The sequence below is a fragment of the Microcoleus sp. PH2017_35_SFW_U_B genome, from assembly GCF_020737865.1.
GTDB lineage: Bacteria > Cyanobacteriota > Cyanobacteriia > Cyanobacteriales > Microcoleaceae > Microcoleus.
This window is the reverse complement of the sequence record NZ_JAEQDE010000071.1, coordinates 57428-102011: the sequence shown is the minus strand read 5'-3', so window position 1 is coordinate 102011 and position 44584 is coordinate 57428. Positions and strand designations below refer to the sequence as shown.

Genomic DNA, 44584 nt, shown 5'->3' with positions numbered 1-44584 from the left:
AGTCATGAGCAAGCACGCTGGAATAGCGAGGTTTACTTATAACTGGGGATTGGCTACTTGGAGTAATCTTTACAAAGATGGATTGAAGCCCAACAAATATCTACTCAAGAAATTCTTTAACAATCATGTAAAACCTGAATTTACATGGATTAAAGAAGCGGGAATTTGCCAGAAGATAACTCAATATGCTTTTGACAATCTAGGGGATGCTTTCACTCGGTTCTTCTCAAAAAAAGCTGGATATCCCAAATTCAAGAAAAAGGGCCATCATGATTCCTTCACGATAGATGCAGGTGGTAAACCAATCCCGGTAGGTGGTACGTCCATAAAGCTACCAACAATCGGTTGGGTAAAAACCTACGAAGGATTGCCTCATACTACTTGCAAGTCAATCACTATTTCACGTACTGCCGACAGTTGGTTTATTGCTTTTGCCTACGAACAGGAGCATGAGCCAACTGTAAAGGAATACGATGTCGTGGGTGTTGACTTGGGAGTTAAAGAGTTGGCAACCCTTTCAACGGGTGTTGTTTTCCCTAACCCAAAGCATTACAAAACGCACCTAGCGGTAGCGAATCTCAGAAAAAATACTCTCCATCAAATTACTACTTACTTAGGCAAAAACCACGCAACGATAGTAGTAGAAAATTTGAATGTTTCGGGGCTGCTAGCCAATCACAAACTAGCTCAAGTTATCGCTGACTGTGGATTCTATGAATTCAAGCATCAACTGGAATATAAAGCTAAAAAGTTTGGCTGTGAAATAATCATTGCTGACCGCTGGTTTCCTTCGAGCAAGACCTGTTCAAACTGTGGACATATTCAAGATATGCCCCTAAAAGAAAGAACTTACAACTGCGGAAGTTGTGGTCATTCGATGGACAGGGATTTGAACGCAGCAATTAATTTATCGCGCTTGGCTAAAACGTGAAAGCTTACCGAGGGATAGCCGCTCCCATGCTCCCGATGAAGTAAGAAGCAAATGTCTAGACTTGTCTAGGATTTGTATAGCAGAAAAACGCATTGCTAGAAAGCTTGCCGAGAATTTGGGTTAAAAAGTGTCTGCGTAAGTCCTCGATCGCTTTCTTCTGTAAACTTATGTAAAGTCATAGTAGATAATTTCACTTACACAAACTTCTACCGATGGATACTACTGTTCTTTCTTCAACCTTTGTGATGACGCTGCTGTTGGCTGTTGGCTTGTTTTTCTTCATCAAGGCCTCAGTCAAAGATCGCATCGAACAAGTCAAGCTTGCTTCCGAGAGCGCCCAAGAGTTACTGTTAACCCAGCTACAAGAGTATTTTGCTTCTAGGGCTTACCGAGTTGCAGCCGTTGATGCCCCCAACTATAAAGTCACCTTTGAGGGTTTTGTGCGGCCGAGTTGGTTTCTAGCTATCTTTTTAACCCTGTTGAGTGCAGGCGGCGCTCTCTGCTTGGGACTGGTTTTGGGAATGCTAGTACCACAGCAAGGTCAAATTTTCCTAGGTTTGGTACTGCTGTCGCCGTTGACGGGAGTATTTTACTGGAAAAAAGCCGGACGCTCCGAGCAAGTCATTCTCAAACTCGAATCAGTTGCTGACTCGGAAAGCCCAACTAAAAGCTTTGTTACTGTCAGAGCTCACCGCGACGAACTAGCAACTATGCAAAAAGCTTTAAATTTGAAACCCCTGGAAGATTAAAAGTTTGGCGCGGAACGTTTTTTTGATATGCTAGATGCCGTGCTTCGACTTCGAGCCGACAAAAGGATTGCTGCTGGCAGTTCTCTAGTTGGCCCGAAAGTTCGATCGACTGTTGATGCAAAGTAAATGATTTTCTAGAAACTTATTGAATAATTGGGTAAAAGCTGGTAGTGTAGGGCGGGAATAAAAAACGCTCTAGCGATTAAAACAGCTAGGGCGATGGTCACTTTGAGTCATTATCGTTTTCAGCAAATGTTGAAGCATCAAGCTGTTAAATATGGCAGTTTTGTAGTAGACATAACCGAATAATACACATCACAAACCTGTTCAAAGTGTGAACAGAGATTTAAATGGCGCTTTCAATATCTTGTTGAAAGCTTTGAGAGATACCTCCTTGACGGGAGAGCTTGCAGCTTTCACGCGTCTTGCCATACACAGCTAATTCGGGCTTAGTCTTGGATTTGCTGGGTTAAATGTATCTGGCACGGTCAAACGATTTTAGATTGTGAGATTTTAGATTTGAGATTTATTCTACAGATGAATCTGGGAGCTTTAATTTTCGTCTAAAATTTGGAGTGGTTCGCGACTCGATTCCGATCTTGTATTCGTTTTTGGGCAGAGTCAAAAAAAACCATTATCCTGAGAGTGCCAATTGTGCCGATCGCCCTTTCTTGACGATCTATACTGTTGCGATGGCTCCTTCTACCTTAACTTCCCAAGGATTTTTCGCGTAAATTTCAGTTGGCACTCTCCAGACAATGAGAACTCTCGCGCTTTTGTTAAAAGAGCTAGAAAAACATTGGTGTCAATGTTTTGATCTAAACATTTCGATCTATGCGCGACTGGCGGACACCGCAGGAATTTTTTCTGCGGTTGCTTCCAGCATCACCTTTAAGCTGGGAAACAAGAAATGGTTCTCTTCTACGTATTGGGCTCCGAACAAACCTTTTTCAGCCCAAAAGTATCTGTCGGTGGTATGCTCGTTACGCTTGACCAACAGTAAAGCTGGGGGAGCAATGCCTTCGGCATGGATGAACTTGCGAGCCGCTGTTACGGGTTTATCTTCGCCGCTCTCGATGCTATATTGAGGCACACACTCTAAAATTCTGCGTCCTTCTTGTCGGCGGCGACTTTTGCGCTTGCGTCTCCTGGCCAATTTCTTTACCTCCTCTGTGAGCAGACAGTGTGAGCAGACAGTATGAGCAGACAGGTTTTGACATACTCCCCAGCCATAAAGACATGGGGATTCTGGATTCAAACAGCTTTTCTCAAGCACAGTTTGTCTGATATTGCCGAGCATCCTAGGTTGATGCCCCAACCTATCTCAGATTTTTTGGATTATAGAGTTGAGACCGGATTTTTACATCTGGCGAATCAACAATACATGATTCAATCATCAAAGCTGTCCCGATCGGGCGTGGCTTTTTATCCAATTTTTAGGTAATGATAGCTACCAAATCCGAGGCCAGTATATCTGTTCTAGCTCTAAACTTCAACTGTTTTTAATATATCGACATAATCTTAACATTCGTGCCGATCGACAAAAGTGCAGCGGTTGTGGTAAGGTGGGCCGCAACTTCCGGCAGCAGCCAAGCTTGGGACTCTGGGGAAGCTATGCAGGCGGGGCTTTAAAGCAATTGTGTTTGTGAAAGCTGAATCCTGGGAACCGAGCAGCCTGCCATCAAAGCCCACATACTAGAAATTTAGGAGTCTCCAATCTGTAATCGGGGGCTGAGCAGTTGTAATTTAGTTAAAATTCCGTAAAATATCTTAATGTGGCACTCATGTTAATGCCAGCCAGTTCAGAATTTGTCAAGCTTTGTCGATCGCAGGTGGCGATCGCAGTCAGTTTGGGTGCGACATTCAGCGCAGTATACCTGACACAAGAGCTGGTAGAAGGCAGCGAGGCAAAGTTAGTGCCGATCGCAGTTTACCCAGAAACCTCAGTCGAACCAGAAAATCAGGAGTTGAGGCTCGAACCGGCTTCAAGCTCGACAGTGAAACCAATGCCACGGCGGCTGGCTGCGCCGGCTTTGGCTGTGGAAGCATCAACCGTGGGTGCGATCGCACCCGAGCCACTGCCGGGTTTTGAAAACAGTTCCAATCAGTGCCAAGGCCCGGGGAATGTGTGGCAGCAACGGAGGCAAATAGTGACGCCTCTGATACACGAGGACGCTGTCCTGGGACTCCTGGTCAGCGGTAGGGAAGACAGGGCTTGGAACGATCGAGAGGAGGCTCAGATCCAACAAATTGCTCGCACCTTGGCCCTAGCCTGCATTTTAGACCAGCGATCGCAGTGGATGCATCAGGAATTGGGATCTTCTCGGCAAATCCAGGCTCAGGTTTATGACACGATGCACAACTTGCTGCACCAGTTCAAGAGTCCGCTGACAGCGTTGCGAACTTTTGGCAAACTGTTAGCGCGCAGGCTGGTACCAGAAGACAAAAATCGCAATGTGGCTTATAGTATTGTCCGAGAGAGCGATCGGCTCTCTGAATTGCTCGGCCAGTTCGATCGCACAGTAGATACCGGCGAAGCAAATCTCAGACTCCCATCAGGCACTTCAGAAACAGCAACTTCTAATATCGAATTAATCCAGCATTCTCCTCTGTCGCTGTTACCAGTGGCCAATTTGGACGAATCCTGTGTAGTGACAGAAGTCTTAAAACCGCTGTTAATTTCCGCCGAGGCGATCGCATCGGAAAGGCATCTGTCATTGCTAGCCGACATTCCGGCGGATTTACCACCAGTCTCGGCGAGCGATCGAGCTTTGCGCGAAGTTTTGAGCAACCTAATTGACAATGCTTTGAAATATACCCCCGCCGGCCGCCAAATTTATATTAAAGTAAGCTACGAAGCGAACCACCGCCCCTTACCTGCCATAGCAGTTGCAGTCAGCGACACAGGTTCCGGCATTCCCCCCCAGGATTTAGAGCATTTATTTGAGCGACACTACCGGGGAGAAAAAGCCCAGACAGAAATTCCCGGCACAGGATTGGGTTTGGCGATCGCCCGCGATTTAGTCCGCCAAATGCAAGGAGAAATCCAAGTATTTTCCCCAGTAAATCCGGAATGGCTGCCATCTAGTGCAGCTCATTTATATCCAACCGATAGCGGCACTACATTCGTCGTTTGGCTGCCGATGAAAAAGGAGAACAACTGTTTGTAGTGCGGACTTCAGTCCGCAATATTGAGCGGACTGAAGTCCGCACTACAAGCCTTACTTATTGGGGTCAATAGATCGGACATGATATCATTGCCAATCTAAAATTAAAAATATAAAATAGTCTCACAAACTCTATACCTGGGAAAAACCATATGAAGCATCTGCCTTTATTCGATAAAATTCCCAACTTTTCAAATCTTTTAGAAAAGCTCAAGAAACACTTTTTTACTGTACCATTTTTAGTTATTTTCAACACTCTGACTGTCTTGATTTTAGGCGGGCTGAGCCTATATGCCAAACTCAACAACCAGGGAGACGGAGTTGAACGCCTCTTTAGCGATCCTTTTAACTTCTGGTTCCCTTACGAAGGCCTCCTCACCGGAATTTCCGAAGTCCTCTGGTGCATCCCAGTCGCAATTTGTGCATTTACATTCGGACTCCTGCGCCAAAAAGACCCCCGCAGTCGATCGGCAATATTCTTCTTTTTTAGCGCTTTACTGCTGGGAGTCTTTTTCTTGGATGACAGGTTTCGGATGACTTTGATTCTTTCTCAGTTGGGAATATCTAAGAAATTAATTTATTTGTGTTATGGTAGTGGCGTTTTCCTTTACGGAATTAAATTTTGGCGATACATCAAAACCACTCCTTACCTGCCCTTAATCGCCGCATTCCTCTTATTTGCTATCTCGCGGTTTGAGGATATTATAGACACTCGTAGTCTAGGAACACACGCTATGTTAGAAGATGGCACTAAGTTATTAGCTCTTCTGAATTTGGCTATGTATTTTTGGCACGTATGTTATCAAGCAATTTGGACAGTTGACAGTTGACAGTTGACAGTTGACAGTTGACAGTTGACAGTTGACAGTTGACAGTTGACAGTTGACAGTTGACAGTTGACAGTTGACAGTTGGCAGTTGGCAGTTGACAGTCATTGGAAGCAATTACTAATTACCAATTCCAATCCGCAATGCCCAATGCGCTGGGAAGGCCAATGCCCAATGCCCAATCCCCAATGCCCTGGGAAGGCCAATGCCCCATGCCCCATGCCCCATGCCCCATGCCCCATGCCCAATTACCCATTGCCAATTACAAACAAACTTTTCATGTTTTTTTTATTCCTCTGACTAAAACTGTCAGGCAATCCCCGAAACCGCTGGAAATTCAGAAATTGAAACCCGCGAACATCAGCCAGTAACTTTGGCGTAGATTTTACCGCCGAAGTTGCAGCACAAGAGGCAATTTCTTTCTCTACTGTTAACACATTTCCGTAAAGATTGGCAATTATTTCTTGACCCCCAGCAGTCATTTTCAAATGCTGCAATCCTTCTTGAATGTAGGGATATACAACATTCCAAAAAAACTTGGGATAGCCCGATCGCAAATCTGCCGGATGGCAGTAGCCTAGATTTTTATTACTACCTATTTCTTCAAATTCATAAAACAGCGCCGGTATTTTTTGTAAGTAGCGGGGGTCGCTGAGTTGACCGAGCAAATCTGCTGCCCGCACTAAGCCGGGATAATTGCCAGTACAAGAGTGTTCTTCGTCGTTCGGTACGGGGAAGCGAGTCAATTCAATATTACGCATAATAGCCTCCGAATCAATCAAATCGTGACCGAAAAAATGTTCTTGTACGAACATTTTACCCCTGTCTATATGATAGGGAGTTAAGCTAGCATCAGTTGTACCCGATTCTAGATAAATTGTATTGTTGTCAGTGCCTGTCGCATACAATCTTTGGCTTTGTTGATCTTGAGGGCAGATTCCTTTGACGTAACCGATATCGTGACACAGCCAAGAAACGATCGCCTCCAGCCAATTTTCTGGGGAGATGTTTCCTTCGCTCAGGTATTTACCGCGCAATATTTCTTGCCCTACTAAGGTGACAAGAACTGTATGTTCGACGTTGTGATAAAGAGCGTCGCTGCTGGCAATGTTTTCTAAAGCTAGGCTGACAACCTGTTCGATAAGTCTGGCGCTGTCAGATTTAATGTTCCCGTAAGTGTTTCGGTATCCGGCTTTTAAGCTTTCAGTTAAGGAACTGATGATGACTGTGGTGGGGTTCAACATTTGTAGTTACCTTGATGGCGGGTGATTGCGAACTATTGCATATTTGCAATTAGTCTGTCAGAGGAGTATTTTTTTTTCCAAGAAGTCATTTGTGCAGTCAATCTAAAATCTAAAATCTAAAATCTAAAATCGATCGACTGGCTGTTGGTTTTTATTGTCACCGATCGCAATTGGCGATCGCAACCAGAAAAGCTCATAAGTTTGACAGTTTTTGCGCCTCAGCAATTTCCCGCTGATTGGGGAGCTACCGCAATACCTCATAAAAACTCATAAAACCTCAGGAAAGCGAAGGAGCAGCTAACTCGACTCGGAATTTGCCGTGCAAGCCCTCAGCTCGGCTGCTGGCTTGAATGTTGACCCGCGAGGCTATACAATTTATAAAAATTCTTGCTATCAAGGAAGTGTGGGACTTTTTTCCTAAAACGAACCTACAGCAGGCAAGCTCCCAACCCTGATAGCCATCAGTGATTCCCAAATCTACAATCTCCAATCTACAATCGAAATACCTTAGTAAAAAAATGAATATTAAAGAAGCTTTAGAATTTATAGAAAACTCAGTTCACCTCAAAACTGGCAAACACCTCAACGATTTGGAAAGGCAGGTTTTTATCGGGACTTGGCAAGGACAAACCTATGAACAGATTTACCCATTAAACCCGGAATATGTCGAAAAAGATGTAGGATACAAGCTATGGCAGAAGCTGTCAAGTATCTTGGGAGAGAAAGTTACAAAAAAGAACGTGCGAGGAGCCATAGCTCGATCGATCGCGCGGCAGGAAATGCGATCGGCAGAACATCTAAAACAGCCTTCCCAGACTGAACCGAGAAATGGGACAAATCACGGAAAACGAGTTTTTATTAGCTATTGCAACCAAGAACCCGATCTGAGTTTGGCACTGGAGCTTGCCGAAGGCATAAATGCAACGGGACACCAAGTATTCGCTGCCAATATTGGGGCGGTTTATCCCGATCGCGAATCAGCAAAAAACTGGCTTTCTCAAATTGACTTTCAATTAGAACAGTGTGACTATTTTTTATTGCTGCTGTCCGGGGAAACAGCAGTTAGTGAAATAGTTATGGAAGAATTGCGGAAAATCAAAGAATTGCGCTACAGACGGCAAAATCCGGCGCCTGCCGTGTTGCCAATTCGAGTCAATTATCCTCCCAGCATACGGCTAAACCATGACTTGCGGAACTACATCAACGATACTCAGCAGCGCGAGTGGACATCGCCGGCTGACACGGTACTACTGCTACAAGAAATCAACCAAATGCTTTTAGAAACAGTCGCTGGGGAAAGCACAGTACAGCCAGCAGGTACATCGCAAACAGATACAGAAGATGACATATCCGCAGGATTTATAGTTAATTTAAACCTGCTGGCGCCAGAGCATTCTTTCCTTAAAACTGCGACTCAGACTGTAACCATTTCTCGGACTCTGCCGCTTTCAAATCCTCCATCACCCGCCGCAGAGCCGCAGATTCCCCAAGGACAAGTCAGGCTGGATTCGGCTTTTTATGTCGATCGCGTTCCCTGGGAAGCTCAGTGTTACAAGGAACTTTTGCAGCCGGGAACTTTAATTAGGATAAAAGCACCGAGACAAATGGGCAAAACTTCGTTAATGGCGAGGATTCTTTATCAGGCAAAAGAACAAGGCTATCGCACTGTTCCTCTGAGTTTTCAACACGCAGATGCTGCGTCATTTGCCAATCTCAATTCACTGCTGAGGTGGTTCTGCAACAAAATTACGCGCAAGCTGCGGTTGCCTCACCAGATTGACGATTATTGGACTGATACTTACGGCAGTAAAGATAATTGTACGGCTTATTTTGAAGATTGTTTGTTGTCGGGAAACAATGCACCGCTGGTGTTGGGATTGGATGAGGTCGATCGCGTTTTTCAGTATCCTACAATTGCCGATGATTTTTTTGGGCTGCTAAGGGCCTGGTATGAAGAAGCCGGATATGGCGACAGCGACAGCGAACTGTGGGCAAAACTGCGTTTGGTAGTGGTGCATTCAACAGAAGTTTACATTCCGCTGAACGTGAATCAATCGCCTTTCAATGTGGGTTTGCCAATAGAATTGTCCGAGTTTAGCGCCGAACAAGTGGCTGATTTAGCGAGAAGGCACGGGCTGAATTGGCAAATAAATATGGTGGAAAAATTGATGAATATTGTGGGCGGTCATCCGTATTTGGTGCGGGTAGCTTTATATCACATTGCTCAAGAATTTGCTCTTTTCAATCGCCGATTTTCAGGTTCTGCCAAAGAACAAAAAGATTTAGAGGAAAGTTTAGATGAACTTTTAGAACTTGCTCCTACTGAAGCAGGAATTTACGGCGATCATTTGCGCCGTCATTTGTGGAATTTGCAAGAACATCAGGAGTTAGCAGTGGCTTTTAGTAGGGTAGTAGCAGCTAATGAACCTGTAGAGTTAGAATCTGTGCTGGCGTTTAAGTTGCACAGTTTGGGGCTGGTGCAGTTGCGGGGAAATGAGGTAACTGTGCGCTTTGAGTTGTACCGTCAGTATTTTGGCGATCGACTAAAATGTATTTAAGATTCATCTAACTTACAAAACTCTTGCGGGAGGTAATAAAATGCCGTCTCCATTTCCAGGGGTAGACCCTTACTTAGAAAATCCTGAATTTTGGCCGGAAGTTCATCACCGCTTAATTACGGCGATCGCCGATGCGATCGGGCCTGCGCTGCGCCCGAAATACCGGGCGGCAATTGAAAAGCGGATTTATTTGAGCGAGGCCGAAGATAGCGATTTGTTGGCAATTCCTGACGTGACAGTATTCGATCGCCCGTCCACCGCCAGCCCATCTGTTATGACTGCAACGCTGCCCCATTCTGAACCGATGACAGTTACGGTACCAATATTGGAAGAAGCTAGGGAAGGCTATTTAGAACTCCGAGAGGTAGGTACAAATCGGGTAATCACAGTCATAGAAATTCTTTCGCCGAAAAACAAACGCACTGGGAAAGGTCGAGAGGCCTATGAAAACAAGCGACAAGAAGTGTTAAGAAGTGCCTCTCATTTAGTAGAAATTGACTTACTCAGGGCCGGGAGACAAATGCCTGTAACTGGCGGGACTAACACGGATTATCGCATTTTAATTAGCAGGGCAAATCGCCGTCCAAAAGCTCAATTGTATGCTTTTACGGTACGAGAAGAAATTCCACCATTTTTCTTGCCATTGCAGCCGGGAGATACAGAATTTCAGGTGGATTTGCAAGCTTTGTTCAGCGGTGTGTATGACAGAGCGGGATTTGATTTGTCGATCGACTATGCTCAGCAGCCTGTGCCGCGACTGAAGGACGATGATGTTGGTTGGGCACAGGCGCTTTTGCAGGAAAGGGGATTGCGGTGAACGGGGAGTTATTTCGGGCGATCGATTAAAATATTATCACCAAGAGGAGTGAAAAATCTTGATTCCCTTTGAATTTATCGTCACTGGTTCGCCAGTTTCTCTACAAACAAATAACCGAGTAAAACTTCAAGAGTGGAAAGCCCAAGTCGGTCAAATAGCCGCCGAAGCTATGCCAATAGGCATCCCAGCAACTAGCGAACCAGTTCAAGTCATCATCACTCACTATTGCATTACTCAAATATCTGATTTAGATAACATTATCAAGCCGATTGTAGATGCGATGAAGATTTTAGTTTACGTTGATGACAGACAAGTGACTGACCTCACAGTAAAACGGCGCAAACTTAAGGAATTAGAAGATTTCACTGCAATATCTCCTTTGATAGCTGAAGCTTTGACTGCTGCCCTAGAATTTATCTATGTTAAAATTGACATACCAACTGAGCCGATGGAGCTAAATCAATGATAGCAACGATACAAAAATTAGAAGTAACAGAAATTGCAGAGATTGCCGATAAATATCGCCAGCAAGGTTATCAAGTGTTAGTAAAGTCGAGGGATTATGACTGGCAAAAATTTATTCAAAATCCAGAAATAGACTTGATTATTTGTACGGCTCAAGAATCTGTCCTTGCAGCATTAAAACCGCGTCCTCCTGAGTCAAAAAGTCAAAAGACTTCCGAAGAAGAGATGATGCAACCTTCCTATGACTATCGCCAGCACGATCTATACGATATTCAGGTTTACATGGTAAGAGCATCAGAAATGATCGAAAAAGGTAATTTTGAACTCGCTACCTGTTCGATCGGATCTATTACTGAATCAGTGATGCGGATGGTAGCTGAACACCACTCGATTAATTTTGAAATTCAAGAACCGCCTATTTTGGCTCAAACATTCCTCGCTCACGGTTTGATGAATGGGGAGGATTATGAAGTTTTGGTGGCGGCGCTGGAAATTCGCGATCGCGTGATTTTTCAGCGAGAAAAAGTTACTGTTGAACTCAATTTGGCGCGCCGTGCTTTTGAAGCATTGCAGCGTCTTTTAAGTCAATCTGGACAAATTGAAGGGTAATTAGGCTCTCAAATGGCGATCGGCTGTGTATTCTACTCATTGAAAACAGGTTATGTATCAAGAAAAAAGCTCAGCCTATACTTATAAAGTTGGTGGACATTTGCCTCTAGATGTTTCCACTTATGTAGTGCGACAAGCGGATTCTGAACTTTATCAAGGCTTAACAAATGGCGAGTTTTGTTATGTGCTGAATTCTCGCCAGATGGGTAAAACTAGCTTGCGCGTGCGAACTATGCACAAATTGCAAGCAGAAGGTATTGCTTGTGCGGCGATCGATCTAACTAAAATCGGTTCTCAAGATATCAATCCCGATCAGTGGTATGCGGGGGTTATTAGACGTTTAGTTACCAGTTTTAAGCTAGATTTGAATTTGAGATCGTGGGTGCGGGAGCGAGAATTCTTGCCGCCCGTACAGCGCCTAAGCGAGTTTATTGAACAAGTTTTACTGGAAAATGTTCAGGGTAAGATTGTAATTTTTGTTGATGAAATAGACAGTATTTTGAGTTTAAATTTTCGGGCAGATGACTTTTTTGCCTTCATTCGTGCTTGCCATGAATTCGATCGCCTGACTTTTGCTTTGCTGGGGGTTGCGACTCCTTCGGACTTGATTCAAGATAAATACTGTACGCCTTTTAATCTCGGTCGCGCTGTCGAATTGTATGGCTTTAAACTGCACGAAGCTCAACCTTTGGTACAAGGTTTAGCAGGGAAAGTTAGCTATCCTGAGTCTGTTGTAGAAAATGTACTGATTTGGACGGGAGGACAGCCGTTTTTAACTCAAAAGATTTGCAACTATATTTGGCAACAAGCCGAAAATTTCCCGGCAAAAATTCCTCAGGATAAATCTTTAATCGCAGATTGGGTGGAGAATTTAGTCCAGACGCAAATTATTGATAATTGGGAAGTTCAAGACGAACCGCCACATTTGAAAACAATTCGCGATCGCATTCTCAGAAGCGGACAGCGTACTGAGACTTTGCTTAAAATTTACCAGCAAATTTTAATTGCTTCTGATTCGTGTAGCGAAGCCAAAATTCCGGCTGATGAAAGCCTCGAACAAATGGAACTGCGATTGTCTGGTTTGGTTGTGAAAAGAGGGGGGATTTTAAGCATTTATAATAAAATTTATGCCTCTGTATTTAATCGAAATTGGACGAAAAAAGCTTTGGCTGCTCTCCAACCAAACTTTAAACAATTAGTTGCCCATCAAGAACACAAAGTCCTATCTATGCTCAACAGTATGGAAGGCAGAGATTTTGAGGATGTACTCTATGAAATTTTGGGTTCGATTACTATTAAACTAGGGGAATTGATGAGTGTCGATCGCATTACCATATTTTTTATAGATAAAGATAAAAATGAACTTTGGTCGATTATTGCCAGAACTACAAACAGCAGTTCGACAAAGATTCAAATTATGGCAAACAATCCAACAGCAGGCAGAGTGACTATTTATAAAAAAGCTGTCAGCATTCCCAGCGATTTATCGGAAAATTGGTATTCCGATGTCGTGGAAGAGCAAGATAAAAAGACTGGTTACAGACTTTACAGCAATTTAACCTCACCTATGTTAAATGAAAAGGGAGATATATTTGCTTTTGTGCAGTTGGTCAACAAGTTAAAACAACAGCACGATCCGGCAGGAACTTTTTCTGAGAAAGTCGATATAGAAGGGTTTACAGAAGTCGATCGCACTTTGATTGGAGAGTATGTTCCAGCTATTCAGCGGTTGTTGGAAAGGTGTCAATCTTGTTATAAGTTAACTCAAAGATTGCAAGCTTCGGAAGCTCTGACGGAAGCAACGCGATCGGTTTCTCAAAGCAGCTTGGATTCGGAAGAAATTATCACTAAAGTGATGGAAGCTGCTAAAAGATTGATGAATGCCGATCGCAGCACTCTTTGGCTGTTAGAACGCGAAACAGGGCAACTGTGGACAAAAATCCGCTTTGAAGATGGCTCGGTTCGCGAACTCCGGATCGAAGTCGGACAAGGTTTTGCGGGTCAAGTTGCTGATAGTGGCAAACCTGTAAATATTCCCTTCGATTTGTACGAACATCCCGAATCAATAACCGCGAAACAAACTGACCAAAAAACAAAATATCGTACTTGCAGTTTGCTGTGTATGCCTGTTTGCAGTCCTGACGGTGAATTAGTGGCTGTCACTCAATTAATTAACAAAAGAAGACCGGGAGATTTCCCAGAATATGACCCGGAAACTTGGCCGGAAGCACCGGAATGCTTTCAAGACAGCTTCGATGCTAACAGTCAAAAATATATGCAAATTTTTAACACTCAAGTCGGGGTGGCACTGCACAATGCGAGACAATTTGCAGCGATGAAACAGCAGGCGGAAGACCACCCGCAAAATGTGGTCAGCCAAACTCTGGCAATGCTAAATCAGGTGATGGATGGTCAGGGTTTTGATGATATTCTTGATGCTACTTTGCGATCGATTACTTTGAAAATGGGTAAGTCTTTGAATGCCGATCGCACTAGCATTTTTCTGTTAGACGAAGAAAAAAATGAGTTTTGGTCGATTATTGCTGAAGCCGATGCTGAGGGCGATCGATCGCTAGAAATTCGCGTTCCGGCAGATAAAGGAATTGTCGGTCATGTGGCGTCTACGAAACAAAGTATTAATATTCCGTTTGATTTTTATGACGATCCGCGTTCGGAAACGGCAAAAGCATTAGATATCAAAAATGGCTATCGAACTTATACTATGTTAACACTTCCTTTGTTAAATGACGAGGGTAATTTAGTAGCTGTAATTCAGCTAATTAATAAAATCAAAAAAATCGATCGCTCCAGCTTGTCTTTGTCAGAAAAAATTGATTTGGAAGGGTTTACAAAACTGGATGAAGAGCGGTTTGCCGAAGATGCGAATTTGATTCAAATGATTTTAGAAAGTTTCCGTACCTTTCACAAAACAGCCCGAGGACAAAGAGTTGCGGCTGCGTTGATGGCGGCTACTCGTTCTGTGAGTCAAAGCAGCTTAGAAATTGATTCGATTCTGCAACGTGTGATGGAATCTGCTAAAGAGTTGATGAATGCCGATCGGAGCAGTTTTTGGGTAATTGATAGAGATGCTAATCAATTGTGGACAAAAATTATTTTGCCAGATGGTAATTTATTGGAGTTGCGTGTGGCGATCGGGCAAGGTTATGTGGGACAAGTGGCCCAGATGGGGGTTCCTCTAAATATACCGTTCGATCTTTATGATTATCCGGGTTCTGAAACTTCTAAAAAGACGGACGAAAAAACCGGATATCGGACTTGCAGTTTGCTTTGTATGCCTGTTTGGAATCCAGACGGGGAGTTGATTGCTGTGACGCAGTTAATTAATAAAATTAAATCGGATGGCGAGGATAAATCGATTGAATTATCTAAGGAAAATGTGCCGGAGCGTTTTCGGGCAAGTTTCGACCAAAGCGATCAAAACTATATGAAAATTTTTAACAATCAAGTGGGGGTGATTTTGCAAAATGCAGAATTGTTGGCGGCGGTTAAGCGGCAGGAACAAACTTTGCGAAATAATTTGAGTTCGATCGGGGGTGATTAGAAGTCAGAGGAGAGGGGGAGAGGGGGAGAGGGATTATGTAATCCGACTAAAGAAACCGGGTTTTTTACCCTTGTTAAAGGCGATAAACCAGTGTTTTTGTAAAAAAACTGGTTTCTGCCTGCGAGACTATAGCATTTCTCAGAAAGATGAGGTATGACTTGTAAATGGAGTTTTTGATGCGACTTCGCTTGCTTTATAATCACTATAAGAGGGCTAAAGCCCAACTACGTACCTAAGAGGGCTAAAGCCCAACTACGTACCTAAGAGGGCTAAAGCCCAACTACGTACCTAAGACCCAACTACGTACCTAAGAGGGCTAAAGCCCAACTACGTACCTAAGAGGGCTAAAGCCCAACTACGTACCTAAGAGGGCTAAAGCCCAACTACGTACCTCACTAATCGCCAATTACCAGGGATTGCCAATCATGGTGAAGGCGGCCCAATAATAGGGATGGGAAAGGATTCGATCGCCCCGCGCGGCAATTTCCGGAGGCAAAATTAGAGGTAAAGCAAGCCCTTCGACTCGCAGCAGCCCGTCTTGAATCCGCACGCGCCCCCGCAGCATCTCCAATTGCGCTTGCCGCAAAGCCTCGGCTTTAATCGTCACATTCCCCTCGCGTCTGGGGGCGCGCAACTGCCGGTAAAACCCTGTCATCAGCCCCAAAGTTCCCTCGTCGCTGACTTCCCACAAACTCGCTAAAGCCGATCGCGCACCGCTAGCTACGGCCAAACCGGCAAACCCCAACTCTGCCTCTTCGTCGCCCAAAGCGGTACTGCACGCGCTTAAAACTAAGAGATTCACTGGCGGTTCATTCCACCCCAACTTCGGCATTTCAGTGATGAGCAACTTAGTATCCCACAATTGAATGTAAGAATTAGTCGGTTGCCCGGGCTGGAATTCGCTGTGAGTTGCTAAATGAATGATACCAAACGGATGATTTGTCCGCTGAGCTTGCAAGTTTCTGAGGGTAAAATCTTGATTCAAAAATGATTTTCCGCGCGTCGGCGGCGCGATCGACTCTAACTCCACCGGTACCGCCGGTAATGGCGCTTTATCTTGAAATACCGACGCGCCCATCGCCAAAACTTCATCGTCAGCAATATTCTGGTAGCGGGTATCCGTCAAACTCAGACTCGGGATGACGCTAATGCTGTATTTTTCTACTAAAAATTGTTTGCCATCGTGAAGGGCAGCAAAGGGCAAGCTTCGCAAACCTGCTGCCGGAATTACAATTAAATTGTCAATCTTTAAAGCTGCCAATTCTGTGACTATGGGCGCAATTAACAACCGATAAAGTTTTTGGGCTGCATCCAAATAACTGATGCTGTTTCTTCTTCTGGGATTAGTTATTTCGGTTTGCAGGAATTCTGCCAGTTGCAATACCTGCCAACGCGTTATTGCGGGAACTAAAATGCGTATTGGTTGAGCGTTAGCTGTGACTAATACTAATTCTAACTGCTCCCCGTTAGGAACATCGGAAATTTCTTTGCCGGCTGGTTGGAGGCTCTTTCCTAACTTGTTTTCTAAGGAGCTAGGAGACTCGGATGTGAGGTTTTTGATTGTAGGAAATACATTAGATAAATTCCTACTTGCCACCAGCACCGAACTATTTTCTTTCGCTGCCCCGTTGGTTCCGCTGACCCAATTCATATAAATGATTGCCGATTTTACGCGGGTAATTTGTTCGTTTTTGCGAAGAGTTTCGTAAATTACCGACATATTAGTTATCGGCGTTCTGGCGGGCAGTTTTAGATGTTTTTCGTACTCGCGAGTGAAGGTTCTCTCAAATGCTAACACTCCCGAGCCTGCCGGATCGTATCTGCGAGAAGGAGTGAAAATATCCGGGCTAATTGGAGAATGCTTGTCTCGATTTGGCGATCGCAATTCTACTTGCAAAGATGCCGGAAGCGATCGCCCAGGCTCAGGATTTACGGACACTGGAGTTGGAGTTGGTGCGGGAGTTGATGCGGGAGTTGGTGCGGGAGTTGGAGTTGGTGCGGGAGTTGGAGTTGGTGCGGGAGTTGCTGCGGGAGTTGGTGCGATTAGGGAAATCAGATTTGGTAAACTTCCTTGGGTGTAAGTTTCCCCAAAAGCAAGATTGGGGAAAATGGTGTTTCCCTCGCCAGAATTAATGCTTCCCTTGGTTCCATTGTCGATCGCGCCGCCAACTACAAATGGTCGATTGCTACCGCCGCCGTGCCGAATTGCGATCGCGCCGCCTCTGGCACTTCCGGCGGTAGAAATACTGCTGGAAAGATTGCCAGATATATCGTCGGTGAAAACATTGTTCGATCGAAATAAACCAAGGGTTGTCACATCAACGTTGCCACCTGTGCCGTCTTGTTTGCCGCCTCTAGCATCGATAAAACCCAACAGAATGTTACCTGTCGCGCTGAGGGAGACGGTGCCACCGTTTCTCTGAGTGCCTCGGGAGGTGAGATCGAGAGCGGAAATTCCGGCTTGGGAGGTGAGGTCAATATTGCCGCCGATCGCTCCCGAAGCGTTCAAAGAGCCGGCAGTTAAAGGGCCGGTATTGCTTTTGAGTGCGATCGCGCCGCCTGTTCCCGTTGCTGATGAGGAGTCGATCGTACCGGCAGTAACAGTATTTCCCTCAACTCGAATGCTCCCGCCGTTGGAGGTAATATTGCCAGTCCTCACCTCGCGAGTTGCTTGCAGGTTGATGCTGCCGCCATCCGTCCTTAAATTGCCCTCTAAGAGTAGGTTTCCTGCGTTGATATCGGCTGGTAAACCCGCCCCGTTGTCCCCTCCGAGGGTAGCGGGATCTCGGGCGTTTAGGGTCAAATTGCGCGCGGTAATTCTCGAAGTCGCCGTGATGCTAGGAGCGTCAGCCGAGAGCTGGCCCAAGCTCTGAGTTTGACCGACGGAACCCCCAAAAGTAATGTTGCCACCAGCGCGCAGGGTCAAATTATTTGCGCCGCCCGGGGTGCTGTCGAGGGTATTGGCAAAAGTGATATTGCCGGTACTGGCGGCGAGGGTGGCGGTGCGATCGACTGTGACGGCACTGTTGAAAGTGATGTTGCCCGCAGTCGCGATCGCACCGGATAGCTCGGTACTCCGGCCGTTGACAGTCAAACTAGCTAGGGGCGCAGCTTGACCGACTGTACCGCCGAACAGCACTCTCTGAGCGTCAAGTCTAAGGGCGCGAGTTCCGTCTAGGCTGCCGGAGAACAGAATGTTGCCCCTAGCTTGAGTGCTCAAAGCTACATCAGCATTTAGGGAGAAGTTGCCTGTCAAAGTGAGATCGGCGCCGGATGTCGAAATGTTTGCGCCGATCGCAGTTTGGGACGCATCGAGAGTCAAACTAGCGCTGCCAGTCGTTCTTAGGGGATTGTCGATCGCGATAGAGTTGCCTTGAAGTGTCAGCGAACTGTTGAAGGTAATGGGTGTGACGATCGCGATCGAGCTGCTGTTGGGACGCCCGATCGCGATCGAGCCAAAATCCCCTGCCAAAGCAGCGATATCCGTTGCCGTTAAGTCCAAAATCCCTAAATTATCCCCGCTGCCGCCAATCCGAATTTGTCTGCCGTCGTTGGGTTGCAAGCTAATTGTTCCCCCCGCACTGCTGACAGAATTGTTGCCGCCCCTGAAGTCAATGCCGCTAGCAGTGAGAGCAATATTGCCACCGTTTGCATTCAGCCGCCCCAGAGAGATGCTGCTGGCAAAAATGTTGATGTTGCCGCCTTGAGTTTCGATTAAATCCTTGGGATCGTTGACAAAAAACACTCCGCCCGCTCTAAATGTTACGCTGTCTCCGGTTCTCGCTTGCAGTGAAAGTTGGTTGTCGGGCAAGTCTTGGACGGTGATGTAGCCCGGAGTGTCTAAAACTACGTTGCTGCCGGCAGCCATCTGTTCCAACTGCGCGTCTGAGATCGATGTTTCAGCGGGCGATCCTGTGGCTTGGAGTTCCCCGCCGGTCGATCGCGCGCTGGGAATGCCGTTACCGCTGACGATGGTAATATTTGCCGGATCGAGCAACAAATTGCCGATCGCCCCGTTAGGCGCGCGGGTATCGACCTGTCCTTGGAAAGTTAGAGCATTTTTGCCAGAAACTTCGACTCTGCCACCGTTACCTGCGGCAGTGCCGCCGTGAGCAGTAATATTGCCGAAGAAGCCAGTGGTATTGTCTGACCAAATTACGGCTGTGCCACCGTTGCCGCGGTCGATCGCGTTTGTGGCGATCGTAGAATCAGGACTAACATAAGTTACCTGGGCATTTAACACTGGTTCGAGCCCCTGGAAACCGCCTCCGACGCGCACAACACCTCCGCCGTTAGTCCCGGAAGCATTAATATTTGCGCCGAACAATCCGACTTTTTCGCCTAAAATATTTACCGTGCCGCCAGTCTGGCCAGCAGGGGCAAATACATTTACAGTACCCGAGACGATCGCACTTCCGGCATTTATCGGCACTGTTTGGCCGCCCGTCAGTACCAATTGACCTTGTGCGTTGGTTGTTAAACCTGTGGCTGACGCTACTCCTGGGCCCGTCAGCAACTGAGGTAAAGTAGCAGCAGGGGCGATCGCAGATTTTTCTGACGGCAAAGATGGAGTAATTTCTAAACTCAATAAGTTACCCGTTTGACTGATGCGGACTGCATTTTGTCCCGGAACAGCAGCCACCGTAATTTGACCGGCCGGCGCCGATAATTGCCCACTATTAATTACTGTACCGCCCAGCAAAGTTAAATTTTGACCCTTGCCAACTGCCAAACTTCCTGCATTTACAATTGCACCGACTTGTGAGTTATTAAAATTAAATTGATTGGGATTTCCCAGTAAAGCTTTATAATCATTAATTCCAGCAGAATTGAACCAGCGATCGCCGAAACCGATACCTGTAGCAGTTGTGGCGAAAAAAGAACCAGGCACGTTTAATCTTGCATTTTGACCAAAGACAATTCCCGCCGGATTCATCAGGAATAAATTTGAGTTGCCGCCGCTTACAGAAATCAGACCGTTAATGACGGAAATATTGCTACCGGAAATCCGCCCTAAAATATTTTGAATATTTGGATTAGTGAGAAAATTTGCGATTTGACCTTCGCTAAGATTAAATTGGCTGAAGCTGTGAAAGAGATTGGCGCCGTTTCCCGACAGTTGTCCGCCGCTAATGTTTAAGCGATTTTGCTCCTGATTGACAACAGTATTAGTGCCGTCATTCGCTGGAACGACAGATTGCGATCGCACTGCTATCGGTAGCAGCCAAAAACCTAATGTCAAAATTAAAGCAGAGCGAAAATAGGTCATTAGTCAGTTGACAGTTGATAGTTGACAGTTGACAGTTGATAGTTGATGGTTGATAGTTGTCATGGGAAGCAATTCCCGATTTCCAATTCCCGATTCCCAATTCTAATCTATAGTAGTTTTGATTTTGTTTGAGCTGTAATGTTCCGCGAAAGTGCCAATAAACTTAAAAAAGTCGATCGCGCGCCTACACGGGGGGTTTGTCTCCTGGGTGCCAAGGGTGCCTCCTTCAGTCGATCGCACTTTCAAAGCGCCCGCTGCCATAATATCGGAAATCCCATGCAGATTTGATATGTATCTGTAGCAGGTGTCTTGACAAAATGCTGGCTTTCGTGGTGTACTGATTGGATAGAAGAGCAGTCAAACCACGAAATCACTCGCTCCTCTGACGGTAGTTGTGTTTACCTGTCAACTGTCAAGCGGTCAACTGTCAACTAAATGAACTTTTTTTATTAGCCGCAGAGAGCGCAGAGTACGCAGAGTAAGAGAATAAAAGAGAAGATTATAGTTGAATGTATTTCGATTTACTATTGCTGTTTTTTGGGTAGATTACTGAATTTTTGCATGAATTGGCGATCGATCCAATCTTTCCAGTACCACAGTAGCGCTGATTCCCACATCCACGATCCGCGAGATGCGATCGCCCTTTTATTCCCAGTACCGATTAAGCCTAAATATTTTTCCTGTGGTGCAAAGGGTTTCAGCGGTTTTGCCAATAAAAACTGCTGCAAATTTTCAAACAGCGGTTTGCCCTGACGCACAGCAAACACCCCTGCTTTGGGACGGGGATAATTAACCATCGCCGCGATGTCTCCAGCCCCAAATACGTTGGAGTGAGAGACTGATTGCAGGCAATCGTTGACTTGCATAAAGCCGTTTGAGTCAGTTGCTAAACCAGATTCTCCGATCCAATGGGCGGCGGATGCTTGTGTCACCCAAAAAATGCGATCGCACTCAATCTTCAAACCAGATTCACAGTATATTTGGTAAATGGGCATTGGGCATTGGGCATTGGGCATTGGGCATTGGGCATTGGGCATTGGGCATTGAGAATCGGATGTTATTTCCATCATTTCTTGCTTTTCTATAGCACTAACTTTTTCCATTAGATGCAGTTGAATGCCGCGACTAATCAGAATTTCTTTCAGGCGGCGGCGAACCCGTTTGTTATGTGCAGGCATCAATTCAGCACCGCTATGAAACAAATTAATTTCTAATCCTTCTTCCTGCTTAAACTTTCCTCTCTCCTTTAAAATCCATCCGTTACAAAATCCGCTGCCGAACCTCCCTCTTCCCTCTTCCTTCTTCCTTCTTCCTTCTTCCTTCTTCCTTCTTTCCTCTTCCTTCGCAAGACGAGATTGCATATTCAATGCTAATTCTACGCCGCCCGCGCCGCCACCAACAATCGCGATTCGTACAGTTTTTTTTGGATAGTTTTGCGTTGCAGAGATTAACTGATTCCAGCTAGCTAAAAACTCCGGTACGGGTTTAGCTGGAATTGCGTATTCTGCCGCACCTGGAACTGATATAGTCGCGGGAGTGCTGCCGATATCCACAGACAGCACGTCAAAGTTAATTGGAGGGCTGGTTTGACAAATTACTAAATTTTTGTTAAAGTCGATCGCGATCGCCCGATCGACCAATATTTGACACCCGGCAAATTCGGCGAGCGATCGCAAATCGATATGACATTCATCATAATCGTAAAACCCGGCAACGTGTCCCGGCAACATCCCCGAATAGGGCGCGTACAGGACATCGCTAATCAGAGTCAACCGCACGGAGGGCAGCGGTTTGATGCCGAACATTTTCAATACAATAGCATGACTGTGACCGCCACCAATTAAGACTAAATCTTTCACAATTACAGATGTTCGATCGAAATATTCCTTTCCCCGATATTGTACAGCACTCGCACTTCCGCAGACAGGACTGTCCGGTCAGGAGAGCTGGCGGTGTGTAATTAAGATTGGCCAGCACTTTTGACAAAATGCTCTCACTTACCCCCCGCCTACATCGCAGATTTTCAGCGATTGTACGATCGCACATTCAGCGCAAATGGCTGTAGACTGTAGAGCGAGCAAATTTGATCGCCAAATTATGCCGGGGTGTGTTTGAAAGCTAACTCACCATTCAAAATTATGACATTACGGATCATTCCTCGCAGTTGGTCGCGATCGATTAAACGTTTGTTCCCACTGCTGTTTGCCCTCTCATTCATTATAGTATTGTTGGTCAATAATGCGATCGGCGCGATCGCCCAGCAACCCCGCCAAGAAATTCGCGGAGTTTGGATGACGACAAACGACAAAGACATCCTCAGAGATAGGCGCAAAGTAGCCGAGGCTGTCAGCCAATTAAAGCGATTAAATTTTAACACAATCTATCCCGTAGTCTGGAACTCTGGCTATGCAATGTATCCCAGCCCAGTCGCCCAGCAAAGAGACATTCAACCCTTTGTTTATAGAGGGTTAGACGGACAAGATATGATCGGAGATTTAGTCGCTCAAGCTCACCGTCAAGGGCTGCTAGTAATTCCTTGGTTTGAGTTTGGTTTTATGACTCCTCCCACCTCAGAATTAGCCTTAAACAATCCCGATTGGCTGACACAAAAACAAGACGGCAGTCAAACATCAAACGGTGCAGGCGGCGAAGTAGTTTGGCTCAATCCCTTTCATCCCGAAGTCCAGAAATTTATTACCGAACTCGTACTAGAAATCACCACCCAATACAACGCCGACGGCATCCAATTCGACGACCATATGAGTTTGCCCTCAGAATTTGGCTATGACGAATACACAGTGGCTTTGTATACCAAAGAAACCAAAAAAGCACCTCCAACCGACTCTCAAGACGCAGCATGGGTGAAGTGGCGAGCTAATAAAATCACCGCTTTTATGTCCCAACTAAATCAAGCCGTCAAAGCAGCAAAACCCAAGGCAATTTTCTCAATTTCTCCCAATTACTACGAATTTGCTTACAAACATCACCTCCAAGATTGGCTGGCTTGGGTGCGTTTGGATATTGCCGACGAACTGATCGTGCAAGTGTACCGTCCCAATCTAGAATCATTTGTGGACAAGATTAACCGTCCAGAAATGCGAGAAGCACAGCAAAAAATTCCCACTGGAGTTGGGATTATGACAGGTTTAAGAAATCGTCCAGTAGCGATAGGGCAAATTAAATCCCAGGTGCAAGCAGTCCAACAATACGGCTTAGGTGCCGCTTTCTTCTACTACGAAAGCTTGTGGGAAGATGCACCCGAACCAATGGGCGATCGACTTTCTCAATTTAGCGCCTTCTTCCCGTCTTCTGCATTCCGCACAGCGCTACAAATACCGAGACGCGCGGCAACTTTTCCTCCGCCGCCCCCAGCCAAACCAGACCCCAAAGCTAAGCCCAATCAACCTACAAAAAACAGCCCACCTTCGCCCTCACCAACCACATCTAAAAAGTAAAAAGTCCTCATATCAAATCCGGTTACATCGGGATATTCCAGCGCTCGCGAGCGAAGGTTGCGCGAGCGGGGAGTGAAGGTTACGCGAGCGGGGAGCGAAGGTTACGCGAGCGGGGAGTGAAGGTTACGCGAGCGGGGACGCTCGCACTTAAGAGCGGAAAATTATTGTTTGGATGTAAGCGAAAATAATATCATTAATATCATTCCTCAGTCTCTTCCTAGTGCCGTCCCCGCTCGCGTGTGAGGGGCTGGTGAGATACTTTGGTAACGACGAACGAGTGCGAGCATCCCCGGTCACTTGTTCAGTATACCTTACCCTAATATCAATCATTAATCATCAATAAAAATGTCAACTAATCAAAAAATTGTATTACCAAAAATGGGCTGCGGCACTTGGGCTTGGGGTAACAGATTACTCTGGGGTTACGATGAAAGTATGGACGAGGAATTGCAAGCCGCGTTCAATCTTTGCGTTAACAATGGTGTCACCTTATTTGATACAGGTGATTCCTACGGAACCGGGAAATTAAACGGACGCAGCGAGCAACTTTTGGGGCAGTTTTCCCAACAATATCAAGGTGCAAATCAAGACAATATTTGTATAGCGACAAAACTAGCGGCTTATCCTTGGAGACTGACGCGACAATCCATGATATCTGCTGGAAAAGCCTCGGCTTCGCGCCTCGGAAAGAATGTAGATTTAGTGCAAATGCACTGGTCTACAGCCAATTATGCACCTTGGCAAGAGGGGGCTCTTTTGGACGGTTTGGCAGACCTTTACGAGCAAGGATTGGTCAAGGGAGTGGGTTTATCTAATTACGGGCCGAAACGGTTGAAATGGGTGCATCAAAGATTTAGTTCGCGCCAAGTTCCTATTGTGACTTTACAAGTGCAATATTCGCTACTTTCTACTTATCCAGTAACAGAACTTGGATTGAAAGATGTTTGCGATGAATTGGGGATAAAATTGATTGCTTACAGTCCTTTAGCTTTGGGGTTGCTGACTGGAAAATATTCGGAAAATGGCTCTATTCCTAAAGGTATCCGAGGTTTGGCGTGCAAGCAATTATTGCCGGGAATGCGATCGCTTTTGGGCTGTTTGCGAGAAATAGCGGCGTTCAGAAACAAGACTGTTTCGCAGGTAGCAATCAACTGGTGCATCTGCAAAGAAACTATTCCGATTCCGGGGGCTAAATCGGCGGCGCAGGCGATGGATAATATTGGTGCTTTGGGCTGGGAGTTGAATTCGGGGGAGATTGCAGAATTGGATAAGGCGGCGGCGAGTGTGGATAAGAAAATGGTGCAGAATATCTTTCAAACGAGATAACCCGGTTCGTTAGAGTCGGCGGTTGAAACCGCTCCTACACAAACAATGTCCGCCGACGCGGACTGAATAACGTAATTTTAACCTTTGATTCTTCAACCTGCGGAGGCAGGTTTTATTTGTATAGACGCGGTTTCAACCGCCGAGTCTAATTGCTGAATAACATAATTTTAACCTTTCATTCTTCAACCTGCGGAGGCAGGTTTTGTTTGTATAGACGCGGTTTCAACCGCCGAGTCTAATTGCTGAATAACGTAATTTTAACCTTTGATTCTTCAACCTGCGGAGGCAGGTTTTATTTGTATAGACGCGGTTTCAACCACCGACTCTACTCTAACCACAGAATTTTTCTACGCACCTCACAAACATTTCTACACCCATCCCCAACGCAGTTTCGTCAAAATCAAAACGCGGGTGGTGGTGCGGGTAAGCCAAGTTTTTCTCGGGATTTGCGGAACCTAAAAAGAAATAGCAGCCGGGGATTTCTTGCAAAAAGAATGACATATCCTCCCCGCCCATTGTTTGACATTCTGGGACTATTCCCGCAGGAGTTTCCACAACGGATTCAGCCACGCTGCGTACTAAGTCAGCCATGCTTGAATCGTTGATAACTGGTGGATAAATCGAAGAATAATCTAGTTGGTAATTGGCGCCGTGACTCTGACAAATTCCGGCAATTACTTGCTCGATTCGCCTGTGAAAATAACCTTGATATATGGGATTGAAATAGCGCACTGTGCCGCCGATTTGGGCGGTGTTGGCGATGACGTTGTGGGTGTGCCCTGCGTGGAATTTGCCGACTGTGACTACCGCTGAGTCGATCGGGTTAACGTTCCGTGCGACAATTGCCTGTAGGGCGCTGACAATTTGGGCTGTAACGACGATCGCATCTACAGTCTGGTGTGGCATTCCACCGTGCCCGCCCTTGCCAAAAATCGTGCAGTCAAAAACTTCTACAGCCGCCATCAGGGCGCCGCTGCGGACGCCTACAGTGCCTAATGGTAGATTGTTCCACAAATGCAAGCCGACGATCGCCTCAACGTCAGGATTCTGCAAAACTCCGGCTTCAATCATCGGTTTGGCGCCACCCGGGCCTTCTTCGGCGGGCTGAAAAATGAATTTTACCTTACCCGAAAAGCTGTGTTTGTGCTTGGCGAGATAACAAACTGTCCCGAGGGCGATCGCAGTATGACCGTCGTGACCGCAAGCGTGCATAATACCATCATGCTGCGATCGATAATCCACCTCATTTTCCTCTTGAATCGGCAAAGCATCCATATCCGCTCGAATTGCCAAAACTCGCCCCGGCTTCCCGCTGTCAATAGTTGCGACAACACCCGTTTTAGCAATATTAGTTTCATGCTCAATTCCCCATTCCTGCAACTTTTGCGAGATAAACTGGGCTGTTAAATTCTCATCAAAACCCAACTCCGGTTTTTGGTGCAAGCGGCGGCGCCATTCGACTAGCTGAGGCTGCAAACTTCTAATCTCCAGCCGCAACTGAGATAAATCGAAATCGGTTAAATTCGGTACAGTAGAAACCATATTAGTTGTTATTTGTTAGTTGTTATTTGTTAGTTGTTTACTCGTTTTACTCTTTACCTGGGAACCAGTTAAATAATTTGTAAAACTCTCTTTTCCTTCTCTGCGCTCTCTGCGCTCTCTGCGGTTAAATGCGCTCTCTGCGGTTAAAATAAAATCTAAGATGTTTTACCACAGAGGGCGCAGAGTACACAGAGAAAGAGAAGATTGAGCAACAGAGGTGTTGAGAATGGGGTTATTTAGCAGTCTGAGAAACCAAATTAACTCCATGTAACAACCGCTCTAAATCTAATTCTGATGCTGATGCTGCTAATTTTTTCAGGTCATTTGGATCGTCTAAATGTGGCAAAGTACCCAACACTGGAATTTGAGTCAGAGACTCGATTAAATCGATCGGCGCAAAATCGGCAATTTCTTGTTCGGAACAAGCTTGAGGGCAATTAAGGACAATGCCTCTAAGCTGAAAGCCCGTGTGTCTGGCGAGGGCAACATTCGCTACAGCTTGCCCGATCGCACCTAACCTCACAGGTACCACCAAAACGCCCCTCAGCCGCCAATCTCGGGCAATATCCGCCACCGTCAGTTCCCGCGTTACAGGGGAACCCAGCCCTCCCAAAGCCTCCACCAGCACAAAATTCTTGCGCTCAGTGAGGCTTTGCAGCGCCGTCCAGACCTTTTCGAGTTCGATCGCTCTCCCCTCGCGTTCGGCAGAAATCGGTGGTGCTAGAGGCGCGCTAAAGTGCAGCGGATTGAGTTCTTCGGGGGATTGGTCGAGGCTAAATAAACGGGTGTAGAGTTCTCGATCGCCCGTGCCGGTTTGCAACAGCTTCATAATTCCCAAACTGCGATCGGGAAAATACATTTGCCAATAAGCAGCCAGAGCACTGGTCAAAACAGTTTTGCCCGCGTCAGTATCAGTTCCAGCAATCAGCAGCGAGTTCATTGGCAAAAGCTAGTAAGTAATTGGCTTCAACTTAAGTCTAGAGGAATTTTGCCAGAACTAGGGTGAAGGCGCAGGAGTCGGTGCGGGTTCCGGTGAAGGCGCAGGAGTCGGTGCGGGTTCCGGCGCAGGAGTTGGTTCCGGCGCAGGAGTTGGTGACGGCGCAGGAGTTGGTGACGGCGCAGGAGTTGGTGCAGGAGTTGGTGCGGGAGTTGGTGCGGGAGTCGGTTTGGGTGCGGGAGTCGGTGCGGGAGTCGGTTTGGGTGCGGGAGTCGGTGCGGGAGTCGGTTTGGGTGCGGGAGTCGGCGCGGGTGTGGGTTTCGGCGCGGGAGTTGGCGCGGGTGTCGGTTCAGGTGTTGGCGTGGGTTCTGGCGCTGGTGTTGGTTCAGGTGGTAGCGATGGTGTGATTTCCGGCGAAGGTTCTGGGGTGATTTCCGGCGAAGGTTCTGGTGTGATTTCCGGCGAAGGTTCTGGAGTTGGGCTTGGCGAAGGTTCTGGAGTTGGGCTTGGTAAAGGTTCCGGGGTTGGAGTTGGCAAAGGTTCCGGGGTTGGAAGCGGAGTTAGTCTCGGCGTCGGACTTATGACTGATGGCGCTGTCGGAGTGGCTGTGGGCTTCGGTTTGCTGTTGAGAAATGAGCCTACTAATGCCCAGGAACCGAAGCCTGTCAAGATGACTAAGCCTGTTAGCAGTCCGATCGCAGCAACCGGATTATCCCACAAAGAGCCACCAGCAGGCTCAATTAGCGGATCTGGCTGGTTTTGCGGGCCGGGACTTAGGGGCACCACCGGCTCGGATTCGAGTGGTCTCCCCACGGCTACCGTTGCGATTAGCGAAGGATTTGACTGGACGACTGCTGATGCTGGTGGTGCAGTTGGCGCGTTAGATTGAGGGTTAGAATTAGTTTGGGTGTCGAGTGCTTGAGCGACTTCGCTGACAGATTGATATCGATCGCCCGGAGAGCGATTTAACATCCGATTCAGCACCAAAGCCAAACCAGCGCTCACCTGTACTTGCTGCTGCCAATTCCACTGTAGCGTTGTTTGATCCAGCAATTCCTGCGGTTCTTTGCCCGTCAGCAGGACGATCGCCGTTACAGCTAAAGCATACAGGTCACTGCTGGCCGTTGCGCGCCCGCTTTGCAATTGTTCCATCGGCGCGTAGCCAATTTTACCCACAGTTGTCGCGTGGGCTGTTCCTTCGGGAGACTGAACTTTGGTAGCGAGTTCTTTCACCACTCCAAAGTCAATCAGTACCGGCAACTTATCGTTTTCACGGAGGATGATATTTTCTGGCGAGATATCGCGGTGGATGATGCCCCGGGCGTGGATGTGAGCCAGTACCGGCAGCATTTGCCGGATAAATATTAAGACTTCTGCTTCACTGAAAGTGCGGCTTGTAGAAGGATCGAGCAACAGTTCGCGGTAAGTCATCCCTTCCACGTAATCCTGCACTAAAAACAAACGTTGATTCTCTTCAAATATTGCCCGAAACTGGGGAATTTGCGGGTGGGCAATTTGGTAAAGTATTGCCGCCTCTCTTTGAAACAATTCCTTCGATTTTTCCAAAACGTAAGGCCCGCTTTGCATCGGAATCAATTCCTTGAGGGCGCAGCGTTCTTTAAACCGCCCCTCGTCTTCTACTAAATAAGTCCGGCCAAATCCCCCTTGACCTAAAATATTCACCAAGCGGTAGCGGTTTTGTAGGAGAGTTCCAATAGCAATAGGTGGCTGCATAAGTTTAAGTAGAAACTGTCAAAAAATAGACGATCGCTGGCAGACTTAGAATGTTAAATCTTTAATGCTCAAGATCGTACTTCACTGTCTGTAGTTCCCAGTCCCGATGAAAGTTAGCATTTTACTTCTTTTTGAGCAACTTTGAGAAATTAGGCGCAAGCGGGCGATCGAAAATCAGGGGTTCCCCCGGAGGGGTTTGCCCCATAGTTGCGGTTTTTTTGGGCGATCGCAAAGGCGAAAAATTAGCAGGCTGCTACATTCTTCCTAATGACCGCTGACTGTTGACTGTTGACTGTTGACTGTTGACTGTTGACTGTTGACTGCTGACTGCTGACTGCTGACTGTTGACTGCTGACTAATGACTTCTACCAACTGTCAACTGTCCACTGTCAACTGTCAACTGTTAAGCTTTGCTTTTACCATCTCTTGAATTCTGTTACCGTCTGCTTTGCCCTTAAGCTGCTGCATAGCCTTGCCCATCACCTTGCCCATATCTTTGGCAGAAGTAGCGCCCACCGAAGCAATCACCTCGTCAACCACTTGACTTACCTCTTCGTCAGACATCTGCGCCGGCAAATACTCTTCCAGAATTGCCAACTCCGCCTCCTCCTGTGCCACTAAGTCCTCGCGGCCACCTTTGCGGTATTGGTCGATCGAATCCCGGCGCTGTTTCGCTATCTGCATCAAAATTTCCAATTCTTGAGCTTCTGTCAGCGTCTCTTGCCCCGAGGGACGGAGGCTGACTTCTTTTTCCAGAATAACTTTCTTGATGCCGCGAACAGTTTCCAAGCGAACTTTGTCCTTGGACTTCATCGCTGCTTTGATTTCTGCGTCAATCCGTTCTCTTAAGCTCATCGATTTTTACCTTGCTTTGCTATATCAAAAATCAGGAGTATGCTTCCGATTCTTAACTTTTTTTACAGTATTTTGCAAGTTTATTGCCTGTTGGTGGCATTTTTATCACCTTGAAGCCGGTGGCTTTCGGCCTTTGACCGAATTTTGAGCGGCTGCACTTCAAGTCTGGGCCCCAAATAGACTGTCGGCACAATTTTGAGACGCACAGACAGAAGTCAATACGGTTCACTGATAGTCCACGGGGAAAAAGAATGTGACAAACAGACGCGCTCGTTTGCGTCGCGAGGACAGCAATGACAAACAAACCTTAAGTGAACCGTATTGAGACAGAAGTGCGATCGCGCTTCTGCCTGCACACAGCCAGCCATAAACCCTGTTTATCCGACATATTTGTGCAACTTCTATTCAGTTCGCCTAAGTTAACACTTGCGGCCGCCCCGAAAGTTAAATCTCTCCAAATATTGGCTGAACATTTCTAATTTCCGATGGTAAGATGGCGGTTAAATAAACGTCTTGCAAGAGGCCTGCTGTGATCCGTTCTGCTACTTTACCGCTTCCGTTTCCCGAGCCGCCGGTTTCCGCTCACGACCGTCTGCGGCTGTTCTCCGGTTCTGCTAATGTTCCCCTCGCCCAAGAGGTGGCTCGCTATTTGGGGATCGATTTGGGGCCGATGGTTCGCAAGCGGTTCGCTGATGGGGAACTCTACGTTCAAATTCAAGAATCGATTCGGGGTTGCGATGTTTACTTGATTCAGCCTACTTGCTGTCCGGTGAACGATCGACTCATGGAATTATTAATTATGATCGATGCTTGTCGCCGCGCTTCAGCAAGACAAGTTACTGCTGTGATTCCTTACTACGGCTATGCTAGAGCCGATCGCAAAACAGCCGGCAGAGAGTCAATTACTGCAAAGCTGGTAGCTAATTTGATTACTGAAGCTGGAGCAAATCGCATTTTAGGGATGGATTTGCACTCAGCTCAGATTCAAGGTTATTTTGACATTCCTTTCGATCATGTTTACGGTTCGCCAGTGCTGTTGGATTATCTCGCGAGCAAGAAGTTGACAGATATTGTCGTCGTTTCGCCGGATGTGGGCGGAGTCGCCAGGGCGAGATCTTTTGCGAAAAAGCTTGGCGATGCTCCCCTAGCAATTATTGACAAGCGCCGCCAAGCTCACAACGTCGCTGAAGTGATGAACGTCATCGGGGATGTCAAAGGCAAAACTGCCGTGTTGGTGGACGACATGATCGATACTGCGGGGACGATTACCGAAGGCGCGAGATTGTTGCGCCGCCAGGGTGCGAGACAGGTATATGCTTGTGCTACTCATGCGGTTTTTTCACCTCCGGCGATCGAGCGTTTGTCTAGCGGAGTTTTGGAAGAGGTAATTGTTACAAATACAATTCCCGTACCTGAAGAGAACCGATTCAAGCAGTTGACGGTGCTTTCGGTAGCGAATTTGCTGGGCGAAACTATTTGGCGGATTCACGAAGATAGTTCTGTTAGCAGTATGTTCCGCTAGCTAGAGAAAGCACGTTTTCAATATTTGTTTTAGGGTGCGTTACAGGCTTGTTAACGCACCGTTTTTTTTGTATGTTGCGCTCTTTCTGGCAATAAATATCGTTTCCACAGGCATCCGAATAATAATATGTTTCCTATAGTGCGAGCTTAAGAGCTCGCGATCGTAACACCGCATTAACGATCGCATTGCAGTATCATATCAAATCCGGTAGCATCGTCCTGTATTAATCTCTCTATTCTCTCTCTGTGCCCTCTGCGCCCTCTGCGGTTAAATCATTCCGATGCAACCGGAAACGATATCATCCGATCTAACCGGAGTCGATCGCACTTGAGATCGCTGGAACAACAAATGGTAAAATTCTATCTTGTTGTCTTAAGACCGCGACCTTTTCATCTTCTAGAGATGTCTGACCAAAATAAGGGGTAAATAGGGAAAAACTATGAAACATTCACTGGTACGAGCAGCGGCCGCCTTTGTCGGTTCAGCAATTTTAACACTCGGGGCGATCGCTCCGGCGAAAGCATATACTTTTGACGAAACCGAAATTAACCAAGATCGAGTAATTGCGATCGCCCAACCGGGCGGTTTGACCGGCTACCAATTGCTTATTGTAGAACAAGTCACAGACAGACGGAAGTGCTGGAGCGAAAGCGGTTCTAATCCCGTGACAGTCGATCCGTTATTAGCTACTTTTGACTTCACCGGCATTTGCGGCCGCGCCACAGACAGCAACGGCTTTTCCATTCGCATGGCCGGCACCGATTTAGCATTAAAATACAGCCTAATATTGCAAAATGTTGATGGCAATGTGGTATTAATGGGAATTCCCAGCGATCCTAACGCTCAACCGATAATTATCGGCCGCACCAACGGCAATACTAACGGCTTTATGAAAATCACTCTCGATCCCGCTTGGCGCTTTAGTAAAAGAACTTATCAAGGGAAAGTATTAGGTCACTTTTATTTCACTAGCAGTCAAGCCGCACCGGGACAAATCGGAAATACTGGCGGAAATACTGGCGGAAATACTGGCGGAAATACCGGAGGTAATACTGGCGGAAATACCGGAGGAAATACCGGAGGCAATACTGGCTCTTCTACATTCGGAGATATTGCTAGCGATATCTACGCTTCCGAAATTAAAGAAGCTGTGGGCCTTGGGTTTGTCGCCGGCTTTGCTCAAGATAATACATTTCGGCCGCAGCTTGCCGTTACGCGAGAGCAATTGGTATCTTTAGTATTGGAATCATTGAAAGGAATCCAAGGTGCTAACATCACATTTCCTAACAATGTTTCTACTCGTCCTTATAGCGACGTTGATAGCACGCGCTGGAGTGCCGGAAAAGTGCAATTTGCGCGGGACAATAAAATAGTTAGTGGCTATCAAGATGGAACTTTTAAACCCATGCAGTCAGTGACTCGCGCTGAATTGATGGCGGTGCTGCGGAGAGCATCAGAATTTGGTTTGTCGGCGCGGGGAATGCAGCCAAATTTAGTTGGAAAAGAACCGCCTAAAACTTTTTCAGACACTCAAAATCATTGGGCTGCTGCGATTATTACTCAAATGTCTGCTTATTGTTCTGTTGCTTCCGCTGTTAACGAAGTTGGAACTCGTTTTGCTCCCGATGATTCTGCAAAGCGCAATTACGCAGCCGCGGCTACTTTGCGGATGCTGAAATGCGTTAAGGCTCAATAAACAGTTGACAGTTGACAGTTGACAGTTGACAGCGAATTGATAAGAATGGAGATTTAAACTCCGTTCTTATCACAATCTGCCTTCATGCTGGTGCTTCAAACCCCTGCTATTCGGTCAGTAGGGAAACCCTAAGTTTTTTTAGTAATCTTAAGACTGGCGCACCATAAGAATAGACTGTCAACTGCTGTGCCCTGAGCGTAGTCGAAGGGGTCAACTGTCAACTGTCAACTGTCAACTGTCAACTATTTACGCTACACCGTAGTCAGTATACGGTCGTTTGTATGGGGGTTGCAATCCCAAAACAATATCCTCTCTTGGCACTCCCATTGCAACTAATTCCTCCGCTGGATTTTGGTCGGTTAAATTTTGCTGAAGCCAGATTTTTCCATCTTTGATGTCAATGTGAATGATGCTTCGATAAATTCGGTTAAGGTGTTCCCAGCCGACATTCATCCACTGATAATGATCTCGTTCTGTGTCGCAGATAAGTTGCACTTCGACTTCATCATCGGAAACATCATCTTCGGCATAACGGGTGATTAATGTCTGAACGTATTGACGGTATTGAGCTAGTTTATCCATTGCACAATTACCTCATTTGTTGGTTAATCAGGACTAATATCAATTCGGGTTACATCGGAATTAATATTACCCAAAATCAGGAGACGGCAGTGCCGTTTCCCTACAATTAATCTGGCGTAGGGACACGGCACTGCCGTCTCCTCGCTTGTCATTCCGGCGCAGCCGGAATTGATATAAAGTCTTTTTTAGTCCCGATCATATCGTTTCCTTGCCTTTCTTCTTAGCTGCCGATTTCCGAGTTTTTGGAGTAGCAATTATTTCTGGTTCTTCCAAAATAACATCTTCTTCGGTTAATTTACACAAGTCGTTTAAGGAAAATTTTTGTTGGGATTCGAGTTCGTTTAGCAAGTTTGAGGCTGTTTCTAATATGTGCTTTCCCTGTCGGAGTTGGATGGTAGTTTTATTTTCGATCGCATCCTGCAACACAAAAACTGATACAATTTGCCAAATATCTAAATCATCACCGATGACATCGCACTGAGAGACGATTTTGCCGTTTTCGGGGACGTGAATCCCTAAGCCGGAAGCTTGGATCAGCGGCTGGATTTCTGTTATGCTTAAATCCGCAAGGTCGGTAATTTTATGTTCGAGGGATACGAAGTCTGCTAAATCTGGTAAGTTGATTGATTCTGCTGCTACAGCGTCGAATTTGAAGGTGAGAGTTTGGTTTAATGGATCGGAAATGGCGTAAATTGATTGGATTTGCGATCGACTAACTGCACCTTTATCAAAAAAATCTTCGCCTAGAGGTGCGATCGTCTTCGTTGGCGTAGCCCCCGTAAGGGCGGGATTCGCGATCGCAATTTTACCATTTTCCGCCACCTCCAAAATCTCCAAATTAACCAAATTCGTCGCCGCAGTCTTCACAAAAACCCGATCCAACCCCAACAAATCCGCCAACTCCTGCAAAGTTGGCGCAGGATCGAACTCCACACCCGCCCGCAAAATGAACTCTTCCAATACATTAAACTCGCGAGGTTCGCTAATCGTCACCTCCAGCGGAGTTTGGCGAATTGCAAAGCGGAATTCACGCGCCACCAACACCGACAAATCAGGGTTTTGTTGCTCAATTTGTGCCGCTAGCGAACTTAAATTCGCATCAATTTGTTTAGCTGAGGATGCTAGCAACATCTACAAAACCTCCGCAGTGACGCACCGTTTTTGAAACTTCCTGATACATTTTTCCGACAGTACCTGTTTGTTGCGTAAATAAATCGTGACAGCCGACAACTATTAACAATTCTTGAGCGCGAGAAAAAGCCACATTCACCCGTTCCGGTTCCTTAGCAAATCCAATATCGCCTCTAATATTATTGCACACAGTGCTGACAATAATCACAGGTCTTTCCATTCCTTGAAAGATGTCAACTGTACCAGTGCGGATACTCAAAGATGGGAATCTTTCGGCGGCGATTCTATCTTTAATTGCGTTCAATTGAGCACCGTAAAAAGTGATAATCCCGATTTCCTTCGGCGGTTCACCCTCTACCATTTTAGGCCGCCAAGCGGTTTCCATCTGTTCGCACAAAAGCTCGATCGCATCTATTTCCTTGACATTCAACCGCGAAGTACCCTGTTTCCCCTCCTCAAACCCTTGTCCCACCGGCGTTTTCACCCACAGGATGTGATTGTTTTCTTTGATGGTGTCACCTGCGAGATGGTGCGCGCGCCTCGTGTCTGCTTCCAAAATCCCGCAGTTGAGCTTTTGCTGATAAAACTGATTGATTGCGCCCATGATTTGCGGGTGCATTCGGTACTGAGTTGTCAGCATTTTTTTAATACCGTCGTCAGCTTTTTCAAACAATATTTTAAACAGCGATTCTTTGATAAAGCTAAGTTCGTCTCCGGTACAACCGATGTCTTCGGCGATGTCGTCGATCGTACTTTGATTAAACATCGGCGGCAATTGCCTGTGATCGCCCACTAATACTAATTTTCTGCCCTTCAAGGCGGGGATTAATAACTCTGGCGGAGTGCATTTACTAACTTCGTCAATGATGACTGCATCAAAGCTGGGAAAGTTTTTGCTAAAATCAAAGCTGGCAGCTTGCACGCAGGTAATGCCGATGACGTTCGCGTTGTCAATATAAATTTGCTTTAAATCTTGACGGTCTTTTTCTGACGGATTGCGGAGTTTTTCAATCCAATCTGTGACGAAGTTTTGAGAACGATTGAGGGCAGTTTCTTCTCGTTCTAATTCTCGCTGCCAATGCTTGAATAAACGCTTGATTTTACTTAAAAAATCTACGCTGAATAATCCGGTACTGGGAACTTCTATTTGGTATTTAGTCGGGATATTTTGCCATGCTGATTCCCACCAACTTCTCTCTACGATTAATTCTGGCGCTGGTTGTTGCTGTTGCAGTTTAGCCGTAATCTCGCTCAATTCTGTTTGAAGTGTCGCGAGTTCCTCCTGTGCAGTTGTAGCGGCAATTTGCAGTGGGGATAATTGCTCGTCAAGAGTAGTTTTGACAACTTCCAAAATCCCGAACGGATCTAAGTCAGCCAGGGATTTTTTAAGCTGAATCACACTGGTTTTCCAACTATCAACTTGCTTGAAAAACTGCTGCGGTTGTTCCCAAATATTCGACTTTTGCGCGAGATATTGTTGGGCGAGAATCCGCAACTTGTCTGGAACCTTTGACTGTTCTACAATTGCTTGCAATTGATTCGTAACTTCGCTAATTTTTAAGTTCGCTTCTTGCTGCGCGGCTTCTACTTGAACTTGGGCGGCGGATATTTGCTGCTGGCTGACGGTTTGACCGATTTTATCTAATAACTGTTGCTGCTTAATTAGTTGTTGTTCGGTTTCGGTTTTCAGGGGAACTATGCACTGGCGGGCGTTTCCGAGAATAGTATGCAGCAATTCTTTGACTAGCCGATCGAAGGTTTCTTGAATTTGATTTGGCTGCAATGATTGACTGTAAAATTGTTGGATGTTAGCTAAGAAAGTGTCAGCTTTTTCGAGGATGAATTTGCGCTGACTTTGACTAACTTGGGAATAGCTGGCGAAGTCTTTGGCTAGTTGTTGCCATTGCGCCCGATCGCCCGCAGCGAGCACGATCGGCATTTGAGTCAAATTTAGGTGCAAAAACTCGCTAAACCGGAACTGCTGCCCTTGAATGTCCTTGAAACCCGCGCTGGCTTCATGGGCGATCGCCTTTTGCAGTCTTTCCAAATCGGGCAAACTGACTTTACACTTCGGCGGGACGATCGGCAATTTGAGCGATCGGGCAATTTTCAAAAGTCCTGCGGGCAATTCTACCATATCATCCGTCAGCATTGCGCCCGTTTCCCAGCAAGCTTTCACAACAGTATAAAGTCGCGTATCCGCCGTCTCAATCCACTCTGCAACGGCGACAACCACGGCGGCAATTTCCGCTTTTCGCAGTTCCAAATTACTGATTTTCTGTTCGAGATTGTGGCGGTGTGTCTGATTTTGCTTGTCGCCCAACTCGAGTTGATTCACCGCATCCGACAACTGCCGCGACGCCCGCAGCGACTCCGCAACTCCTGACATCGCGTGACAAACTTCCTGGGCGCGATCGCCCGCCGTCTCAAATTCGGATAATTGCGGTGCTACAGTTTCCCGCAGCCAAACCGCAATCCCAAATGCACCGCAACTAGGGCGATCCAATCCTATTTGAATAGTATGGTTGACGCAAATCCGCACATTTGCCATAAAGTTTTCCACTAAAACATTACCTTCAGAATAAGGTTTTAGTTTCGGCATAAACTCGGAAACTTCTGAAGATTCCCAGTTAATCTCCGGCGCAGCTAGTAAATTTGCCAGCCCATCAACCAAAGATGCAATCTCGCTTTTAGCAGTTAAACTTAATTGATACGCTGCTGATTGCGCGGTCAACTTTTCCTCAACCTCCGCCTTCCCGTCGTGCAGGTATTTTTGTTCCTTAAAAAAAGCTCTCTCGGCGGCCGAGTAGGCATTAAATCTGTCGAAATCTGCCAGCAACCGCTGTAAAGATGTGACATTAATCTGACGCTGCGACAGTTTTTGTTCGCAATCAGTCGCCGTATTTTGCAGCCAAGTGCCGATCGCATTTTCCTCTAAAAACGGCTGGCCTTCCTCCTGTACCTTATGGGCTTTTCCCTTTCGCAAAGCCCGAATCGCCGGATTGTGAACCAACCGACTCAAAGCATTATCAACGGCTAAATTAGCTTGGGAAGCAATCAAAGTTTTCCCGCCTTGACGCGCAATTTGATAGCAAATTTCCGCAATCACCGTCGTTTTCCCGGTTCCTGGCGGCCCTTGAATCAAAATTAAATCCCGCGCCGAAAGCACCATTTCTACGGCAGCGAGTTGATCGTCGTTAGCATTGCGATTTAATAAATTTTCCCGATCCAATTTTACCAGCTTGTCGGGAATTCTCGCCTCGGAAGAGTCAAATAAAAACTCGCTTAAATAGGGATTTTGAGCGCGGCCATCCGCCAGCATCTTTAAAGCTTTCTTTTTGCGATCGATCTGACTGATATCCCCCGCCGCCTCGAAATACAAAAATCCTTGTTTGGGAAGTTGATATCGGCCGCCCGCCATGCGATCGCCCAAATCAACATCCAACTTAATCCGTAACATACCACGTTCAAATTCAATTTCCGCAATGCTACCCAAAGTCTCGCCATCGCGGCTGCTTCTGCTTCCCGGCGGCGAATCAAACAAAATAATGTCTTCATTTCTGGCTTGTTTCAGCCTTTCGCGAAAGTCGCCGACTTGTAAGGGATTCTCCTCGTAGCCGTCAAGAGTTGCCGAATTGCGATCGATTTCAAAAGTAACGATTTTGAAGCCGGAACCATAGTTATGCGCGCGGAAAGGTACACAAAATTGACGCGCTTCGGCGATGCGTTTTTCGACATTTAAGAAAGTGTGCCAAACTTTTAATTGTTCAGTTGTCGGTATGTGTCTCTCGTCCCAAAATGGCATTTGTTGGACGCGGGCGATCGACTTTGCAGGAATTGGCGATCTACTTTTCGGCAAAAGTCGCAACTGTACCGCCAAAGCATAGCCATCTTTTCTACCTCTAGGAAGCGCCACCAAACCAGCATCCAGCAGTTTCAACCCGCCGATTCCGTCTTCTATCCGTACAGTTGCTAACAAGCGTAAAGTGCGATTCCCTTCGGGATAGCTTCGCTTCACGGCTTTTTGCAACAATTCCGGTAATTTAAAATCATCTCGATCCGTAGCAAGAATCAACTCCCAGATTTCCTCTTCAGAAAATCTCTCATTTACCTTTTGGCGCCGCACGTAGAAAAGACTGGGGGATTTACCGGCTATTTCCGACATCACAACTTCCGCCCGATCTCTGCATTCCCAATCGCAATATTTCGCTAAAGCCGCTTCTCCTTCAACTTGACCAATAAATTTACTAATTGTGCGATCGCCACTAAATTTATATCCCCAATCTTCTGCTACTAAAGATGGCATATTTTGATTTTAGATTTTGGATTTTAGATTTGAGATTGGATTTAAGATTAGCATATTGGAAGACTGGGCGGTTAGAAACCGCGTCTATACAGGCGAAACCCAAGGTGGTTTTACAGTCATCAGAGAATTAGGTACGTTGTTGGGCTTTAGCCCTCTTTATATATACGCCTAAAGAGGGCTGAAGCCCAACAACGTACCTTTGTTAATTCTGCACAATAAAATCAAAAGGGCGAATGATGGGAATTGAACCCACGAATGGTGGTACCACAAACCACTGCCTTAACCACTTGGCTACACTCGCCATAACGTTTTCAACTATAACATAACATCTCAGCACAAGTCTAGGGGTAAAGCAAAAAAATTTCAAAATATTTTTCAGCCTCCCTAAACCGATCGGCATCAATTGTGCCTGAAATTCAGCGCACAGCCCGAGTTTAGCACAATTTTCGATTTGGGCGATCGCACAATAAAATTGGTTCGTAGTGCGGACTTCAGTCCGCATAATGCGGACTGAAGTCCGCTTTTGCGAACTTTCATTACTGGAGATGAGATAAGTCCTCGACGCAAGTGTGACAATAGTTAAAGATTTTTTGAGGTAGATTGTGGCGCCAAGAGTGAAGACAGCGCAACCGCATACCTTTGGTTAATGTGCCAGTTGCGTCTCGGAATGTAAATGAAACGCCCGCGCAGCAAGCTGTCGCGCGCCCGGATCTGTGTCAGCTTGGGGCGCCGTGCACATTGTATAACATCGCGATCGGGCCCAGCGGAATAGAATAGCCTTATATCCATGTGTGCGTCTATTGTCAACTAATTTTCTTCTCTTATCTCTCTTCCTTCGCCCCGCGAAGCAAGGAGACTATGAAAGCGGTGCATTTAAAAAACTTCTTCACAATCCAAAATCTCAAATATAAAATCTCAAATCCCTATGAGCTACTGTATTAACCCAGAATGTCAAAATCCCGAAAATTCACTCACAGAAAAACTTTGCTTGAACTGCGGCTTTAACCTATTGTTGAGACAGCGGTATCGCCCGATTAAACTCTTAGGAAGAGGTGGATTTGGCAAAACTTTCCTCGCCATTGATGAAGACATCCCCTCGCAACCGCGCTGTGCCCTCAAGCAATTTTATTTTCGCGATCGCGATCCAGTAATTTTCAACAAAGCCCTTGAATTATTCCACCAAGAAGCAGTCCGTTTAGACGAACTGGGAAAACACGCGCAAATTCCCACTTTATTAGCTGCATTTGAACAAGAAGGTCATATTTATTTAGTTCAAGAGTTTATAGACGGGCCGACTCTCAAAGAAGAATTAGACCAAAGTGTCTGCGATGAAAATCAAATTTGGCAACTGCTGCAAGACTTATTACCCGTGCTGCAATTCATCCACGACAACCGCGTCATTCACCGCGACATCAAACCTGAAAATATTATCCGCCGCCAGTCGGACAACAAACTCGTATTGATCGATTTCGGCATTGCCAAACTGCTGACTGATTCAGCTATACTCCGTTCAGCAACGCTGATCGGGAGTCAAGATTATATAGCTCCCGAACAAATGCGCGGTAAAGTATTTCCTGCTAGCGACCTTTACAGTTTAGGTGTTACTTGCATTCGCCTGATGACGCAAGTTCCGCCGTTGGATATGTACGACTGTAAAACCGAGCGCTGGTGGTGGCGCGAGTTTCTCCCCAAAGGCACGAGTATTAGCGCCGAGTTAGGTGAGATTTTAGATAAATTGCTACAAACTCATCTTTGTCAGCGCTACAGTTTTGCGGCGGAAGTTTTGGAAGATATCAATGCAGTTTTAGATAAACGCCAGCAAAATTTGGTTGTGCCGAAAAAGCCGATCGCCCAAACTCTCATTAATACCGACAACTCGCCTTATTTCAAAGCCCTGCCAACTTCTGAGCCTCCGATTTCACCGACCAAAACTACCGCCAATTCCGCAGAAACTTTGTCCTTATCAAGGATTTCAAATCTCGATTCTACCATGATTTCAGCAGCGGGAGTTGATTATACCAAACTGCGGGATTGTTTGTCAACTAAAAAGTGGAAAGAAGCCGATCGCGAAACTTGGGCCGTGATGTGTCAATCTCTATCGCTGACACCGGGAATTCAGCTAGAAATCAGCCAAATTTACAAGTTACCATGCGAAGATTTGCAAATAGTCGATCGCCTGTGGTTGCACTACAGCCAAGGTCGGTTTGGCTTCAGCGTCCAAAAGGAAATCTATGAAAGCGTCAAGGGAGATTATGTCAGATTTTGCGATCGGGTAAACTGGCAAACCTACAATTCTGCTACTGCTTCAGGACAACTTAAATTTACTCAGCAAGCACCAATCGGACACCTGCCATCTCGCAGTTGGGTTGGTGGCATTCAGTGGCTGCGACACCTCGATGCCTTGTCAGCAAAGCTAACCGAATGCAACAACAATTGACTATTGATATTTGTTATTTGTTATTTGTTATTTGTTATTTTTGAATATTTCGCAATAATTAATAACCAATAACTAATGACTAATAGCGTTCGCGAGCAGGGACAGCACTAATGACTAATGACTAATGCCCAATGACCTGTTTGGCCACTGCCCTGTTTGGCCAATTCCCGATGCCCAATTCCCGATGCCCAATAACTTAACTCTACCTGAAAGCAGAGCAATGGCTCCCGCTAGATGTATCCAACGAGCGAGGTTCAGTGCGATCGCTTGCCGCACAATGGATGCTGAAGGTAAACACAGATACAGTCGGAAATCTGACGACTGTAACAACCGAACTAAAGAGAGGTATCGATCGATGTTTTTTCACAAAAAGCCACTAATGTCTGCGGTAACAGTAGACGAAGCCAACCCCCGTTTTGCCCAACTGCTGCTAGAACAGTTTGGCGGAGCAACCGGAGAACTGACAGCAGCTTTGCAATACTGGGTGCAGTCCTTTCACTGTGAAAATGCAGAGATTAAGGATATGCTCCAAGATATTGCGATCGAAGAATTCAGCCACTTAGAAATGGTTGGCAAACTGATCGAAGCTCACACCAAAAACGTTGACCAAACAGAAGCTTACAAAAGCACTTTGTTTGCAGTCAGAGGTGTAGGCCCGCACTTGTTGGATAGCCAAGGTCAAGCTTGGAGTGCTGCTTACGTCAACGAAGGCGGCGATGTTGTCCGCGATTTGCGCGCTAATATCGGTGCGGAAGCAGGAGCTCGCCAAACCTACGAAGCATTGATTGAACTAGCGCCGGATGCGGGAACGAAAAAGACGCTGCACTTCTTGCTGACTCGGGAAATTTCCCACACTCAAATGTTCATGAAAGCTTTGGAAGCGATGGGCAAACTTACCGATCCGTTCTTCGGAAATATCGCGCCAGATTCAACAGTAGATTTGTTCTTTAATTTGTCTAGTGATGGCAAAGACCAACCAACTGCTTTGAACTCTGAACCTACTTTCAAGTACGTCGCCGAGCCTACTCCTCAAGGTTAATCAGAATATTCGGCAACTGTTATCCCCGACTTCTTAAAGAAGTCGGGGATTTCGGCGTTCGGTTTTTTTTAGGAGTTGCGGCTCCCTGATGTTAGAATTATTCAACATCCCGATCGACCATTAACATCAAATCCCTATTGAAATTGCGATCGACTTACCTATTAGTTTCTCACGGCAGCCGCGACCCCAGACCGCAAGTAGCTTTGGAAAACCTGGCTCAACTGCTGTCTGATAATTTGGCCCACTCCTTCCCCGCAGTCGCCACCGCCACCCTAGAACTCGGCCCCGCGCCACTCCACGAACAAATTTGCAGTTTTGGCGAACGTACCCTCTCCCTCGGACTGACTCATTTGCAAATCCTGCCCGTATTTTTATTACCGGGAGTTCACGTCGCCGACGACATACCGGCAGAGGTGGAAATTGCCCAGAAAACTTTTGGTTCCCGGTTAAACATAGAAGTGCGCCCGCATTTAGGTTCCCAAGTAGCAGGCTTAACAAACTTGCTCAAAACTCAGATGCAAGAGCTAGCTTTTCTCCCCAATTTGCTGTTACCAAAATGGATTGTACTATCTCACGGCAGCCGCCGCCCCGGAGGTAACTCGACATTTGAAGAAATCGCCAGCCAACTCGGTGCAGAGACTGCTTATTGGTCGGTAAAGCCGAGTTTGGAAGCACGAATTGACAGTTTGGTTCGCGGTGGACATCAGCAAATAGGAATTGTGCCATACTTCTTATTTAATGGAGGAATTACAGATGCGATCGCCAAAAATGTCGAGCAGCTACAGCAGCAATTTCCCACGGCAGAACTTCATCTCGCAAATCCTCTAGGCGCCAGTGTAGAATTAGCAGACTTAATTCGGGATTTAATTCAAAAATGAATCGCAAAGACACAGAAGAGGTCAAGGAAGCAAGAAAAATGTCTTTAGGTAAAGTGTATTTAGTAGGTGCAGGCCCCGGAGATCCGGGTTTGATGACTTTGAAGGGAAAAGCGCTGTTAGAGTGCGCGGATGTGGTGATTTACGATGCTTTAGTCAGCCCTCAAATTTTGGCAGTCATCAACCCCCAAGCAGAACGAATTGATGCCGGGAAACGCAAAGGCCGTCACTCGTTAATGCAGGACGAAACTACTCAGTTAATGATAGACAAAGCTCAAGATAATGCGATCGTAGTTCGTCTCAAAGGCGGCGATCCGTTTATTTTTGGGCGCGGCGGCGAAGAAATGGAAGAGTTGGTGAAAGCTGGAGTCTCGGTGGAAGTTGTACCCGGTGTCACTTCGGGAATTGCGGCCCCGGCTTATGCGGGAATTCCTCTGACACATCGATCGTACAGTTCGTCAGTCACTTTTGTCACCGGCCACGAATCAGCCGGAAAATATCGGCCGGAGGTTAATTGGCAGGCGATCGCCCGCGGCTCCGAAACTATTGTAGTATACATGGGAATCCACAATTTGCCTTATATCATCGGCCAGTTAACAGCAGCCGAATTGAGCGCAGAAACGCCCGTAGCCTTAGTGCGCTGGGGAACGCGGCCGGAACAAGAGGAATTGATTGGCACTTTGAGTACAATTGTAGAGCAAGTTGAGGCGACTGGATTTTCCGCACCTGCGATCGCCGTAATCGGAAATGTCGTTAATTTGCACTCTATATTGTCTGGCTGTCGGCCACATCAGACGGTGGTTGAAACCGCACCTACACAAACGATTTCTGCCTCCGCAGACTGAACAAAACAAATTAAATTTAACAATCTTTGTCTTCAACCCGCGGAGGCGGGTTTTGTCTGTGTAGACGCGGTTTTAACCGCCGTGTCTTTTCTACAAACCTATGT

29 protein-coding genes and 1 tRNA gene are annotated in these 44584 nt (G+C 46.4%); 17 read left to right on the top strand and 13 right to left on the bottom strand.

Annotated features, from left to right (window positions below):
* Both JGK36_RS20655 and JGK36_RS20650 read left to right on the top strand, forming a co-directional pair.
* Window positions 1–931 (top strand): RNA-guided endonuclease TnpB family protein (locus JGK36_RS20655; protein ID WP_293201084.1); only part of this gene is annotated, 931 nt, incomplete at its 5' end.
* 212 nt (window positions 932–1143) lie between these two features.
* Window positions 1144–1680, top strand: coding sequence for a cofactor assembly of complex C subunit B (locus JGK36_RS20650; protein ID WP_293175838.1), 537 nt, complete (start codon window positions 1144–1146; stop codon window positions 1678–1680).
* An 832-nt stretch (window positions 1681–2512) separates the two neighbouring features.
* Here the strand turns inward: JGK36_RS20650 and JGK36_RS20645 are convergent.
* Window positions 2513–2836 carry a DUF3155 domain-containing protein gene (locus tag JGK36_RS20645; protein WP_293144355.1) on the bottom strand — a complete coding sequence of 108 codons (324 nt, stop codon included), beginning with the start codon at window positions 2834–2836 and terminating at the stop codon, window positions 2513–2515.
* 634 nt (window positions 2837–3470) lie between these two features.
* Between JGK36_RS20645 and JGK36_RS20640 the strand changes: the two genes are divergently transcribed.
* Both JGK36_RS20640 and JGK36_RS20635 read left to right on the top strand, forming a co-directional pair.
* Window positions 3471–4850, top strand: a complete 1380-nt coding sequence (locus JGK36_RS20640) for an ATP-binding protein (RefSeq protein ID WP_293197867.1) — start codon at window positions 3471–3473, stop codon at window positions 4848–4850.
* 149 nt (window positions 4851–4999) lie between these two features.
* Complete coding sequence (locus tag JGK36_RS20635; RefSeq protein ID WP_293201082.1) at window positions 5000–5677, top strand: hypothetical protein; 678 nt, start codon at window positions 5000–5002, stop codon at window positions 5675–5677.
* 121 nt (window positions 5678–5798) lie between these two features.
* On the opposite strand, the gene JGK36_RS20630 is transcribed toward JGK36_RS20635, so the two are convergent.
* Both JGK36_RS20630 and JGK36_RS20625 read right to left on the bottom strand, forming a co-directional pair.
* Window positions 5799–5930: a hypothetical protein gene (locus JGK36_RS20630; protein WP_293175832.1), complete on the bottom strand. Its 132-nt coding sequence runs from the start codon at window positions 5928–5930 to the stop codon at window positions 5799–5801.
* Window positions 5923–6918: an Npun_R2479 family HD domain-containing metalloprotein gene (locus JGK36_RS20625; protein WP_293175830.1), complete on the bottom strand. Its 996-nt coding sequence runs from the start codon at window positions 6916–6918 to the stop codon at window positions 5923–5925. The genes JGK36_RS20630 and JGK36_RS20625 overlap by 8 nt, the downstream gene beginning before the upstream one ends.
* Before the next feature lie 518 nt (window positions 6919–7436).
* Between JGK36_RS20625 and JGK36_RS20620 the strand changes: the two genes are divergently transcribed.
* From JGK36_RS20620 to JGK36_RS20600, 5 genes are read left to right on the top strand one after another with little or no spacing between them, the layout of a single operon-like run.
* Window positions 7437–9476: an AAA-like domain-containing protein gene (locus JGK36_RS20620; RefSeq protein WP_293197863.1), complete on the top strand. Its 2040-nt coding sequence runs from the start codon at window positions 7437–7439 to the stop codon at window positions 9474–9476.
* A 40-nt stretch (window positions 9477–9516) separates the two neighbouring features.
* A complete protein-coding gene (locus tag JGK36_RS20615; protein ID WP_293175826.1) occupies window positions 9517–10293 on the top strand; it encodes a DUF4058 family protein in 777 nt (258 codons plus the stop codon).
* A 58-nt stretch (window positions 10294–10351) separates the two neighbouring features.
* Window positions 10352–10759, top strand: a complete 408-nt coding sequence (locus tag JGK36_RS20610) for a RusA family crossover junction endodeoxyribonuclease (protein ID WP_293197861.1) — start codon at window positions 10352–10354, stop codon at window positions 10757–10759.
* The gene (locus JGK36_RS20605) at window positions 10756–11367 is read left to right on the top strand and encodes a hypothetical protein (RefSeq protein WP_293197859.1); all 612 of its coding nucleotides are present in this window, start codon (window positions 10756–10758) and stop codon (window positions 11365–11367) included. The genes JGK36_RS20610 and JGK36_RS20605 overlap by 4 nt, the downstream gene beginning before the upstream one ends.
* Window positions 11368–11419: 52 nt before the next feature.
* Window positions 11420–14929, top strand: coding sequence for a GAF domain-containing protein (locus JGK36_RS20600; RefSeq protein ID WP_293175820.1), 3510 nt, complete (start codon window positions 11420–11422; stop codon window positions 14927–14929).
* Between the two features lie 406 nt (window positions 14930–15335).
* Here JGK36_RS20600 and JGK36_RS20595 read toward each other — a convergent pair whose 3' ends face one another.
* The gene (locus tag JGK36_RS20595; RefSeq protein ID WP_293201081.1) at window positions 15336–20198 is read right to left on the bottom strand and encodes a CHAT domain-containing protein; all 4863 of its coding nucleotides are present in this window, start codon (window positions 20196–20198) and stop codon (window positions 15336–15338) included.
* Window positions 20199–20722: 524 nt separating this feature from the next.
* On the bottom strand, window positions 20723–22057 hold the full coding sequence (locus JGK36_RS20590) for an FAD-dependent oxidoreductase (RefSeq protein WP_293175816.1): 1335 nt from the start codon (window positions 22055–22057) through the stop codon (window positions 20723–20725).
* A gap of 279 nt (window positions 22058–22336) precedes the next feature.
* Between JGK36_RS20590 and JGK36_RS20585 the strand changes: the two genes are divergently transcribed.
* Both JGK36_RS20585 and JGK36_RS20580 read left to right on the top strand, forming a co-directional pair.
* Window positions 22337–23653: a glycoside hydrolase family 10 protein gene (locus JGK36_RS20585; protein ID WP_293175814.1), complete on the top strand. Its 1317-nt coding sequence runs from the start codon at window positions 22337–22339 to the stop codon at window positions 23651–23653.
* Between the two features lie 345 nt (window positions 23654–23998).
* Window positions 23999–24979: an aldo/keto reductase gene (locus JGK36_RS20580; RefSeq protein ID WP_293175812.1), complete on the top strand. Its 981-nt coding sequence runs from the start codon at window positions 23999–24001 to the stop codon at window positions 24977–24979.
* A gap of 330 nt (window positions 24980–25309) precedes the next feature.
* Here JGK36_RS20580 and JGK36_RS20575 read toward each other — a convergent pair whose 3' ends face one another.
* The 4 genes from JGK36_RS20575 to JGK36_RS20560 all read right to left on the bottom strand — a co-directional run bounded on the left by JGK36_RS20575 (window position 25310) and on the right by JGK36_RS20560 (window position 30047).
* A complete protein-coding gene (locus JGK36_RS20575; protein ID WP_293175810.1) occupies window positions 25310–26521 on the bottom strand; it encodes a M20 family metallopeptidase in 1212 nt (403 codons plus the stop codon).
* A 232-nt stretch (window positions 26522–26753) separates the two neighbouring features.
* A complete protein-coding gene (bioD, locus tag JGK36_RS20570) occupies window positions 26754–27461 on the bottom strand; it encodes a dethiobiotin synthase (RefSeq protein ID WP_293175808.1) in 708 nt (235 codons plus the stop codon).
* A gap of 57 nt (window positions 27462–27518) precedes the next feature.
* Window positions 27519–29192 carry a serine/threonine-protein kinase gene (locus tag JGK36_RS20565; protein WP_293175806.1) on the bottom strand — a complete coding sequence of 558 codons (1674 nt, stop codon included), beginning with the start codon at window positions 29190–29192 and terminating at the stop codon, window positions 27519–27521.
* Between the two features lie 396 nt (window positions 29193–29588).
* Window positions 29589–30047, bottom strand: coding sequence for a GatB/YqeY domain-containing protein (locus JGK36_RS20560; protein ID WP_293175804.1), 459 nt, complete (start codon window positions 30045–30047; stop codon window positions 29589–29591).
* A 529-nt stretch (window positions 30048–30576) separates the two neighbouring features.
* Here JGK36_RS20560 and JGK36_RS20555 point away from each other — a divergent pair.
* Together JGK36_RS20555 and JGK36_RS20550 are read left to right on the top strand one after the other, a co-directional pair.
* Window positions 30577–31569, top strand: coding sequence for a ribose-phosphate pyrophosphokinase (locus tag JGK36_RS20555; RefSeq protein WP_293175802.1), 993 nt, complete (start codon window positions 30577–30579; stop codon window positions 31567–31569).
* 439 nt (window positions 31570–32008) lie between these two features.
* On the top strand, window positions 32009–33265 hold the full coding sequence (locus tag JGK36_RS20550; protein WP_293175800.1) for a DUF3747 domain-containing protein: 1257 nt from the start codon (window positions 32009–32011) through the stop codon (window positions 33263–33265).
* Between the two features lie 246 nt (window positions 33266–33511).
* Here the strand turns inward: JGK36_RS20550 and JGK36_RS20545 are convergent, their stop codons facing one another.
* The 4 genes from JGK36_RS20545 to JGK36_RS20530 form a co-directional block, all read right to left on the bottom strand.
* Window positions 33512–33847 carry a XisI protein gene (locus JGK36_RS20545; RefSeq protein WP_293175798.1) on the bottom strand — a complete coding sequence of 112 codons (336 nt, stop codon included), beginning with the start codon at window positions 33845–33847 and terminating at the stop codon, window positions 33512–33514.
* Window positions 33848–34042: 195 nt separating this feature from the next.
* Window positions 34043–34978 (bottom strand): hypothetical protein, encoded by a 936-nt coding sequence (locus JGK36_RS20540; RefSeq protein ID WP_293175796.1) that lies wholly within the window; start codon window positions 34976–34978, stop codon window positions 34043–34045.
* Window positions 34956–39284 (bottom strand): AAA domain-containing protein, encoded by a 4329-nt coding sequence (locus tag JGK36_RS20535; protein WP_293175794.1) that lies wholly within the window; start codon window positions 39282–39284, stop codon window positions 34956–34958. The genes JGK36_RS20540 and JGK36_RS20535 overlap by 23 nt, the downstream gene beginning before the upstream one ends.
* A gap of 228 nt (window positions 39285–39512) precedes the next feature.
* Window positions 39513–39585 (bottom strand) — tRNA-His (locus JGK36_RS20530).
* A gap of 624 nt (window positions 39586–40209) precedes the next feature.
* On the opposite strand from JGK36_RS20530, the gene JGK36_RS20525 reads away from it, so the two are divergent.
* The 4 genes from JGK36_RS20525 (at window position 40210) to cobA (ending at window position 44480) form a co-directional block, all read left to right on the top strand.
* Window positions 40210–41721 carry a serine/threonine-protein kinase gene (locus tag JGK36_RS20525; RefSeq protein WP_293197855.1) on the top strand — a complete coding sequence of 504 codons (1512 nt, stop codon included), beginning with the start codon at window positions 40210–40212 and terminating at the stop codon, window positions 41719–41721.
* A 124-nt stretch (window positions 41722–41845) separates the two neighbouring features.
* Window positions 41846–42760 (top strand): manganese catalase family protein, encoded by a 915-nt coding sequence (locus JGK36_RS20520; protein WP_363319084.1) that lies wholly within the window; start codon window positions 41846–41848, stop codon window positions 42758–42760.
* 143 nt (window positions 42761–42903) lie between these two features.
* Entirely contained in the window at window positions 42904–43638 is a 735-nt protein-coding gene (locus tag JGK36_RS20515) for a sirohydrochlorin chelatase (RefSeq protein ID WP_293175855.1), read from the top strand.
* On the top strand, window positions 43635–44480 hold the full coding sequence (gene cobA / locus JGK36_RS20510; protein ID WP_293197853.1) for a uroporphyrinogen-III C-methyltransferase: 846 nt from the start codon (window positions 43635–43637) through the stop codon (window positions 44478–44480). Before JGK36_RS20515 ends, cobA begins: the two co-directional genes overlap by 4 nt.
* Window positions 44481–44584 lie beyond the last annotated feature (104 nt).

Coding starts and splice junctions, on each gene's coding strand:
- JGK36_RS20650 (WP_293175838.1), top strand. CDS start 1,144: ATGGATACTACTGTTCTTTCTTCAACCTTTGTGATGACGCTGCTGTTG.
- JGK36_RS20640 (WP_293197867.1), top strand. CDS start 3,471: ATGCCAGCCAGTTCAGAATTTGTCAAGCTTTGTCGATCGCAGGTGGCG.
- JGK36_RS20635 (WP_293201082.1), top strand. CDS start 5,000: ATGAAGCATCTGCCTTTATTCGATAAAATTCCCAACTTTTCAAATCTT.
- JGK36_RS20630 (WP_293175832.1), bottom strand. CDS start 5,930: ATGGGTAATTGGGCATGGGGCATGGGGCATGGGGCATGGGGCATGGGG.
- JGK36_RS20625 (WP_293175830.1), bottom strand. CDS start 6,918: ATGTTGAACCCCACCACAGTCATCATCAGTTCCTTAACTGAAAGCTTA.
- JGK36_RS20620 (WP_293197863.1), top strand. CDS start 7,437: ATGAATATTAAAGAAGCTTTAGAATTTATAGAAAACTCAGTTCACCTC.
- JGK36_RS20615 (WP_293175826.1), top strand. CDS start 9,517: ATGCCGTCTCCATTTCCAGGGGTAGACCCTTACTTAGAAAATCCTGAA.
- JGK36_RS20605 (WP_293197859.1), top strand. CDS start 10,756: ATGATAGCAACGATACAAAAATTAGAAGTAACAGAAATTGCAGAGATT.
- JGK36_RS20600 (WP_293175820.1), top strand. CDS start 11,420: ATGTATCAAGAAAAAAGCTCAGCCTATACTTATAAAGTTGGTGGACAT.
- JGK36_RS20595 (WP_293201081.1), bottom strand. CDS start 20,198: ATGACCTATTTTCGCTCTGCTTTAATTTTGACATTAGGTTTTTGGCTG.
- JGK36_RS20585 (WP_293175814.1), top strand. CDS start 22,337: ATGACATTACGGATCATTCCTCGCAGTTGGTCGCGATCGATTAAACGT.
- JGK36_RS20580 (WP_293175812.1), top strand. CDS start 23,999: ATGTCAACTAATCAAAAAATTGTATTACCAAAAATGGGCTGCGGCACT.
- JGK36_RS20575 (WP_293175810.1), bottom strand. CDS start 26,521: ATGGTTTCTACTGTACCGAATTTAACCGATTTCGATTTATCTCAGTTG.
- bioD (WP_293175808.1), bottom strand. CDS start 27,461: ATGAACTCGCTGCTGATTGCTGGAACTGATACTGACGCGGGCAAAACT.
- JGK36_RS20565 (WP_293175806.1), bottom strand. CDS start 29,192: ATGCAGCCACCTATTGCTATTGGAACTCTCCTACAAAACCGCTACCGC.
- JGK36_RS20560 (WP_293175804.1), bottom strand. CDS start 30,047: ATGAGCTTAAGAGAACGGATTGACGCAGAAATCAAAGCAGCGATGAAG.
- JGK36_RS20550 (WP_293175800.1), top strand. CDS start 32,009: ATGAAACATTCACTGGTACGAGCAGCGGCCGCCTTTGTCGGTTCAGCA.
- JGK36_RS20545 (WP_293175798.1), bottom strand. CDS start 33,847: ATGGATAAACTAGCTCAATACCGTCAATACGTTCAGACATTAATCACC.
- JGK36_RS20540 (WP_293175796.1), bottom strand. CDS start 34,978: ATGTTGCTAGCATCCTCAGCTAAACAAATTGATGCGAATTTAAGTTCG.
- JGK36_RS20535 (WP_293175794.1), bottom strand. CDS start 39,284: ATGCCATCTTTAGTAGCAGAAGATTGGGGATATAAATTTAGTGGCGAT.
- JGK36_RS20525 (WP_293197855.1), top strand. CDS start 40,210: ATGAGCTACTGTATTAACCCAGAATGTCAAAATCCCGAAAATTCACTC.
- JGK36_RS20520 (WP_363319084.1), top strand. CDS start 41,846: ATGCCCAATGACCTGTTTGGCCACTGCCCTGTTTGGCCAATTCCCGAT.
- cobA (WP_293197853.1), top strand. CDS start 43,635: ATGAATCGCAAAGACACAGAAGAGGTCAAGGAAGCAAGAAAAATGTCT.